Source organism: Paenibacillus nuruki (genome assembly GCF_001721045.1).
GTDB classification, from domain to species: Bacteria; Bacillota; Bacilli; order Paenibacillales; family Paenibacillaceae; genus Saccharibacillus; species Saccharibacillus nuruki.
The window spans coordinates 1-57671 of record NZ_MDER01000046.1; the positions used below are offsets into that span (position 1 = coordinate 1).

48 protein-coding genes and 2 riboswitches (1 of these 50 running past the window's edge) are annotated in these 57671 nt (G+C 38.6%); of the genes, 29 read left to right on the forward strand and 19 right to left on the reverse strand.

The window, feature by feature from the left end; genetic code table 11:
* The first annotated feature begins 110 nt into the window (after positions 1-110).
* A complete protein-coding gene (locus PTI45_RS13730) occupies positions 111-1028 on the forward strand; it encodes a DUF7638 domain-containing protein (RefSeq protein WP_069328171.1) in 918 nt (305 codons plus the stop codon).
* A 115-nt stretch (positions 1029-1143) separates the two neighbouring features.
* On the opposite strand, the gene PTI45_RS13735 is transcribed toward PTI45_RS13730, so the two are convergent.
* The gene (locus PTI45_RS13735; protein WP_069328172.1) at positions 1144-1323 is read right to left on the reverse strand and encodes a hypothetical protein; all 180 of its coding nucleotides are present in this window, start codon (positions 1321-1323) and stop codon (positions 1144-1146) included.
* Between the two features lie 370 nt (positions 1324-1693).
* Complete coding sequence (locus PTI45_RS13740) at positions 1694-2734, reverse strand: LacI family DNA-binding transcriptional regulator (protein WP_069328173.1); 1041 nt, start codon at positions 2732-2734, stop codon at positions 1694-1696.
* A 453-nt stretch (positions 2735-3187) separates the two neighbouring features.
* Here PTI45_RS13740 and PTI45_RS13745 point away from each other — a divergent pair, with 453 nt between their 5' ends.
* The 5 genes from PTI45_RS13745 to PTI45_RS13765 all read left to right on the forward strand — a co-directional run bounded on the left by PTI45_RS13745 (position 3188) and on the right by PTI45_RS13765 (position 8223).
* Positions 3188-4477: a sugar ABC transporter substrate-binding protein gene (locus PTI45_RS13745; RefSeq protein ID WP_069328174.1), complete on the forward strand. Its 1290-nt coding sequence runs from the start codon at positions 3188-3190 to the stop codon at positions 4475-4477.
* A gap of 2 nt (positions 4478-4479) precedes the next feature.
* Complete coding sequence (locus tag PTI45_RS13750) at positions 4480-5829, forward strand: carbohydrate ABC transporter permease (RefSeq protein WP_069328175.1); 1350 nt, start codon at positions 4480-4482, stop codon at positions 5827-5829.
* Positions 5826-6668, forward strand: coding sequence for a sugar ABC transporter permease (locus tag PTI45_RS13755; protein ID WP_069328176.1), 843 nt, complete (start codon positions 5826-5828; stop codon positions 6666-6668). Before PTI45_RS13750 ends, PTI45_RS13755 begins: the two co-directional genes overlap by 4 nt.
* Positions 6669-6855: 187 nt before the next feature.
* On the forward strand, positions 6856-7887 hold the full coding sequence (locus tag PTI45_RS13760; RefSeq protein WP_069328177.1) for an HNH endonuclease family protein: 1032 nt from the start codon (positions 6856-6858) through the stop codon (positions 7885-7887).
* An 18-nt stretch (positions 7888-7905) separates the two neighbouring features.
* A complete protein-coding gene (locus PTI45_RS13765) occupies positions 7906-8223 on the forward strand; it encodes a nucleoside triphosphate pyrophosphohydrolase (protein ID WP_069328178.1) in 318 nt (105 codons plus the stop codon).
* A 145-nt stretch (positions 8224-8368) separates the two neighbouring features.
* Here the strand turns inward: PTI45_RS13765 and PTI45_RS13770 are convergent, their stop codons facing one another.
* Positions 8369-9283, reverse strand: coding sequence for an arginase family protein (locus tag PTI45_RS13770; RefSeq protein ID WP_069328179.1), 915 nt, complete (start codon positions 9281-9283; stop codon positions 8369-8371).
* A gap of 105 nt (positions 9284-9388) precedes the next feature.
* Between PTI45_RS13770 and PTI45_RS13775 the strand changes: the two genes are divergently transcribed.
* A complete protein-coding gene (locus PTI45_RS13775) occupies positions 9389-9727 on the forward strand; it encodes a winged helix-turn-helix transcriptional regulator (protein ID WP_069328180.1) in 339 nt (112 codons plus the stop codon).
* Between the two features lie 69 nt (positions 9728-9796).
* Here the strand turns inward: PTI45_RS13775 and clpP are convergent, their stop codons facing one another.
* Together clpP and PTI45_RS13785 are read right to left on the reverse strand one after the other, a co-directional pair.
* Entirely contained in the window at positions 9797-10378 is a 582-nt protein-coding gene (clpP, locus tag PTI45_RS13780; RefSeq protein WP_069328181.1) for an ATP-dependent Clp endopeptidase proteolytic subunit ClpP, read from the reverse strand.
* A 15-nt stretch (positions 10379-10393) separates the two neighbouring features.
* Positions 10394-11194 (reverse strand): RNA polymerase sigma factor, encoded by an 801-nt coding sequence (locus PTI45_RS13785; protein WP_069328182.1) that lies wholly within the window; start codon positions 11192-11194, stop codon positions 10394-10396.
* Between the two features lie 256 nt (positions 11195-11450).
* Here PTI45_RS13785 and PTI45_RS13790 point away from each other — a divergent pair, with 256 nt between their 5' ends.
* Entirely contained in the window at positions 11451-11933 is a 483-nt protein-coding gene (locus tag PTI45_RS13790; RefSeq protein WP_069328183.1) for a P-loop NTPase family protein, read from the forward strand.
* Between the two features lie 29 nt (positions 11934-11962).
* Here PTI45_RS13790 and fabF read toward each other — a convergent pair whose 3' ends face one another.
* Positions 11963-13198, reverse strand: a complete 1236-nt coding sequence (fabF, locus tag PTI45_RS13795; RefSeq protein ID WP_069328184.1) for a beta-ketoacyl-ACP synthase II — start codon at positions 13196-13198, stop codon at positions 11963-11965.
* Positions 13199-13425: 227 nt separating this feature from the next.
* Here fabF and PTI45_RS13800 point away from each other — a divergent pair, with 227 nt between their 5' ends.
* Positions 13426-14286: a helix-turn-helix transcriptional regulator gene (locus tag PTI45_RS13800; protein WP_069328185.1), complete on the forward strand. Its 861-nt coding sequence runs from the start codon at positions 13426-13428 to the stop codon at positions 14284-14286.
* Positions 14287-14875: 589 nt separating this feature from the next.
* Positions 14876-15787 carry a YwqG family protein gene (locus PTI45_RS13810; RefSeq protein WP_175425186.1) on the forward strand — a complete coding sequence of 304 codons (912 nt, stop codon included), beginning with the start codon at positions 14876-14878 and terminating at the stop codon, positions 15785-15787.
* A gap of 107 nt (positions 15788-15894) precedes the next feature.
* Here the strand turns inward: PTI45_RS13810 and PTI45_RS13815 are convergent, their stop codons facing one another.
* Positions 15895-16491: a histidine phosphatase family protein gene (locus PTI45_RS13815; RefSeq protein WP_069328187.1), complete on the reverse strand. Its 597-nt coding sequence runs from the start codon at positions 16489-16491 to the stop codon at positions 15895-15897.
* Between the two features lie 233 nt (positions 16492-16724).
* Here PTI45_RS13815 and PTI45_RS13820 point away from each other — a divergent pair, with 233 nt between their 5' ends.
* From PTI45_RS13820 to PTI45_RS13850, 8 genes are all read left to right on the forward strand, one after another.
* Positions 16725-16928, forward strand: coding sequence for a DUF4177 domain-containing protein (locus tag PTI45_RS13820; RefSeq protein ID WP_069328188.1), 204 nt, complete (start codon positions 16725-16727; stop codon positions 16926-16928).
* 207 nt (positions 16929-17135) lie between these two features.
* On the forward strand, positions 17136-18686 hold the full coding sequence (locus PTI45_RS13825) for an SMI1/KNR4 family protein (protein WP_069328189.1): 1551 nt from the start codon (positions 17136-17138) through the stop codon (positions 18684-18686).
* Between the two features lie 169 nt (positions 18687-18855).
* Positions 18856-20217 carry a carboxypeptidase-like regulatory domain-containing protein gene (locus PTI45_RS13830; protein WP_069328190.1) on the forward strand — a complete coding sequence of 454 codons (1362 nt, stop codon included), beginning with the start codon at positions 18856-18858 and terminating at the stop codon, positions 20215-20217.
* 302 nt (positions 20218-20519) lie between these two features.
* A riboswitch (cyclic di-AMP (ydaO/yuaA leader) is annotated at positions 20520-20723 on the forward strand.
* A 61-nt stretch (positions 20724-20784) separates the two neighbouring features.
* A riboswitch (cyclic di-AMP (ydaO/yuaA leader) is annotated at positions 20785-20967 on the forward strand.
* A 248-nt stretch (positions 20968-21215) separates the two neighbouring features.
* The gene (kdpF, locus tag PTI45_RS24640) at positions 21216-21296 is read left to right on the forward strand and encodes a K(+)-transporting ATPase subunit F (RefSeq protein ID WP_083243537.1); all 81 of its coding nucleotides are present in this window, start codon (positions 21216-21218) and stop codon (positions 21294-21296) included.
* Between the two features lie 19 nt (positions 21297-21315).
* A complete protein-coding gene (gene kdpA, locus PTI45_RS13835) occupies positions 21316-22986 on the forward strand; it encodes a potassium-transporting ATPase subunit KdpA (protein WP_069328191.1) in 1671 nt (556 codons plus the stop codon).
* A gap of 74 nt (positions 22987-23060) precedes the next feature.
* Positions 23061-25088: a potassium-transporting ATPase subunit KdpB gene (gene kdpB, locus PTI45_RS13840; protein ID WP_069328192.1), complete on the forward strand. Its 2028-nt coding sequence runs from the start codon at positions 23061-23063 to the stop codon at positions 25086-25088.
* 68 nt (positions 25089-25156) lie between these two features.
* A complete protein-coding gene (kdpC, locus tag PTI45_RS13845) occupies positions 25157-25732 on the forward strand; it encodes a potassium-transporting ATPase subunit KdpC (RefSeq protein ID WP_069328193.1) in 576 nt (191 codons plus the stop codon).
* Complete coding sequence (locus PTI45_RS13850; protein WP_069328194.1) at positions 25729-28071, forward strand: histidine kinase; 2343 nt, start codon at positions 25729-25731, stop codon at positions 28069-28071. The genes kdpC and PTI45_RS13850 overlap by 4 nt, the downstream gene beginning before the upstream one ends.
* Positions 28072-28123: 52 nt before the next feature.
* On the opposite strand, the gene PTI45_RS13855 is transcribed toward PTI45_RS13850, so the two are convergent.
* The 7 genes from PTI45_RS13855 to PTI45_RS13885 all read right to left on the reverse strand — a co-directional run bounded on the left by PTI45_RS13855 (position 28124) and on the right by PTI45_RS13885 (position 33420).
* Positions 28124-29110, reverse strand: a complete 987-nt coding sequence (locus PTI45_RS13855) for a DUF4097 family beta strand repeat-containing protein (protein ID WP_083243538.1) — start codon at positions 29108-29110, stop codon at positions 28124-28126.
* A 147-nt stretch (positions 29111-29257) separates the two neighbouring features.
* The gene (locus PTI45_RS13860; protein ID WP_069328196.1) at positions 29258-30433 is read right to left on the reverse strand and encodes a family 10 glycosylhydrolase; all 1176 of its coding nucleotides are present in this window, start codon (positions 30431-30433) and stop codon (positions 29258-29260) included.
* 439 nt (positions 30434-30872) lie between these two features.
* Positions 30873-31196, reverse strand: a complete 324-nt coding sequence (locus PTI45_RS13865; protein ID WP_083243540.1) for a DUF3219 family protein — start codon at positions 31194-31196, stop codon at positions 30873-30875.
* Between the two features lie 31 nt (positions 31197-31227).
* Complete coding sequence (locus PTI45_RS13870) at positions 31228-31776, reverse strand: phage tail protein (RefSeq protein WP_069328197.1); 549 nt, start codon at positions 31774-31776, stop codon at positions 31228-31230.
* 71 nt (positions 31777-31847) lie between these two features.
* Positions 31848-32366, reverse strand: coding sequence for a phage tail protein (locus PTI45_RS13875; RefSeq protein WP_069328198.1), 519 nt, complete (start codon positions 32364-32366; stop codon positions 31848-31850).
* Between the two features lie 26 nt (positions 32367-32392).
* Positions 32393-32911 carry a phage tail protein gene (locus PTI45_RS13880; protein ID WP_069328199.1) on the reverse strand — a complete coding sequence of 173 codons (519 nt, stop codon included), beginning with the start codon at positions 32909-32911 and terminating at the stop codon, positions 32393-32395.
* Between the two features lie 23 nt (positions 32912-32934).
* A complete protein-coding gene (locus tag PTI45_RS13885) occupies positions 32935-33420 on the reverse strand; it encodes a GNAT family N-acetyltransferase (protein ID WP_069328200.1) in 486 nt (161 codons plus the stop codon).
* 247 nt (positions 33421-33667) lie between these two features.
* Between PTI45_RS13885 and PTI45_RS13890 the strand changes: the two genes are divergently transcribed.
* Entirely contained in the window at positions 33668-38902 is a 5235-nt protein-coding gene (locus PTI45_RS13890) for a beta strand repeat-containing protein (protein WP_069328201.1), read from the forward strand.
* A gap of 124 nt (positions 38903-39026) precedes the next feature.
* Here the strand turns inward: PTI45_RS13890 and thrS are convergent, their stop codons facing one another.
* Complete coding sequence (thrS, locus tag PTI45_RS13895) at positions 39027-40940, reverse strand: threonine--tRNA ligase (protein WP_069328202.1); 1914 nt, start codon at positions 40938-40940, stop codon at positions 39027-39029.
* A gap of 607 nt (positions 40941-41547) precedes the next feature.
* Here thrS and PTI45_RS13900 point away from each other — a divergent pair.
* Together PTI45_RS13900 and PTI45_RS13905 are read left to right on the forward strand one after the other, a co-directional pair.
* The gene (locus PTI45_RS13900) at positions 41548-42795 is read left to right on the forward strand and encodes a hypothetical protein (RefSeq protein WP_069328203.1); all 1248 of its coding nucleotides are present in this window, start codon (positions 41548-41550) and stop codon (positions 42793-42795) included.
* A gap of 18 nt (positions 42796-42813) precedes the next feature.
* Positions 42814-43785 (forward strand): D-2-hydroxyacid dehydrogenase family protein, encoded by a 972-nt coding sequence (locus PTI45_RS13905; RefSeq protein ID WP_069328204.1) that lies wholly within the window; start codon positions 42814-42816, stop codon positions 43783-43785.
* Positions 43786-44281: 496 nt separating this feature from the next.
* On the opposite strand, the gene PTI45_RS13910 is transcribed toward PTI45_RS13905, so the two are convergent.
* A complete protein-coding gene (locus PTI45_RS13910) occupies positions 44282-45676 on the reverse strand; it encodes an S-layer homology domain-containing protein (protein WP_069328205.1) in 1395 nt (464 codons plus the stop codon).
* 169 nt (positions 45677-45845) lie between these two features.
* Between PTI45_RS13910 and PTI45_RS24160 the strand changes: the two genes are divergently transcribed.
* Positions 45846-46007 carry a hypothetical protein gene (locus tag PTI45_RS24160; protein WP_175425187.1) on the forward strand — a complete coding sequence of 54 codons (162 nt, stop codon included), beginning with the start codon at positions 45846-45848 and terminating at the stop codon, positions 46005-46007.
* A gap of 78 nt (positions 46008-46085) precedes the next feature.
* Here PTI45_RS24160 and cls read toward each other — a convergent pair whose 3' ends face one another.
* Together cls and PTI45_RS13920 are read right to left on the reverse strand one after the other, a co-directional pair.
* Positions 46086-47534 carry a cardiolipin synthase gene (cls, locus tag PTI45_RS13915; RefSeq protein WP_069328206.1) on the reverse strand — a complete coding sequence of 483 codons (1449 nt, stop codon included), beginning with the start codon at positions 47532-47534 and terminating at the stop codon, positions 46086-46088.
* 154 nt (positions 47535-47688) lie between these two features.
* Positions 47689-49038: an MFS transporter gene (locus PTI45_RS13920; protein WP_069328207.1), complete on the reverse strand. Its 1350-nt coding sequence runs from the start codon at positions 49036-49038 to the stop codon at positions 47689-47691.
* Between the two features lie 306 nt (positions 49039-49344).
* Between PTI45_RS13920 and PTI45_RS13925 the strand changes: the two genes are divergently transcribed.
* The 6 genes from PTI45_RS13925 to PTI45_RS13950 all read left to right on the forward strand — a co-directional run bounded on the left by PTI45_RS13925 (position 49345) and on the right by PTI45_RS13950 (position 56363).
* Positions 49345-50400: an NAD(P)/FAD-dependent oxidoreductase gene (locus PTI45_RS13925; protein WP_069328208.1), complete on the forward strand. Its 1056-nt coding sequence runs from the start codon at positions 49345-49347 to the stop codon at positions 50398-50400.
* Between the two features lie 230 nt (positions 50401-50630).
* On the forward strand, positions 50631-51950 hold the full coding sequence (locus PTI45_RS13930; protein WP_069328209.1) for a response regulator transcription factor: 1320 nt from the start codon (positions 50631-50633) through the stop codon (positions 51948-51950).
* 109 nt (positions 51951-52059) lie between these two features.
* Positions 52060-53268, forward strand: coding sequence for a threonine synthase (locus PTI45_RS13935; protein ID WP_069328271.1), 1209 nt, complete (start codon positions 52060-52062; stop codon positions 53266-53268).
* Positions 53269-53402: 134 nt separating this feature from the next.
* On the forward strand, positions 53403-54041 hold the full coding sequence (locus PTI45_RS13940) for a DUF1906 domain-containing protein (RefSeq protein ID WP_069328210.1): 639 nt from the start codon (positions 53403-53405) through the stop codon (positions 54039-54041).
* A 222-nt stretch (positions 54042-54263) separates the two neighbouring features.
* A complete protein-coding gene (locus PTI45_RS13945) occupies positions 54264-55586 on the forward strand; it encodes an amidohydrolase (RefSeq protein WP_069328211.1) in 1323 nt (440 codons plus the stop codon).
* A gap of 168 nt (positions 55587-55754) precedes the next feature.
* Positions 55755-56363 carry an undecaprenyl-diphosphatase gene (locus PTI45_RS13950; protein WP_069328212.1) on the forward strand — a complete coding sequence of 203 codons (609 nt, stop codon included), beginning with the start codon at positions 55755-55757 and terminating at the stop codon, positions 56361-56363.
* A gap of 110 nt (positions 56364-56473) precedes the next feature.
* On the opposite strand, the gene PTI45_RS13955 is transcribed toward PTI45_RS13950, so the two are convergent.
* Complete coding sequence (locus PTI45_RS13955; protein ID WP_069328213.1) at positions 56474-56818, reverse strand: DUF3243 domain-containing protein; 345 nt, start codon at positions 56816-56818, stop codon at positions 56474-56476.
* Between the two features lie 376 nt (positions 56819-57194).
* Between PTI45_RS13955 and PTI45_RS13960 the strand changes: the two genes are divergently transcribed.
* Positions 57195-57671 carry the 5' portion of a hypothetical protein gene (locus PTI45_RS13960; protein WP_069328214.1) on the forward strand. 102 nt of this gene lie beyond the right edge of the window, so 477 of the gene's 579 nt are visible here — the first part of the coding sequence; it begins with the start codon at positions 57195-57197; its stop codon lies off the right edge, out of view.

Below are 57671 nucleotides of genomic sequence, written 5' to 3' on the forward strand. Positions count from 1 at the left end.
TTTATAACTTATAATACGTTAAACAATTACTTAATAGGTTAATAAATAGATAACTATTATTATCAATCTATAAAAAAGATAGTGCATATGGGAAGGAAGAAAGATGACTCATGCATAAAATTCGAAGAGAAAAAATAATAGAAGGTACCACTATTCCTGGATTTATCCGTAATGGACAATACTTTTATATCAATGTAGATATTTATGAAGATGGAATGGTGAATTGTTGGGAACTGGCTGATCTCAAAGGCGTGCGCGAAAAGATTGATTTGGAATGGTTAACACCACAAGTACCTGACGGAGAATCTATTTCCGTTTTTGGCTTAGGGGATTATCGCACGATTGGCGGTTCATGGAAGCACGATGCACAGAGCTATTATGACTACATAACGGAGTTAGTACAGCAATTGAATCCGGGTATGCATAATATCTACGAAGTTTCTTTTGCCGAAAAAATGAAAAAAGAGAAATATAAAATTGTAGAATCACCTTACGCCCAAGATTTCTTTGTAGAGTCTGAAGTAGGATATAAAGTCGTTACAGGAGAAGGATTTTTTATCTTTATGAAGTATGAAGGTATTGATTATCTGGTATACCTCACGGTATATAAAGACGGTACGATTGAATGTCAAAATGCTGTTTTTCAAAAAATATTAAAGTTAGAAGAGTTAGAAGAATTATTTAGCAACGGCACCTTTTTTACAGAACTCAAAGAACCGACTAAGATTACACTCGATCATCTCGGTGATGTAGTGATGGTCAACGGAAGTTACATTATAGATATTGAGGATAAATACAAGCAAGTACTCGACATTTATCAAAAGTTAAATAAGCATCCAAGCTTATATGATATTTGTAGAAATCGGTATTATGACTATTTAGAAAATCCAACAGTAGAGAATAAAGAATATCTACGTAAAGCTTATGAAGTGATTCCAGAGAATGAACGTCCTCGTGTAGCCAAAACGCAAGCTCAACATGAAGATTATATTCGTATTCTGTATACCGATCAAAAAAGAGAAGTTTAAATACAATAAACCCCTTGTCCTGTAAATGGATAAGGGGTTTATATATGGAACGAACAATCACTGTGATGAGATCGCTCAATCTTGGGATTGAATGTATTCATGAGTCCATCCTTTATTATAACGTGTGATGTTCAAGCAGATCATGCCGATTGCGAAGCTCTAAGTGAAAACGGATGCTTTGCAGTAGAACTGGATTATTCTCAATCTCTGCTTCTTCAATACGTTCTTCTTTCACTGGATCAGGACTGCACAGAAATTGGGTCATCCATAGAGATAAGTTATTATCGTTATTCATAAGTAAACCCTCCTCGGATGAAATAGTAGTTGACTCGAAAGATCAGTAGATCAATACAGAAACTATAATGATCCGTAGCTTGTATGCTGTTTCTGTATAGTTATTATATCGTGCATACTTTAACGAAATGTGATGGCTAGCTTAAAATAACATTAAATTATGCTACAAATAAGACAAAATAAAGGGAATGATTGAATATACATCTATTTATTTCCTATTATTGTTAAATATTTATGTATCCATCTCATGTTGGTGTTATATCGTATACGTTATACATTGGATATCGAATGTATGTATTTCATAGCAAATAAAGCGACTGTGCCAGAATAATGTCTGGTTCAGTCGCTTTATTGAATTCGTATGTGAATAATTATGACTCCGTATGAGGAGGGGAGAACATAGAGGACTCCCGTACAATCAGACGATGAGGAACAATATGACGCTGTGAAAGTAACGCATGATCATCTCCACGAATCGCTTGAATCAATGCTTGCGAAGCCGTATATCCAAGATGATAAATACCAATATCTATACTGCTTAGTGGTGGAGTCGATAATTCAGCAAGTGCAATATTGTTAAAGCTCACTATTGAGATGTCATCAGGTACTTTATAACCCAATTCATGGAGCCCACGCAAAATTCCAAAACTGACAATATCATCGACAACCACAAGCGCTGTTGGACGTTCAGGCAAATTCATAAAAAAGGACATCGCCCGATAACCACTTTCTTGCAAAAATTCTCCTTCCACAATCCAATCATCCCGTAAAGGAAGACCTGCTTCTTGCAACGCTTGTCGGTAACCGCTTATTCGATCAAGCGATACGACGAGCTCAGAAGGACCACTCACAAAGCCAATCCGTCGATGCCCTAATTGGATCAGATGACGGGTAGCATCTGCCGCCGCTTCTATATTGTTGGTGTCGACAGAAAGAACATTCGCATGTTGCTCACTGCGTCCGATCAGTACCGTTGGGAATTCTTTATCACTTAGGAAATCAACAACCGGATCATTTTGACGAGAATAAAGTAAGATCGCTCCATCAATACGTCCACCAAAAACTAAGCGAGAGACGGCGTCTACTTCTTCCTTTTCACTAGCGCCTGAAGTGAGGACGACATCATATCCACTTCGATTCGCTTGGGTCACAATACCACGTATTAATTCCATAAAAAAAGTATTCAAAAACAACTCTTCCGCAGGCTTAGGTAAAATCACACCTAAACTTTTGGTTGTTTTGGATACTAGACTTTTCGCCATCATATTCGGATGGTAGCCCATCTCCTCCATAATCTCTCTCACTTTTTCTGAGGTAGCATGGCTGATTCGCGGATGATTAGACAATACACGCGAAACGGTAGAAGGAGATACGCCTGCTCTTTTGGCGACATCTTTGATCGTAACCGACATGTGTACCTCCCTGGTCATGGTTTTTGGGATATTGAGAACCATCACTATCTGTATTATCTATGTTAAAACATATGCTATACGGATGTAAACTGCAAAATATACACACTTCCAAAGAAAATAGGCGATATTTTATGATTTTCAGAGAAATAGATAGGATATAAGCAATTATATCTGCAAAAAGCCAGAATATGGCGTTAAATTGTTTGTGCAAACGTTTTTACAATTTCCATATTTCAGTTATGATGGATTTGCTGGATAAAGCGCTTACTTATAACATCATTTACCTTTAGTGGTGATTATTAGACTTTTATGGCTGAAGAAAAGGGTATCATATGCTAATATGAACAAACGTTTGCGCAGATGATATAGTCAAAGTACATAGGCAACAAACCCTTGATAACAGTACATAATTTTAGCGCTCGCCATCATACTATAGAGCGGAGGAAAAAAAGAATGATGAATCGTAAAAAGTGGGGAATCATGAGTTGTTTATTAATCATGATGTTAATAGTGTCGGCATGTAATAGTGGTGGAGCAGGAACAACAACACCGGGAACAACCACAGATCCTGCAACAGCAGCCGACCAGCAAGAAATGGTACCTGAAGAAGGCGCCAAACTTACCGTATGGGATAGTGGCGATCAGAAAACATTTATCGAAGCAGCCGCTAAAGCTTTTAAAGAAAAATATAATGTAGAAGTAAGCTTTGCTGAAGTTGGACCAGACAAATCGATGGGTCAAATGGTAACAGATGGACCAGCAGGTGTAGGTGGAGATGTATTCGCCGGGGTTCATGATCAGATTGGTCAAGGGGTATCCGCAGGTGTTGTGTTGCCTAATGACTGGTTCGAAGAAGATACCAAATCACGTAATAGTGAAATTGCGATCAAAGCGTTAACGTATGACAATATGTTATATGGATATCCCAAATCGGTAGAAACCACAGCTGTTTTCTACAACAAAGATTTGATCAAAGAAGTACCACAAGATTGGAATGGCGTAATTGATTTTGCAAATACATTTAACGATACAAAAGCGAATAAATTTGCGATCATGTGGGAAGTTGGTAACGGATACTATGTATTCCCATTTATCGGTGGATACGGTTCCTATGTATTCGGCAGTGATGGTACAGATGCAACAGATATCGGTCTGAACAATCCAGCAGCTATTGAAGCAACAACATTTATTCAAGGATTGAACAAAATTCTTCCGCTTAAAACATCAGATATCAATGCAGATATCAAAAAATCATTATTTACGTCTAACAAATTAGCAATGAATATCAGTGGTCCATGGGATACAGGTTCACTCAAAGAATCGGTTAAAAATATCGGTGTAGGTATGTATCCAAATCTGCCAAATGGTAAACCAATGACTCCGTTCTCTGGTGTAAAAGCTTATTTTGTAAACGCTTATACGAAGTATCCGAATGCTTCTAAATTATTTGCAGACTTTATTACTTCCGAAGAATGGCAGACTAAGAACTTTGAAATGAATGGAGCTCTTCCATCCAATACCAAAGTAGCTGAAAGCGAAAAAGTACAAAGTGATCCGATTGCATCTGTATTTTTGAAACAGTTTGAAAATTCAGTACCGATGCCTTCGATCCCAGCAATGGCGCAATTCTGGTCTCCAATGGAAGCAGCAATGTCTTCGATCTGGAACGATAACAAAGATCCAAAAGCAGCATTGGATAATCTAGTTAGTCAAATGAAGAGTAATATCGAGACAGGGCAATAACAATGGGGAACGTATCGATCCATCCTGAGCGAACAACAGGTGTAGGAAGTGGGCTTATAGCAGCGATCTTGTCTGCGCTGATTATGGGACTCGGGCAAATGGTTAATCGTCAGTGGGCGAAAGGAATTATTTTCCTGATTGCTGAACTGGTAAGTGTCTATCTGATTATTACCAGTTTGGCAAATAATATCTGGGGGTTGATTACGCTTGGCGATCAGCCTTCCCGTATGGAGAAAGTCGGCAGATTGTATCAGAACGTACCGGGAGATCATTCCATCTTTATGATGATCTACGGACTGGTCGCACTATTGTATATTGGTTTATTGATATGCTTCTATATTGCGAATATCAAAGACGCTTATCGTATTGGTAAAAAGCGCGAACGTGGCGAACGTGCCAATACATTCCGTCAGACATGGAAAATGATCGGTAATCAAGGGTTTCCTTATTTGTTACTGACTTTACCAGCGATTGGCGTATTAGTGTTTACGATTGTTCCGATTATTTTTATGGTATTAATGGCATTTACCAATTACTCGGCACCCGATCATATTCCAGCTAAAAATCTAGTCGATTGGGTAGGGTTCCGTACGTTTACCAATCTATTAACACTCAAATCCTGGAGTCATACGTTTATCGGTGTACTTACATGGACGATTATCTGGGCAGTGGTTGCGACAGTCACTACATATTTCGGCGGTATTCTAGTCGCATTACTGATTGAGCAAAAAGGGATCAAATTCAAAGGCATGTGGCGTACGCTATTTATTTTGCCGTATGCGATTCCGCAATTTATCTCTCTACTAATTATGCGTAATCTACTGAACTTCCAATTTGGCCCGATCAACCAATACTTGCGTATGATGGGTCTCGGTTCAGTACCGTGGCTGAATGATCCGTTCTGGGCAAAAGTGACCGTGATTCTAGTGAATATGTGGATCGGTATTCCCGTGTCGATGATTCTTGTACTGGGTGTACTGACAGCGATTCCGCGTGATCTATACGAAGCGGCAGAAGTGGATGGAGCGACAGGGTTCCAGAAGTTCCGTAATATTACGATGCCATTCGTATTGTTCCAGACGGCTCCGATCTTAATTATGCAATTTGCAGGCAATATCAATAACTTTAACGTGATTTTCTTGTTAACAAATGGATTACCAGCCAATGGAGATTATGCGTTTGCAGGTAGTACCGATCTATTGGTTACATGGCTCTATAAGTTAACTCTTGAAAATCAGCGTTATAACTTTGCTTCAGCGATCGGCATTATTATCTTTATTATTATTGCGGCATTCTCGCTCTATAACTATCGACGTAGCCGTTCCTTTAAAGAGGAGGATATGATCCAATGAGAAAACAACAACGTGTCAAATTGGTGTTCAGTTACATCTTGCTTGTACTGATCGCTATAGGCTGTATTTATCCAGCACTCTGGATCATTTTATCCTCACTCAAAGAAGGAGATTCGCTCTATAGTGAGACATTGATTCCGCAAAAATTAACATTAGAGCATTATATGGACTTGTTCCGTTCGCAATCGGACAAAGATTTGCCTTACTTAAAATGGTATTGGAATACGCTCAAAATTGCCATTACGAGTATGATTCTAGGAACACTGTTCCAAGTGCTAACCGCATACGCGATGTCACGCTTCCGCTTTAAAGGCAGACAAACGATGATGTCACTTGTACTGATTCTAGGCATGTTCCCGGGATTCATGAGTATGATTGCAGTGTATGTCATTTTACTACAAATGAACTTACTGAACTCTCCATGGGCGCTAGTACTGGTGTATACCTCTGGTGCAGCACTCGGAATGTTTGTGGCTAAAGGCTTTTTCGATACGATTCCAAGAGCGTTGGAAGAATCGGCTTTGCTGGATGGTGCAAGTCATTTTCAAATCTTCAGTCGCATTATTCTACCGTTGTCGATGCCGATCATTACGTATATTGCACTGACCACATTTGCCGGTGCATGGGTCGACTTTATCTTCGCCCGTCTGATCTTGCGTTCGAGGGAGAACTGGACGTTGGCGGTGGGGTTGTATGAACTGGTCAATACGTATTCGAGTACAGAGTTTACGTTATTCGCCGCAGGTTCGGTGTTGGTGGCGTTGCCGATTACGTTGTTGTATATGTTCTTACAGCGGTTCTTAGTACATGGATTGACAGCAGGGGCGACGAAGGGGTAATTGGGAATAAAAGAGACAGGCTTATCTCGTAGTGTTGAGATAAGCCTGTCTTTTTTATTAAAGGGAAAATTATAAGAAATATTGAAATTAAAGAATTAGGGTATGAATATCATCAAATAAAAATAGCATAGACACTTTATAAGATATATTTGTAAAATAGAATTATATCTTACTAAGGAGTATGTCTATGTCCCTGTTTACGGAAGAGTATCCTTCACTAGATTCTTATTGGCGTTCTATTATACTATTTGGTAAGAATTCTGCTACATATAAATTTGCACTTGCCAAAAGTTTATTAGAACTTTCACCACAAACAAATACTTTTATTTCTCTTGAAGAATTAGCTGTACCATTTTGTCAGCATATTTCAACGCATTTAAAAACGAATGATAAGCAGATTACTTCAACGTCTAGCAAGTTTATTGATGCTTGTAGGCAATTAAATGAACAGAAAATGGAACAAGACCACTTAATTCAGTATGCAGTAAAGTATGGTTTTGAGAATGTACTAGATGCTTTTCATAATGTAAATCAAAATCATATTCCTGTGCAATTTTTTGAGACAATTAAAACTGGTAAAAAACCAAAGGGAATCATTATTACAGATAATTTCTACAAATTAAAAGAAACTTCACAAGCAAGTAACTTTATTCTTGAGACAGAAGCTCGTTGGAGGCTAGTTGAAACAGCTTGGGCACTCGGTTTAGCACCATCATTAGTAGAAGTTAAATATGATGAACTTAAAGGTGAATTTTTTGTTGATAGTTCAGATAAACGAAGACGAACTGATATTACATCTGCACGTGCTTCATTAATTGGTTATCAAAAAGCAAAGTGTTTTTACTGTTTTGATGATATCAGTACTGATCCAAATCATGATCTTTTTGCAGATATTGATCATTTTTTTCCTCATTCTTTACAAAATAGTACTCGGACAAATTTAAGTGGAATTTGGAATTTAGTACTGGCTTGTAAAAGATGCAATCGTGGAGAAAATGGTAAGTTTGCAAAAATACCTGAAATTCATTTACTGGAAAGACTGCATAAGCGTAATAGTTTTTTCATTAATAGTCACAATCCATTAAGAGAGACATTAATGAACCAGACAGGAAAATCGGAGAAACAACGAATTACTTTTTTACAACAAATGAATTTATTTGCTATTAATCAATTAGTACAGTATTGGAAACCCCATAATACATTTACACCTGCATTCTAATTTAAGGAGATTAAGAATATGAAAGTATATAACAAACTTATTCGTGATAAAATCCCGGCAATCATAGAAGCATCTGGAAAAAGAGCTAACGTAGAAGTAATGAGCGATAAAGAATACGAGAAAGCTTTAGATGCTAAGCTTTCTGAAGAGTTAAACGAATATAATGAAGATAAAGATATAAACGAGCTTGCAGATTTACTTGAGGTGATTTATGCAATTGTTGAACACAAAGGATTGAGTATAGAAGAATTTGAAAAGATTCGGTTAAATAAAAAAGAAGAACGTGGCGGTTTTAAAGAAAAATTAATACTTTATAATGTTGAAAATAATAAGTAAGAAAGAATAAGAAAGATAGATTCCTCTTTATCACATAGTTGCAAAGTAAATAATTCATAATAGTAGCAAAAAAACACTCTAGTCTATACAATGTTAGAGTGTCTTTTTTTATAAAAATTATGATTTCTTTGAGTAAATTTAAAAATTACGTATTCAAAATAGGTATTTCTGCAAGCAAATTCTTCAAGTTAATCGCATCCCATGGTGTATGTTCAGTTATCCCTAAGCCAACGACTTCTGTTTCTTCAGAGAGTTCTTTCAGCAAATGGAGCAATTGTGGGAATTGCATCGTACCGGAAGGAGAGACAAGATAAGGTTCGTAAGGCTTTGCAAATAACAAAGAACGAAATGCTTGAGGATCAAGTACATCAAGATCAAGATGAACGGCTAAGTGCTTAATATTTCTTTCTTGAATCCATGTTTTGATAGAATCTAAGCTACTTGCTAATTCTGCTGTTCCTGCTGTACGAATACCTAATCGTTCGATCATTTCCGTATCATGTTCGACTACTGTTATACCTTGTGCTTCAAAGGCTTCTGCAATGAACTTGTTCTCTTCTTCTGTAGCCACAGCGAGTCCCGCAATAAAGACATTCTCAGGTTTCAAAGGAACTTTCACATGCTTAGCAAATTCCTGATCACCTTCGCCAAGAAGATTGCCTAGTGGCAGGGTATGCCCGTTATCGTATCCGGTATATCTAACCAGATCACTATGAGCATCGATCCATATCAAGCCTAATTCACCATCATATTTTTCATTTAAATAAGCAAAAGGAGCTTGTTCGACCAAGCAATCTCCTCCAAACATAATAATGCGATCGGGTTGATGTGCCTGAATAAGATGCTCAGCCGCTTCTAATTGTTGTAACAATTGTGTTCGTCCATACATTCCATGCTCATTTTGAAGTGGGATACCCTCATAAGGTCGAACAGGAACATGAATAAGAGGTTGATCATTATTAGGAGCTAGCCATGCCAGTAGCTCAGCACCGAAAGAATAGTTGGGATTATTCCCACCTTGCCATTGTGGCATTAAAAGACGTATCGTTTTGGTAGTCATTATTGATCTCCTTTACTTCAAAGTAAGGCTAGTATAAACTGAACGCAAATATAAAAGTAGTACGCACTATTTGGATAGGTACTACCCGAAAGGATAGTGGTATAGATGAGTATGGCTGAATATCAAGGCAAAATTAAAAACATTCAAGATACTCCGTTCGGCTACACGTTGTCAATTATTGGCGGGAAATGGAAGATGGTCATTCTCTATCTTTTGGCTGAAAATCAAACGGTTCGTTTTAATGAATTAAAAAGACAAATTGGTGCCATTACGTACAAAACGTTAAGTGCTCAACTGAAGGAATTAGAAGCAGACGGTGTAGTAAAGAGAGAAGAATTTCCTCAAATTCCACCCAAAGTAGAATACAGTCTTACTGCGAAAGGCGCATCACTTTTACCGGGATTGGAAGCATTATGCGAGTGGGGAGTTAACAACCAAAATTGAAAAAAGCAAAAAATAAGCTATCACCTCTTAGACAGGCAATAGCTTATTTTCAATTTCTAATCTATTTTTCTAAACCCTAGCCACAACCTGATCCACCAACCCATAAGCTACCGCTTCCTCAGCAGTTAGAAAATAATCCCGATCACAATCTTGCGTAACCTTCTCCAGAGGTTGACCGGTACGATCAGCGATAATTTCATTCAATTTGGCTCGACTGCGAAGCAACCGATCGGCATAGAGAATCACATCTGAAGCCTGACCTTTAGCGCCACCAAGAGGTTGATGAATCATAATTTCACTATTGGGCAACGCCATCCGCTTCCCAAGCGTACCACCTACGAGCAGAATTGCACCAAAGCTTGCCGCCATACCTGTACAGATCGTCGACACATCTGGTTTGATAAATTGCATCGTGTCATAGATAGCAAAGCCAGCCGATACCGAACCACCGGGGCAATTGATATACATTTGAATATCTTTTTGCTCGTCTTCGGCTGCTAGATGAAGCAGTTGAGCTACAATAATGTTTGCCATCTGATCTTCCACTTCGCCAGACACCATAATGATCCGATCTTTCAGTAATCGAGAATAAATATCGTAACTACGTTCACCACGATCTGTTTGTTCCACCACATAAGGGATAGTTGTCATCTGAAGCACTCCTTGTTAAGCAATCATACGCATCTCAGAAGAAGAGGATGAATACAACTGCTTGTGATACGGCAAAAAGGGCTGCATTGTGTTAGAGACTACTGTTGATGTTGAATGCTTAGCACCAGCCAATTGTATATCGATAGCTATAGCTTGAACATCCTGACTGGACGTATTCATGCGCATCACTGTCAACTGCACGATTCTGGAAGCATCACCCGTATGAAGCGCTTGTACATATTGATGTAAGAGCATCAACGTATCCCTATCTTCGGCTAGCGAAATGTATTCGTCTAAGGTGTCAGCTTTTTGAGTCAGAATTGTTCTTGCCCGGTACAGAGCTGCTTTAACAGCACCTTCAGTCGTCTCTAACATCTGCGCCGTATCTGCCGCTGAATAACCAAATAAATCTCGTAACATAAAAATCGCTTGTTGCCATGGAGATAGTTGATTCATTAATTGTTGTATCGCGAGTTCAATATCTTGTGGACAAGGTTCTGCTATATCGTGTACCGTTAGCTGATGTTGCTGAATATAATCGTCCACATAACGTTTTCTACGCATGATATCGATCCATGTGTTACGAGCCGTGCGAATCGTATAGGCTTCTGATTGTGCTATAGATAATCCTTTGCACTGAGCAGATAGAATTTTGAGACAGGTTTCTTGCATAAGGTCTTCAGCATCTGCGATATGATGGGTTAATGACAGACAGTATTTATACAGAGATGGAAGTTGCTCTTTCCAATACGCTGTCGTCTGATCTGTAGAATGTGTTGAACATAAAGTAAGATCTTGCTTGTGTAAAAGTGTCATCTATGGGGCGCCCCCTTTGTGATCAGAAATGCTTTGACTACAACGTTGTATATCTTGTAAACGAATAAGGTGATTCAAAAGATACGCAATATGTATAACGATAATTAAAATATGTACAAGTCTGGCTAAGAGCATACCGCAATCTCTTATTTTTTTAAAGGTTAACTCTAACGATTTATACTAAACCTATGCTAGTATAGTAAAGACGACATCAGATCGTAATGGGCGGCTAACGAGCGAATAGGAGTGAACATAGATGACACCGAGGAAAATACATATTATAGGCGCCCATGCAAGTGGAAAAACCCATCTGGCACGTCGATTATCTCGCAGATTGGGTATTCCTCATTATGCACTGGAAAATTTAGTGTGGAATGGAACAGGGGAGAAGAAGCGCAGAAATATACCTGCCCTGCGAGAACAACTCTTATTAGATATCGTCTCGCAAGACTCATGGATCGTCGAGGGGCAAGATTATGAATGGTTAACGTTTAGCTTTGCTATGGCAGAGCAGATCATTTTTTTGACTCCGTCTCCACTAGTGCGAGATGGACGAATGATTTTGCGTTTTATGCGTCAGAAAATAGGAACAGAAGTCGATCAAGATCGATTCTCATTGGGTACGTTAATGAATATGATTGAATGGAATCATCATTTTGAACGACATACGAAGAAAAATATTATCGAAGCATTAGAGCCTTATAAGCACAAACTCATCATAACCAAGTATGTTCAATAAAGTAGAGTGCATGATTAATAACTATATGGTTATTCGTATTTTTTCAAAACGACAACAGCATTATGACCGCCAAAGCCGAACGAGTTGGATAATCCAATCTGGAGATCGGCTTTTCGTGCACCTTCAGGAACATAATCGAGATCACATTCTGCATCAGCTTGGTGCAAATTAATCGTCGGTGGAATGATCCCATTACGTAGCATTTGAACCAGTGCTATCGCTTCTGCACCGCCAGCCGCACCGAGCATATGCCCTAACATCGACTTATTAGCAGTCACTGGAATCTGATACGCCTGTTCTCCAAATAATTGCTTGATCGCATACGTCTCCGAGCGATCTCCAACGCCTGTACTGGTCGCATGGGCGCTGATCACATCGACTTGCTCTGGCGTGATGCCTGCATTTCGTAATGCCGATTTCATGGCTTGATGAGCTCCGCGACCTTCAGGATGAGTCGCTACCATATGATAAGCATCTGAACTGGCTCCATAGCCGATCACTTCAGCGTAGATAGTCGCTTTTCTAGCGAGTGCATGAGATAAAGATTCCAGTACCACAATCCCAGCCCCTTCTGCCATAACAAATCCATCTCTGGATTGATCAAATGGACGACTGGCTGCGGTTGGATCGTCATTACGTGTGGATAAAGCAGTTGCATTGCCGAAGCTAGCCAGAGCGACTTCATTGATCGCTGCTTCTGCACCACCTGCCAGAATCACATCGGCATCTCCATAAGCAATCATTCGCATCGCTTCGCCAATAGCAGTATTACCGATCGAGCAAGCCGTAACAGGGGAAAGCGTCGGTCCCCATGTGCCAAGCCGAATACTAATCATCGCGGCCGCACTGTTAGCGATCATCATCGGAACCAGTGTAGGACTTACCCGTTCAGGTCCTCGGTCTAATAAAATATGATCTTGATCCAACAACGATTGAATTCCACCTGTACCTGAACCGACATAGACACCGATTCGTTCACGATCACTTTCTTCGATATTTAAGCCCGCATGAGATACAGCTTGTTCAGCCGCAGCGATTGCAAATTGAACAAAGCGATCCATCCGTCTAGCTTCTTTTCGTCCAAATAAAGCATCCCCATCAAAATCACGCACTACACCTGCAATTTTGGCTTTGTGCCGTGACGTATCAAACGCATCAATCATACTAATACCCGATTGACCTTTCACCAAATTATCCCAAAATGTATCTATATCATTCCCTAACGGAGAAACAATCCCCATCCCTGTAATCACAACTCGTTCCATCCTTTTTTATCCTCCTAAGCGTTTGGGTTTGGCAATATAAACGCGACCTCTACACTATTATTCTGGCATGCAAAATATCCTATTACAAGTTACCGTTTATCCTAGTATAATAAGTAACAGGTTACTGCATACTTTTTAAACCTATCAATCCAATAACAAAATCATAGAATACTAATGTATATATACAACGAGCATTAAAATCGCATTCACTCTAAGGAGGGTATACAGTGAATCAACAGCATCGTTTACAAGCCTTATCTTCTTTTCTCAAAGCTCAGCGGGCGAAGATTTTACCTCAACAAGTGGGACTAATCGTTGGTATTAGACGACGCACTCCGGGATTACGACGGGAAGAAGTCGCTCAATTAGCAGGGGTCAGTACAACATGGTATACATGGTTAGAGCAGGGCAGAGATATTCAAGTATCTGCTTCTGTATTGGAAAATATAGCATCAGCCCTTTTGCTAACACCGGATGAACGGAAATACTTATTTTCATTAGCGCTGGATAAAAGTGCATCGATCGTTCCTTTGTCCGAAGAACTTCCTTCTATTACACCTGCCCTATACAAAATCTTACAACAGCTACAATACTGTCCTACGATTATTTCTGATCGACATTGTCATATTGTTGGATGGAATGATGCCGCCAAACATGTGTTTCTCGATTTTGAAAGTATTCCTGAACCGGGGCGCAATATGATTCGTTTGTTATTTTCACGCAAAGAGTTTCGTCGTTTAGCGGTAAATTGGGATGACTTTGTAGGCGGATTTTTGGCGATTTTTCGTGCATATTATGGGCAATATGTCGATGATGAGTGGTATGAGCAATTCATTGCAGAAATGAGCGAATTATATCCTGATTTTTATCATTTATGGGAGCAAAGTAAAGTCAGTTCGGCACCTGAAGTTGTGATCGAATTCCGACATGCCAAAGCCGGTAAAATGCTGTTCGATCTTACCTCATTACAAGTACAAGGCAATACTGATCTACGGTGCAGTATTTATACGCCTTTAGAAGATTCGGCGACAGAAGTGAAGCTTAGAGCTTTAATGGAACGTAGCAAAGAAATAGGATTAGAGCTGTAAACACCTTTTGTAATTTTCCAGTCTCTATACTATAATTTCCATATATCCCATAGACAGATATACGGATAGAAAGAAGTGAAAAGAGGTGCTGTATTGTTAGAATATTATCCTTTAATTTGTTCATCTTTTATCGTTATTTTGTTGATTTCCCGTTCAGTGTATCATCGATTCCAGAAGTATAATCGTGAAAATACAGGCTTATCCTTTCTAAGTGTTCTGGTCTTAATCCTATTTCTATCTATGGATGGACATGCTCCTTGGGAAAAAGATACAGCGTATATATTAATTATTATTAGTTCCTGTCTTTTTGTGCGATTTTTGAATTATTGGGTGGTTCAACGGAAGTGGACGGACTAGCCATAAGGATTCTTTAATAACCTGATGTGACGGTGAATACCGGAGAACACCTTATCCTTATGTGGGCATTGGTGTAGGTATTATAGTGCCGGTCAGTGGATTTATACTATTGATGTTATTGCCTTGATCGAAACATAGATAGCTAGTGGCGCTTGGCACGATGAACGCAACCATGATAATGAGAAATGATGGGTGCAACACAAAATACCTTACTTTAAAGGAAGATGACTTCATGAATTCGATGCCTAAAGCATTTCAAGGCGATTATATTCCATCTTTACTGGATAAGCATCAGATATCTGTATTAGCACCATATTTACAGGCTACTCAGCGTTCTGTACTTCAATTAGAACGTGGACAGCATGGAAGTCAGCAAGTGGGAGTATCACGTATTGGAGGTTATCCTGATCTACCTGCGTATATCCAGTGGCCTTGCACCAAAGGTGGACAATATATGACTTCACTGGCTCAATTGAATTTGTCACAGATCGTTAGCGAAGTGGGTGAAGATCGGTTGCCTGATTATTTTCCGCGTCAGGGAATGCTTTATTTTTTTGTGGGATTAGATGAACCTTCTTACCAGATTGAGCATCAGATTCTGTATATGTCGGAGCAAGATATGGGATCACTATACTATCGTGAACCAGCAGGGATGACAATATTGGAAGAAGATGAAGAACAGCCGTTTCAAGCGTATGAAGTTCATGCTCAAGGCGAAATAGAATTTCCGAATTACGGATATTTAGAATATGATGCCTTAGCAGATCATGGTGTGTCTGAGGAACAGTATCTGGAGTGGATCGAAGGGTTGAATAATGAACCCGATGATGCAATTGGAAAAATGTTTGGTTATCCTGTATCACAACATGGAGATGATGAGATTGAAGCCATCACTTCGATACTGACAGGCAAGCATACATATGAAATACAGAAGCGCCGGGCATGGCTGGTTGATGTTTTGGAAGGTGATGAACAGAAAGCAGACCAAGAGATTGAAGATATGCTGATGTTATTGGAGATCGAAAGCGATGATGATATCGGTTATATGTGGTGGGATGCCGGAGTCATTCATTTCTTTATCCGCAAAGAAGATTTGCTTCAGTTGAACTTTGAACGAACGTATTGTTCTGTCTATTCCAGCTAAAGAAGCTGTTGACGCTACTTTATATTATATCAGAGGTATTCAAATAGACTATCCCGTTCCTGAGTGTTTCTGAGGAAAAGGATAGTCTATTGAGGTTGAATCGTTATTTAATCGAATTGATTATGGGTTTGCTTTTTGTTGATCGGGTAGGGTGACTGCACTGTTATCGCTTGAAAAACATGCAATTTTCCATTTTCCACTTGTCTCATTCGTGGGCCTTTGAAGCCACGTTTGACCAGTTGCTTACGCATATACAGCATTAATGCCCAATGACTCACGACAAGGATATGTTCTTCCTCTGAAGATAAAATCACATCTAGTGCACGATTAATACGTGCTTCGACTTCTCGGATCATTTTACGATATCTACGGCTTAGTAAAGGAGCCATTTTGAAAAGAACGCCCCATCCGATAAACGGAATACGTATATTCGTATTGAAGCTTGGAGGTGTGAGTTCACGCAACTCAGGCATTACTGTAATTTCGCCATCATAAATCGAACGTGCCGTTTTGATCGCACGCGGGAGATCGCTGGCAAAGCATTTTCCCCAATTGAATCCACGCAAGTCTGTTGTACCATCATGGATATCCGCAATATCATATTCTTCAAGCCAAGCAATCAGTTCACTGACTGTGACAAACTGGCGAAGAGGAAATTCTTTATTTACTTTAAAATGGCGGACAAGTCCGATTGTCTTCGTCATGAGTCGTGTATAATTCCTCCAGAATAGTATGGTCTTTCTGTACCTGAACAAAAAATAAGTAGATAATTTTAGTTTAACATAGTCACGCAAGGACAGGGACGATATTCATTATTTATTTTAAAATAAAAGTACTACCTTGCCAAATGACGTTTTGAAACCTGACACGTAATCGTGTATATTTAGTCATAAGCTTATAAATGAAGATTATGTTTGGTGATGAAAGGAAGAATACAATGAGTCAATGGGAATACCGTACAGTCAAATTACACACCGGAGGTTTCCTCGGTGGCAAAGTAGATGATGTCGAATTACAAGAGCAATTGAATGCCTATGGTTTTGATGGATGGGAGCTTGTATCGACATTTGATACCAGTCTGTCACAAGGTGGTTCACGAGAAATTATTTTGATTTTCAAAAGAAGTGCATTGCTTGATTAAGCCTGTAATTACATCTGTATTATGTACGTACAGATGTATACCTTTTTTGGAAATGTTAATCGTTACCTTTAATATCGGTTAATACATATTATATTTGAGGTGAACCATGCTGCGAAATTAGGTATGCAGCATCAGCAACGGTATACTTTAATGAATGACGATGATGATAAGCACAAGGAAAGCCTCATCGAATAGGAGGAAACAACAATGATCGGAACATGGCTTGAAGAAATTAAATCCATATTACGACCAGAATTGAATAGTCTCGAAGAAGCGCTCAAAGCTTCTGCTGGAGATGAAGAAATAGAGCAAGCTGAAGCTACAATTGGTGTCTCTTTCCCTGATGATCTGAAAGAACTGTATCACATACACAATGGCGAGTCTCGGAGTGGACCGGGGTTCTTTTTTGGCTTGCAATTTTTGAGTCTGGAAGAGATGGTTAGCGAATGGAAAATATGGTCAGAGCTTGAACCGGAGTACCAGATGATGGGAGATCATTATTCGATTCCATCAGGTTGGATCAAAGAGCAATATATCAATCGTCACTGGATTCCTTTTTGTCATGATGGAGGGGGGAATCATCTAGGGATTGATTTGTCTCCTGCTGAACATGGAGTCGTTGGACAGGTAATTAATTTCGGACGTGATGAAGAAATGAAATATGTGATTGCGCGTAGTCTCGGTGAATTTATTCATTTTATGCGTGATACGGTTCGTCACGGAAATTATACGATTGAAGAAGATGATGGATTCAAATATTGGATGTATGGCCGTAATGAACAATCACGTATGTTGAAAGATGCTCAGGCCTATGCGCTTGCTGATCTACCCAAAGCCCATACACTAGCTAATGAATCAGAAATACCGTTAAAAGAATGGTTTGAGCAGTTGGATGATAGCTGGCGAGACCGAATTATCAACAAATCCAATACCGTGGAAGAGTTTGCTCGTGCTCATCAAATCTTTTTGATTCGTGAACAACTAACGGATATCACACCACTCGAACGTTGTCATGAAGTGCGTGAATTGATTCTAAGTGTCAATGATATTCAAGATATCCGTCCGCTTGCGAATTGCCGTGAACTCAAAAAGTTATATCTTGTCCGTAATCCGATTCGGGATCTGACTCCATTACGAGGATTACCTTATTTGCAAATTGTGAATCTCGAAGGAACATTGATTGAAGACTTGGACCCTTTAGCCACATTACCGCATCTATGTAATCTAGATTGTACAGATACGCGTATTCAAGATTATACGCCTTTAGCCCAGATGAAGCAGTTGACTACCCTTGCTCTTTCATCACCGTCACGTCAAGCGGTTCAAGCGTTATCTTCGATCACAGGACTGCGGGAATTGAAAGTATGCTCTCCTGGAGAATGGACAGCGGAGGACTGGCAACATATTAGTGAGTCGTTGTCTTTGCGCAAGCTTCATATCGAAGATGCTTATTTTGCTGATATGAGTTGTCTACAAGCTTGTGACCAATTGGAAATGCTGACCATTCATGATACACGTATCTCTGATATCTCAGCGATTGCCGATTTGCCTAATCTGAAGCAATTGGAACTGAACAGTGGATGCCAGATTAGCAATATTGAGACGGTTTCCAAATCGGTTTCACTTGAACAATTCAGCGGATCGTTTGCTCAATTTCAGTTGTTAAAAGATACATTCGCTCAATATGTGAAATTCCACAAAATTGTAGGCGAAATGACAGATGAAGAAGAAGAAATCTGGCATAGTCATATACGTTAATACGCTATATTTTGAATATAATATAAATCACAAAAAACTCTGTATCGCTAAAAAGATACAGAGTTTTTTTATTTTTTACCTAAAATGATAAAAATGTAGTTGACTATCAAATTTTATTTTAGGTATAATTTACTAATAAATAACATATATTTGAAAAAGGAGTGATATTTTGAAAACGAAATTAGTAGGTATAACAGCAGTACTTGTGACATTAGGCTTAGGTTGGGGAGGAATAACCACCCATGCACAGACTCCAGCAATACATAAAGATTTGGGGGTAACTACACCTCTAGTCCAAAATGTTGCGCCAAACAATGGATTGAACAACTCTAAAGATTTCTTGGTTATCCCAAAAAGTGAATTATCACAATCCATCACGTTGCCGTCGTCTGCTCGTTCATTCAGTGCAGTAGCTGACGATACGTATGGAACGAATACCACACCGGATCAAGCTTTGTTTATTCAGACAGGACAAGCCTATCAAGGGTACATTGCTGCTGAAGGAGAAAGTCGCTGGTTTTATACTCAAGTCACTAATCCAGCGAAACTGACTTCTTTTTTAAGTGTAGTCAATTCGGCTACGGTTGATTATGATCTTTCACTGTATTATTTGAATGAAGAGACATCTGAGATCGAGCAGGTCGCTTTTTCTACCAAAGGTCCAACACAATATGAACAGCTTAGTCATATTGCTAAAGCAGGATATTATTTTATTAGAGTAAGTTCTTATCAAGGAGCAGATACCACTAATCCATTTACTGTATTTGCTGTCACTTCAGATAGTTATGATGCAAGCGAGCCTGATGATAATCCGTGGTTAGCCAAAGATAAAGGATCAGCACCTTTTGTCAGCACACAGAATATTGATAATCGTTTTGATGAAGATTGGACAAAAGTCACTTTGACAGCTCAATCCAAAATGAACCTTCGTCTAGACAACACATCTGCTTATGGAACGTATCAATTACAGTTATTTAATGCGAATCTGGTGAGTCAAGGAACACTGGCACAGAATACCAACGGTCAAGTGACACTACCTGCGGGAACGTATTATATTCAAGTCTTAGCACCTTCTACATTTGATCTAACGACTCCATACAAATTATCTGTTAATTATCAGACAGCAGATGTATCCAGAGTTGCGATTAGTAATATTACAACAGATGGTGGTGTCTATGGATTTATTAATTATGGACAAGGTAATAAGTGGCGTGTCAAAAACAATATCGTGATCTCAGGTCGTGCTTTTGATGCTACAGGCAATCCGGTAGCGAACGCTATTGTAACGACTAATATCACTACAATTCTCAATGGCAAAGTGATTCCCGGAACAGCTACGACAGATGCTTCAGGTAACTTTACAATGCCGGTCAATATTGATAATCCAGGAGTAGGACAATATACTTTCCAATCATCCAAATACAGACATTATTATGATATTGTCAGAATCCAATTTTTCAGCAACGGTAAGCCATTAAATTCAGACATTAGCACACTGTATCATTTCGCTTATGAAATCTACACAGGTTGACCATAATTTAAAAAATGATAGCATCTTGCGTAAAAAATGACATAACCGTTTTCAGAATCTTTTGCAAATGAATGATAAATGCGATGTAACAACAGTGAAAAAGTAGAGAAACGATGAAAAAGAGAGAAAATAGGAGCCTGCGATAGATAACTTTTCAATAGTTATCTGAAAATGAAAGCTGTGATGATTCACAGCTTTTTTTGCGTCTTTTCTCAGCTTTACAGTTGACAAGGACAGGCGTATTATTCATTGCAGGCAGTTGATGAATACGATTCAGCAACTGATATAAATGAAGTTTCCAATGTTTTTGATCGCTGAGTTTTCGGTGCTAACCGAAAAACGGGGGAACCAAATTGCGATTTCACAAAACGGTGTGAGAGCCGGAATGTGAATCGTTGGGGTGAATCTGCATACTGACTAACCATGGTACAGTCAGACAATGCAGTAGGGCGACTCTCACCGCCCGAATCCGACAGCTAACCTCGTAAGCGTGGATAGGAGAGAAGTGTGAAGCTTGTGCCGATCTGACACAGTGTAATACGACTCTGTGTTTTTTGATATGTTAACAATGTCACAACGCTTAATTTTCATATGCATATGAAAAGCGGGGGAACCAATCGTTGATGAAGAGGACTGATAGGAAATGATCAGGATCTACACAACATGGGGTGAATTCCGGTATCTACCGGAACGGGCAATCTTCCAGCCCGAATCCGACAGCTAACTCCGTAAGCGTATAAGGGAGAACTCCTAACCAGCAACTCGGCAGGTACACAATAAGTGTGCGTGTTTGTAGAAGTCTGGGGAAAAGTTCTGCTTTTCTCCAGGCTTCTTTTTTTGTGCCTTTTTTAGCAAATTATAGTAACCAAAATGAATGCAGGGAGTTCTTCACATATGATGGATATATTAATGATTGGATTGGTTTTGTTGATTACTATAGGGTTGAGCGGGTTGCTGCAATGGGCATCTGTAGCTATCGGAGAAAGAAGGAATGAGCGATGACTTGGCTGCTGTGGATTATTATTGGTGGATTAACCATTTATCTATGTTACGCATTAATTTATCCAGAAAAATTCTAATGGGTCAGGGGAGAACATCGTGAGTATCTTTTCATATATCGGAATTGCAGTCACTTTTATTATCGCTTTAATCATCGCTCGTCCAACCGGACATTATATTGCACATGCTTTTGACAATACACCCAATCGATTAGATCGTTGGTTTCATCCTATTGAAAAATGGATTTACAAGTTCGGTGGAATCAAAGGTGAAAATCAGACATGGAAGCAATATGCAGGAGCCGTATTGATCAGTAATACAGTCATCTTGCTTATCGCTTATGCGATCTTCCGTCTTCAACATGTATTACCTTTGAACCCAGCAGGCATTACGAATATGAGCCCTGATCTAGCGTTCAATACAGCGATTAGCTTTATGACGAATACCAATTTACAGCATTATAGTGGTGAAAGTGGTTTATCTTTATTTTCACAGATGACAGCGATTATCTTTATGATGTTTGTATCACCGGCAACAGGGATTGCGGTTGCGATTGCATTTATTAGAGGAATAACCGGTAAGCCACTAGGTAATTTCTTTACGGATCTAGTACGGGCAATTACACGCATTTTGTTACCTCTTACTTTTATTATGGCGCTTGTGTTTGTTGGATTAGGTATGCCGCAGACGTTGCATACTGTAGTGACAGCTCAGACGTTACAAGGAACAGAGCAACAGATTGGTGTAGGTCCAATTGGATCATTTCTAGCGATCAAAGAATTAGGGAATAACGGTGGTGGTTACTTTGGAGCCAACTCTGCACATCCTTTTGAAAATCCAGGTGGATTCAGTAATATGTTGCAAATGCTGATGATGTTACTGGTTCCAATGTCATTGCCATTTACGTACGGTAAAATGGTCGGCAACTCGAAGCAAGGCCGAGTATTATTCGTTTCGATGGTTATGATGTTTGTCGTGATGCTTAGTGTATCTCTAGCAAGTGAATATCAAGGAAATCCATTGATTAATCAATTAGGTATCCAGCACAATGCAGGATCGATGGAAGGTAAAGAAGTACGATTAGGCGAAGCTCAATCTTCGTTCTACTCTGTAGTTACTACCGCTTCAGAGACTGGTGCTGTCAATAACATGCATGATACGTTAACACCACTCGGTGGATTGATTGCACTAGGAAATATGATGCTAAATACAGTATTTGGCGGTTCAGGTGTAGGACTGTTGAATATTCTAATGTATGCCATTATTGCGGTGTTCTTATCCGGTCTTATGGTTGGACGCACACCTGAATTTCTCGGTCGCAAAATTGAAGGCAAAGAAATGAAATTGATTGCCGTCACATTACTTATTCAGCCTCTACTGGTCTTAGCGCCTACAGCGATTGCTTTAATGACGCAGGCAGATACGATTTCGAATCCGGGTTATCATGGACTGACTCAAGCGCTCTATGAATTTACATCATCAGCAGCCAATAACGGTTCAGGATTTGAAGGGTTGGGCGATAACACACCATTCTGGAATATCATGACAGGTGTTGTAATGTTTATCAGCCGTTACTTCTCAATGGTAACATTATTAGCTGTTGCAGGCTCGTTAATGGCGAAAAAACCTGTTCCAGAAACAAGCGGAACGTTACGAACAGATCAAGCGTTATTCGGCGGTATGTTTATTATTTCTGTTATTTTAGTCGGTGCGCTTACGTTTTTCCCGGTAGTTGTACTTGGACCTATTGCAGAAATGCTCACATTGTAACAGCAACATCTTATCTTTTTCTATCAATATATAGTGCGTGTATACTACCAAACGCTAAGTGGAGGAACAATGTAATGAAAAGTAAATCATCAATGATGAGCCGGGACTTGATCTCCAAAGCTTTACAGCAGTCCGTGATCAAATTAAATCCTAAACTGATGGCACGTAATCCAGTAATGTTTGTAGTAGAAGTAGGCTTGATTATTAGTTTATTGTTAATTTTTGTCCCTAATGCTTTTGGCGAATCGGTTTCAACAGGATTTAATATTGCTGTCGCTATTATTCTTTTGTTCACGATACTATTTGCGAACTTTGCAGAAGCGTTAGCCGAAGGACGAGGTAAAGCTCAAGCCGATTCCATGAAAAATACGCAAAAAGAAATTATTGCGAATCGGATCGAAGGCGAGCAGATTGTCGCTGTATCTTCCACTCAACTACGTAAAGGCGATATCGTCAAAGTGGTACAGGGCGAAATGATTCCTGGTGATGGCGAAGTCATTAAAGGACTGGCATCTGTGGACGAATCAGCGATTACAGGCGAATCAGCTCCCGTGATCAAAGAAGCAGGTGGAGACTTTAGTTCTGTCACTGGTGGTACGATGGTGATTAGTGATGAGATCATTATTCGTATTACAAGCGATCCAGGTGAATCGTTTATGGATCGGATGATTAGTCTGGTCGAAGGTGCTGAACGTCAGAAGACACCTAATGAAATTGCGCTAAACACAGTGTTGATAAGCTTAACAATTATCTTTTTAATGGTTGTTGTTACATTGCCTTTTATGGCGAGCTACTTAAATATTGTTCTATCTGTACCTGTACTTATTGCGTTGTTAGTCTGCTTAATACCAACAACGATCGGTGGATTGTTATCTGCTATCGGGATTGCTGGGATGGATCGGGTCACACGCTTTAATGTATTAGCAATGTCAGGGAAAGCAGTAGAAGCTTCTGGTGATATCAATACGATTATTTTAGATAAAACAGGTACGATTACGTATGGTAATCGGATGGCTAGCGAATTTGTACCCACAGAAGGACATTCACCACAAGAAGTCGGCGAATGGGCAGCCGTAAGTTCTGCTTTTGACGAGACACCAGAAGGTCGTTCTGTTCTAGAATTGATGAAAAAGCAAAATTGGGAATATCCGCAATCGTTAAGCGAAGGCGCAGAGATTATCGAGTTCCGTGCAGAGACACGAATGAGCGGTCTGGATCTTACCGATGGTCGCAAAGTACGTAAAGGTGCGGTCGATGCAATCAGAAAATGGGTTGTGTCTCAGGGAGGAACTATTCCGGATAATTTACAAGCCAATAATGATGCTATTGCTTCTGCTGGAGGAACACCTCTTGCAGTGGCTGTAGATCAAGAAATTTATGGATTGATTTATCTTAAAGATACAGTCAAAGCAGGTATGAAAGAACGTTTTGAACAAATGCGTAGTATGGGTATCAAAACGATTATGTGTACAGGGGATAATCCACTAACCGCAGCAACGATTGCAAGGGAAGCAGGAGTGGATGATTATATCGCTGAAAGTACGCCGGAAGACAAAATAGCCGTTATTCGCCGTGAACAAGCAGAAGGTAAATTAGTTGCAATGACAGGTGATGGTACCAATGATGCACCTGCACTTGCACAAGCCGATGTAGGGATTGCGATGAATAGTGGTACAGTTGCTGCCAAAGAAGCAGCCAATATGATCGATCTGGATTCCGATCCTTCCAAAATTATCGAAGTGGTCGCTATTGGTAAACAGCTATTAATGACTCGTGGTAGCTTAACCACATTCAGTATTGCGAATGATATTGCTAAATATTTTGCAATTATTCCAGCGATGTTTATGGTGGCTATTCCGCAAATGCAAGTGCTGAATATTATGAACCTACATTCACCAATGTCTGCTATTTTATCAGCGCTAATCTTTAATGCCATCATTATTCCGATTCTGATTCCACTAGCGATGAAAGGTGTCGCTTATAAGCCAATGAGTTCTACTAAATTATTGCGTCGTAATCTATTTATCTATGGATTTGGGGGAGTAGTCGTTCCTTTTGTTGGTATCAAATGTATTGATTTGATTATGCAGACTTTTTTATAAGAAATAAGTTCAACGAACGATACAGATACTTTGAAATGACTACTAAGAAATGAAGGGAAAGAATAGGTATGAAAACGGTATGGGTGACTTTACGAACAAGTATCATTTTATTTCTGATCTGTTGTGTGTTCTATCAACTAGCAGTTACAGGGGTTGCGCAAGCATTGATGTCCAAGCAGGCGGATGGAAGTCTTATTTATAATAGTAACAATCAGGTTGTTGGTTCCGAACTGATCGGACAATCATTTACAGAACCTCAATATTTTCAAGGACGGATATCCAGTATTGATTACAATGCGAATGGATCAGGATCACCAAACTTTGCACCATCTAATCCAGAATTGCTCAAACGCCTGCAAGAATCTGTAGGTACATGGCAAAAGCAAAATCCAGATGTTCCCGTATCTTCTTTACCGGTAGATTTGATCACCAATTCAGGTTCAGGATTGGATCCTGATATTAGCCCTGAATCCGCTAAAGCTCAGATTCCAAGAATTAGTTCATTAACAGGAGTCTCAGCAGATCAGTTACAAGCTTTAGTTCAGCAAAATACATCATCCCGACAATTAGGTATATTCGGTGAACCAGCCGTTAATGTATTGAAACTGAATCTAGCTTTGCAAAAAGAGCTGTCTGCATCATGAATACTTTTCGCCGCAAAACACCTGAAGAATTGTTACAAATGATCACCAAATTAAAACAGGGACGTTTGAAAGTATATATCGGAGCCGTAAGTGGCTCCGGTAAAACGTACCATATGCTTCGGGATGGTCAGATGCTCCGTCAAGAAGGAATAGATGTTGTTATTTGTGCCGTATCTACCTTACAACGTCCGGAAACGATGCAACAATTAGGCGATCTAGAACGCATTCCAAGTATCCATTGGGTGAAAGAAGACAAGCAAGGGCAACAGTGGGAACAAAAAGATTTGAATCTAGAACAGATTATTATGCGCAATCCAGAGGTCGTTTTAGTCGATCATCTGGCTCATATGAATCGACCTGAAGCGAAGCATCGGACACGTTGGGAAGATATTCGTTATCTATTGGAACATGGAATCAGTGTGATGGTAACAGTTAATGTATATGAACTGGAAGGTTCGGCTCAATTGGCTCAGCAGTATATCGGCCGAGAAGTGGAATGTACGGTTCCTGCGGATACATTACACCAAGCCGATGAAGTTCGATTAATTGATGTCACGCCAGAAGTGGTGTTGCAACGTTATTCTGCTGGTCTGTTAGATAATAGTAGTGACCGTGCTTTTTTTGAACGTGGGAATCTGGCTGTGTTACGTGAATTAGCACTGCGTACTGTGGCAGAGGGAGTAGGCGGTACACTGGAGAAGCATCGTGCCGAACAAGGGCTAACCGGACCTACAGGAACAGCAGAACGTATTATGGTGTCTGTGCAGTACCACTGGAATGGTTCTATTTATATCCGGCGTGGACAACAGATTGCCCGGCGGTTAAGTGGAGATTTGTTAGTTGTTTCTTTTCAAAATAAAGCACGTAAGCTCAATCGTGAAGAAGAAACATTCAAGCGTTCGATCCGTGAGTTATCGACTCAAGTGGGTGGCGTATTTGAAGAAGTGGCAATGATCTCTAAGCGCAGATTACCAAGACAAGTAGTACGTTATGCCAAAGAACACCAAGTAACACGAATTGTATTAGGACATTCACGCCAAAATCGCTGGCAAGAATGGATCAATCGTTCTGTGATTAATGGTGTATTGTTAATGACTCGTGATATTGATATTTTTTTGATGGCAGATCGTGCAGAGCAAGAAGGAGAACGCATTTTACCTGCCAAAACGGCTAAAGTGAATGTTCCTAAAAAAGAAGATGTCTATCGTCGTTTACCTTCAGAAGAAATTGCTCGTCAAATTGATCATATTCGGCGCGGTACATTCAAAGTATATGTAGGAGCCGCACCCGGAGTCGGCAAAACATATACAATGCTACGTGAAGGCAACGAACTGCATCGCCAAGGTATAGATGTCGTGATTGGTTTATTAGAAACTCATGGACGACAAGAAACAGCAGATCAAGCGGCTTCATTGACATTATTACCAAAGCAAGTGATCAAGTATGGTGATCATCATTTAGAAGAATTAGATGTACAAAAGATTATTGAACGTAACCCAGAAGTCGTTTTGGTCGATGAATTAGCTCATACCAATGTACCGGGTAGCCGTAATAGTAAGCGATATGAAGATATCACAGAGTTATTAGCAGCAGGCATTTCAGTGATATCTACAGTCAATATTCAGCATTTGGAAAGCTTAAATGATGCTGTTGAACAAATTACAGGAGTTCGTGTACGAGAAACAGTACCGGATTCCATTTTGCATTTGGCAGATGAGGTAGAATTGATTGATGTTACGCCACAGACGTTACGTCAACGATTACAAGAAGGCAAAATTTATGCTGCGTCCAAAGTCGAACAGGCACTCAGTAACTTTTTCAAAATGGGTAATCTGATTGCTTTACGTGAATTAGCATTACGTGAAGTCGCTGATGATGTCGATGAGCGTTTAGAATCGTGGGAGCGTAAAGATTCATTGCGTGGCCCTTGGCAACGAGAAGAAATTATTTTTGTAGGTGTTAAATTAGATCATGAAGCAGAGCGTCTGATTCGGCGCGGATTCCGCATTGCGTATCGACTCAAAGCCAAATTAATCGTTTCGTATATTCATCTGGGTAGCGAGTTCTCACTGGCAGGTGTAATAGCGGACAAAGCAGATAAGTTGCATCATTTAACAGTACGTCTAGGCGGAGAATTTGAGATTCGCTATCAACCACTACGTCAACGTTTAGCCCAGTCTATTGTAGAAGAAGCTCAATCGTACCATGCAACTCAGATGATTCTTGGACAGACAAGTACCCCACCTTGGAAAAGATGGGGCAGAGATTCATTATTGAAAAAAGTATTACGTTATGCACGCAATATGGATATTCTGGTGGTAGCAGATCGAGAAACTTAATTGTAGATAGATACAGATAATAATCTATTCACCTTTATAATCCAGAGGATACTTATTCAATCTCAATATCACCAGAAGACGTATTGGCTTTGATCATATAAGGACTATTTGTACCATTAGGTGGAACTTCCACATCGCCTGAGTTCGTATGGGCTTCATATGAACCTTCAAATTGATGATTAGTGTGGATTTCAATATCGCCGGATTGAGCAGAAGCTTCTAGATTACGTGCTCCTTTTTGAAGAGTGATTAAGATATCACCAGATTGCGATTCGATATGACCTTCTCCGCCTAATTGCTGAATTTCGGTTTCACCGGAACTTGCGTTTGTATGAACATCTCCATCTAAGCGTTGCGCATAAATATCGCCTGAACCTGAAGCTAGATCGAGCGTAGAACCTTGCCAGTGTTCTAAGCGAATATCACCTGAAGAAGTAGCTAATTGCGTTTTGCCTTTCAAATCATAAGCTTTTACATCGCCCGAACTGGTTTGGAGTTGTATGTTGGTAGCTGTTACATTTTTGAGTGTTGTATGAGCAGATGATACATCCATATTAAATTGTTGCAATTGAGCTGGATCTGTTAAAGCAACTGTTATATGTTGAATAGCAGGTGTCACATCCCAATGGAATAAATTAAATCCATTACTTGTTTCTTTTAACGACAGTTGTAGGGTATCGTTTTGAATCGTTGTCTGTTGTAGTTGCTTGGAGATACCTTGATCTAGCTTACCTTCAAATTGAACAGTATCTTTACCATCTGTACTTGGCACAAAATCCACCTGTACATCATAAGCGGAATAGATACTTAATGCTTTCAATTGCCCACCAGATAATTCCCATATTTGTTTGTGTACAAGAGAACCGGGTTTGCCACCTAATCCTAAATTATTAGAAGCCAGACCAATAATACCGGCAACAACACAGATAAGTCCAATAACGACACGTTTTTTGATGACTGTTTTCATAATAGTTCCTCCAGATTCATTGTACTTATCTTCTTCAGTCTGTATGTATTTTCCATATTTATATTTAGTCATACAAATAGTACAGTACTTATGATAACACAGTCAAAGATTTCATTTCTCAAAGATAGATATTAAAAAAATATAGAAAAAACTCCCTATCCGTAGAAGGAAGGGAGTTGAAATGTAACTGAGATGATTTACGTTCTCAAATGATTGATTTTAGAATGAATTACGAACACCAACATTATTGAACATCGCGTCAGTCCATTGACCTTTAACTGCATAGTTTACAGATGTAATCGTTGGAGCATTGGTACGCATACCGTTGTAGATATTTTGTACATCAGCTGTATTTAATTCAATATTTAATGAAGGGATGATGGTTACCGCTGGTTTTTCTTCAGTAGTTGTTTTAGCATTTGGCACTGTTGTTGCTAATTTAGCTTCTGTTGCTTTAAGGATACCATTGTTACTGTATACCCAATCCGCAGAATAACCTAAAGTTTGAAAATCAGCGATAGGAAGAATAAAGTCTACACTATCTTTAAATAATGAAATATCTTGGCTTGTACCTGTTAAAGTAGGAGATACCGTGAATACACCAAGTGCTAGATCAGGTTTGATTGTTGCGATATCTTCATTCACTGTTTTTACATAAGCTGCTAATTGCTCTGCTTTCCAAGTGTTCCAAGTGTTTAATTTGTTACTGTTGCTTTTCGTAAAATCAATCGTGTCTGGATCGAATCCATTAGCAGATTGGAATGCATTACGAGTAGAAGTATTCATATCTACACGATCGGTATCAAAATCAAGACCGCTTAATACAACGCCATCTACATTATAATTAGTTACGACTTCTTTAATAATAGAACGTTCGTACGTTTGTACATCAGGTTCAAAAGGATTTACATAGTAGGTACTTCCGTTCATACCTGTGTAAGCTGAAACTCTTCCTTTATCATTGATTGTACGCATTTGCCAAGATGAGTTTTTATCAATAGCCGCTTTATCTTGGAATTGTGGAACAACAGCGTTCACTTTGATTCCATATTGATGAGCTTCATCAATCACATCAGCCAATGCATCGAATTCTGTGAATCCAGTAGCTTCTTTCACCAATTCACTGTTATAGAAAACATAACCAGATGATCCATTCACATCGCTGTCTTGTTTGACGGTCATATTAATAACAGACACATGGTTACGAACCGCTTGTTTGATAAACGTATCCACTGTTGCTGCATTAGTAAAGTTAGCTTCTGTTTGAACTGTAATTTCACTTGTAAAAGGAGTTACCGTAGCAACAGCTTCTTCAGCACTAGCTGTTGATGTTTGCCAAGGCATAATCGTAAGAGCCAATAAAGCAGCAGATAAAGAATAAGTAAGTTTTTTCATAATAGTTAGATCCTCTCCGAAATACATGTGTATTTTTGCTGAAAGTAAGTTATTGTCAGTTATAAATAATGAATAGCTTCTCAATTCAATTATTTTCCTATACGCTCTTATCTTTCGTAACTATACCATTATAATATGAATAACCAATGAACGACACCATGAGAAGTCTATGTCAATTGTCGCATTTAGACGAAAAACAGACATAATAGAGAAAAAGGTTCACAGTTTTCCATGAGAATAATGATTTTTAGCCAAAATTGAATCAATTTGATTAGGTATACTATATAATACGTAACCTAAAGGTAAAAAGTTTCACATTTTAATGATATTTTCAAAAAAATTAAAAATCCACGCAAAAAAACCTTTATAAGTTCACTGAAGTCTACAAGCGCTTCAGTTCTTATAAAGGCTTTTTGATAGGAAGACTATAATCTAGAGATTATTCTTGAATCTCCATAAGCTCTAAATGAACATTGACGGTATCTTCCTCTGTAGTCAGCTTCGGTACAGAAGTTGAATAGTTGTGAATCGTTCCTTTGAAATGAAGATCGTGAGAAGGCACTTTAACATCAAATGTCTGCCCGTATAAATGAGAAGTCACATCATGATACTCTTGATTGCCAGTAATGACAAAATCAAAAGTAAGAAGATGACGACTCTTTTCTTGAATCGAATGGCTGACCTGTTCATGTTGGAACTGTAAAGCGTTCAATTGCAAAGTGTCTAAATAGACAGGAATCGCTTCTGTGGAACGAATAGACATGGTGTACCAATTCCTTTCTAGTGGTTAAATCTTAAGATCTAATAGGATATTCTCCACTATAACAAATAATAAAGCTTAAAGCTAAATAAGGTTGCATATTATTATGGGGTTGACCGCCACCTGTATTTTGTACCATGAGTAGATCCATAGGAACTGTAGAATTAGGTACAGCATATAGATTGATTTGTGATTGAGAAGGTCCTACTTTTGGAGATTGTGACCAAAGGGCATTATTTGGAGAAGTAGTATTGCCCGGAATAGCTTTGGCTTGTGGAATATGATTATGAAGAGGCATTTCTACTGCTGATAATGTCACTGTTTCTGTACCTGCTGTGCTTCCAATAGGACGAGGAGTCAAGGATGGGTTAGCACCTGTACCTTGATGCATAGGAACATTACCTTGCAAATTAGGTAATTTAAATGTATTTGGGCTTGTTCCTGCACCATAAATAGTTCCGATAACACTATAAAGTTGATTATAATTCGCTCCATTTAATTCTTGTCCTTGGCAAAAAAACCAGTCTTGGGGTGCAAAATTTCCAGCAAACATTCGAATTTCGCCTACAAATGGATCAGCCATAAGAGATACCTCCATTAATAATATGATGATTGCTTGTATTACACCTATAGATGTGAAACGTTCTATATCTATTAAGGACGAGGTGGATAAAGTCCGGTAGTGGCAATACAGATGGTCAGTGCCAAATAAGGTTGCATATTGTTATGACCTGTCCCTGTCCCAGCATTAGCAAGAGCATTATGCGCTAATGTTACGGCTGTTGCACCTGTAGAAGGCTTATAAGTATTCGGCGCTGGTGTTGACCAAGCATTACTTGTTGGTGTTTTGGAAGAAGCAGTTGCAGAAGATGCTTTTATATTATGATTATGTTGAGGCATCTCAGTAACAGTAAGTGGATGATTGGCTTCGCCAGCTTTTTGACCTAATGCATATGTGGTTCCAGATGAATTAACTCCTGTTCCAAGTGGAACTTGTCCTTGTAAATTAGGTAGAGCAAATGTCGTTCTTCCATCTCCGCCGTAAACGACTCCTAATAATGAAAAGAGAGCAGAATTTTGATTGACAGGTAGTAATTGTCCATTACATGCTAGCCATCCTTTTGGAACAAAACCATAAGGAAATATCCGAAGTTCGCCTAAAAACGGTTCCATAGTATAATCCTCCTCCAAATAATAAATTAGGGTCTTGATGGATAGATTCCAATTAAGCTGATAATGAATGAAATCGTGAGAGAAGGCATCATATTACTATGTGATTGACCACCGCCGTTCATAGAAACTGCTGTAGAATCCATTGGCGTTACATCTGTTGTGGTGACATTAGAATAAAGGTTAGTTGCGGTTGAAGCCCATGTATTATTTGCAGGCGTATTGACAGTAGCTGTATCGGATGTGGCTTTGACGGGATGAGTATGTGGGGGTAATTCACTCGTTTGTAACGTATTTGTTTCTGAACCTGATTTCTGTCCCAAAGTATAAGTTGTACCTGTATTTTTCCCAATATGAATAGGCAGACGACCACGTAAATCAGGTACAGCAAAATTAGTCTGTCCATCTCCACCATAAGTAGTTCCTAATAATGAAAATAAAGTGTCATAGTCACTGATAGTAAGTAATTGTCCATCGCAAAAAGCCCAATTTTCAGGAGCATAATTGCCAGCAAACATTCTTATTTCGCCTACAAAAGCTTCACTCATCGTCTTCACTCCTAGCATTTAGATTAGTGAGATATAGTTGATTGAAAAGAGGACGGTATCCATTCCATCGATAAATAGACTGGATCTGATTGATAAATGTTAAATCCTAAGCGGTCATACAATCGTTTTGCTGGATTATCTACAGCTACTTGTAAACGAAGAGGAATCTTTTGTTGTTGTGCTTCTAGTTGTAATTGCTTGAAAAGGAGTGTGCCAATATTAAGATTGCGGAAAGTTGAGGAGATCAGAATATCGATAATGTGTATTTCTTGAGGTGTGTAATCGATCATACAAGAACCTACAGCTTGTTCTTCGTGTAAAATAACAAATGTTTGAAGATTAGGAAAGCTATGAAGATAGCTTTGATTTTTAGAATTCCACTGCATAGAGATAATACTATTTTTAAAATGAATATCGACGTGATACAATTCTAATTCTGCTGTTTTCTGTGCTTCAAATAATTTGAATAAAAAGCTCGCATCTTGCTCTGTTGCGGCTTTTAAAGGCATACTTGAATCGCTCCCTTCTTCAAGATATCCTCATTCTAATTAAAATTCCGAAAATATTCCACTAAACACAGAATATATTTATTTTTCATAAAAAAATCTATTTTTTTTGCCAAAAATAAACTATGGTATATGTAAGATTATTTGTGCTTCTGTTATTGATGATGGTAACGCTTACGATTTGCAGATAGAAGGGGGTAAAACATTGATAAAATCTATTTATTTTAACAGGTATAAAAGATTTTTTTGTATGATGTTAGCCTTAATTCTAGTTTTGACCTCTACAGGATGGTCAGGTAACAACGTAGCTTCTGCGGCTACCACATGGACACCAGTGACATCTAATACGAATCAACCTATTTATAAAGTTGCCTATGGAAATGGAATGTGGGTAGCTGTAGGCGTAGATGGATCAGATACTAACAATATAAAGGGGTTAGTACTTACATCTACTGATGGAGCTACATGGGCTAAAAGTAATCTTGGTACTCATTCTCTCAATAATGTTATTTATGCAGGAGGACAATGGGTAGTTATTGGTGATAATTTCAGTGCCTTTACATCTAATGATGCTGTAACATGGACAGCACGAACCGTTTCTAATGTGAATGAAGTTATTAATCTAAGTGGGATTAGTTATGGAAACTCGAAGTATGTAATTGTGGGTAACCTTGGAAATATTTATTATTCCTCAGATGCTATCACATGGACAAATACAAAACCTGCTTCAGATGATTTTTTAGGAGTTGCTTATGGGAATAACATCTTTGTAGCCGTAGGTGCGAATGGAATAGCTTATAGTTCACCAGATGGTGCAAATTGGACCAATAGAGGACCTATTGCAGAAAGTAGCTCTGTATATTCGGTCAGATTTTTAAACGGTTCTTTTTACGCAACATCAAATGGGAAAATAGTAACATCTACGAACGGTACAAGTTGGAATGATACTCAGACTATTTCTGGAGCATCTGGAAGTATTTTATACGATATTACTTATAGTGGTGGTAAATACGTAATTGTTGGAGCCTTAGACGCAAATTTTACGAACGGAGTTATTTGGGCTTCAACTGATGGTACATCATGGACTTCAGAAACACCGAATGCAACTCCCGTTTTGTATGGAGTAGCATCAAGTAGCAATCAATTTACAGCTGTAGGTGATGCCGGAGCAATCAGAACACAAGCGATATCCGTGTCGAATGATGCTACACTTAATGCTCTTTCGATCAATCAAGGAATATTATCTCCAACCTTTGCCTCAGGAACAACAAGTTATACAGCTAACGTAACTAATAACGTTACGAGTCTAACGGTTACCCCAACAGTAGCCAATAGTAATGCAACAGTTACAGTAAATGGAGTTACGGTAACCAGTGGAAATGCTTCAGGAAGTATTGCTCTTGCAGTAGGCAGTAATATGATTACAACTATAGTTACAGCGCAAGATGGATCAACAACTCAGACATATACAGTGACTGTGACTCGTGCGGCAGCCCCAAGCACCAATGCCAATTTAAGTAGCCTAGCAATTAGTCAGGGAATGTTATCCCCATCGTTTGCCTCAGGAACAACAAGTTACACGGCTAGCGTAGCTAATAATGTCACCAGTCTAACGGTTACTCCAACAGTATCTAACACCAATGCAACTGTTACGGTTAACGGAGCAACAGTGACAAGTGGAAATGCTTCAGGAAGTATTGCTCTTGCGGTAGGCAGTAATACGATTACAACGGTAGTCACTGCAGAAGATGGAACAACAACTCAGACATATACAGTGACTGTGACTCGCGCAGCACCTCCAAGTACAAATGCCGATTTAAGTACACTATCCATAAGTTCGGGAACACTGTCTCCTGCTTTTGCTTCAGGAACAACCAATTACACCGCTAGTGTGAACAATGCAACAACAAGTCTTACCATAACGCCCACATTAGCAGATGCTACAGCAAGTGTAACCGTGAATGGAGTCGCAGTAAGTAGTGGAAATGCTTCAGGAGCGATTGCATTGAATGTAGGTAGTAATACGATTACAACGGTAGTAACCGCACAAGAGGGATCAACAACCAAATCGTATACAATTACTGTCACTAGAGCAGCAAGTAGTAATAATAATTTAGGCGGATTATCCATAAGTTCGGGAACCTTATCTCCCACATATAACTCAGCAACACCCAGTTACACGGCTAGTGTGAGTAATGCAACAACAAGTATTACAGTCACACCGACTACAGCAGTTAATACAGCAAGTGTGACGGTGAATGGAAATGCCGTAACCAGTGGAAATGCTTCACAAAGTATTCCATTAAATGTAGGAAGTAATACCATTACAATTACTGTAACCGCGCAAAATGGTTCGCCTAAAACGTACACAATTACTGTCACTAGAGCAGTAAGCATTAATGCTAATCTAACTAATTTGGTATTGAGTCAGGGTATATTGTCTCCAACATTTGCCTCAGGAACAACCAGTTATACAGCTTCTGTTGGTTATAATATAAGTAGTCTGACTGTCACACCAACGGTAGCGGATAGTGCAGCAAGTGTGACTGTAAATGGAGTTGCGGTAAGTAGTGGAAATGCTTCACAAAGTATTGCATTAAATGTAGGAGACAATACCATTACCACTATAGTCACTGCGCAAGATGGAACAACGACCAAAACATACACTGCTACAGTAACACGGGCTGCTGCAACGAATAATGCTAATTTAGCTAACTTATTGATCAGTGCAGGTACATTGTCTCCAGCATTTGATGCGACAGTTACGTCTTATACAGCTTCAGTCAATGATGCAACCAGTAATATTAGTGTTACGCCGACGACAGATGATCCTAATGCTGTAGTGAGAATCGATAGTAATTTGGTTACAAGTGGTACTGCAACAATAGTCGGTCTTGCTACAGGAAATAATAGTATTGTTATTGAAGTGACAGCATCAGATAATTCGATCAAAACGTATACTCTTCAAGTGAAACGTCTTCAAAATCCTAATCTAAGTAATTTAACGATTAGCGCTGGGACATTGAATCCTGTGTTTGATACGGCTACAACATCATATACAGCTACAGTTAATTATTCATCTTCCACCATCCAAGTCACACCAACAACCATCACTACACCTCAACAATTAACAGTAGCAGGGATAAATGCTACTAGTGCTACAGCAACGACTGTTCCTTTGGCTGTAGGAAGTAACACGATTCCAGTTGTGATTACGATGACAGATGGAACCACACAAACGTATACGATTACAGTTACCCGTAACAATATTAGTGATGCTGATGCTGTAAGTGAAGCATATAATACATTAGTGATTGGCTATGCAACAGGAGATAGTGAGAGTTCGGTGACTCAGAATCTTACGTTACCTACCACAGGAATTAACGCTACTACTATTAATTGGACCACAAATAATCCAAGCGTGATACAAAATAACGGAACAGTCACGCGTCCATCTTATCCTAATCCTGATGTGACCGTCACTCTAAATGCATTGATTCAGAAAAATGCAGCACTGTCGATTAAAACATTTACCGTAGTAGTCAGATCTCTTCCAATTACAGATGTACAGGCAGTAGCTGAAGATATGAATGCTTTGCAAGTACAATATGCAAATGGCGATACTGCCAATGCAGTCACCCAAAATGTAGGACTTGCTCTAACAGGAAGTAATAATACCGTTATTACATGGGAATCAAGCAATCCACAACGAGTAAGTTCTACAGGTACAGTCACACGCAGTACCTATAGTGAAGGTGACCAGAACGTTCGCTTAACTGCTCAAGTCCAACGTGGAAGTGTTACAGATACCAAAACATTTGATCTGATTATCAAAGCTAAATCTGCTTCAAGTGGAAGCAATCTCAAAGGATTAACCGTTAATGGACTTGTATTCAGTCCAGCATTTAATCCAGAAATCAATAATTATAATATGAGTGTAAGTAACGCTACAAACAATATTACGGTTACAGCATCGGTATATGATTCAGATGCAACGATAACCGTTAATGGTAAAGTACTTGCAGATGCAGGAACATCGGATCCAATTGCTTTGTCTGTAGGAGAGAATGTAGTTACGATTATCGTTACTGCTCAAAATGGTGCTACACAATCGTATACGATCACGATCAAACGTGATAAGAAATCGGACTCTGGCTCAGGCGGTGGCGGATCGAGTAATCCAGATGATTCTAGTACGCCGGGCACAAACCCAGGTACAACAGAACCTACAACGCCATCTACATCAAGTGGTTTTGAAATTATCGTCAATGGACGACAAATTGAACAAATCGCTACAGGGGTATTAAATCAACAAAATGGTCAATCTGTTTTTACAGCCACAGTAGATACCGATAAATTAGGCAACTTGTTAGCGAATGAAGGCAATGCTCCACAAGTTATTATTCCTGTCAAAGCGAGTGCCGACAAGATCAATACTGTATTAACTGGGGAAGCAGTACAGATTCTTGCAGGTGCACAAGCAACTTTACGTATTGAGACTGTACTAGGTAATTACACATTACCTTCTACTAAATTGCGTATTCAACAATTAGCAGGGGAACTTGGTAACAATGCGAATTCAGCACAGCTAGAAGTCAATGTCACCATTACTCGTAGTACAGATGCAGTGATTAATGCACTGAATAATCGTGCTGCTCGTGATGGATTTATAGTAGCGGTAGCTCCAGTAGACTTCAATGTTACAGCTACTTACAATAATCAGACGTCAGCGGTGAATGAATTTACCACTTATGTCAAACGCGAATTACCAATTCCAGCAACATATGATCCTAGTCGTATTACAACAGCTGTTGTTGTCGATGCACAGCAAAATATTCATCATGTGCCTACTGCGATCGCTAAGCAAGGCGAAGCTTATTATGCAGTCGTTAACAGCTTGACCAATAGTAATTACGGTCTCATCTGGAATCCAGAAGAATTATCAGATGTAGCTAATCATTGGTCGAAATCAGCGGTAAATGATATGGCTTCACGCCTTATTGTCAATGGAGTGGATGCTACTCATTTTAATCCGAATAGCAATGTAACAAGAGCAGAATTTGCAGCTATTCTAGTGCGTGCTCTAGGTTTATCGGATACAGGAACCTCTTCCAAATTCACAGATGTATCGACATCTGATTGGTATATGGGTGCTGTAACTGTCGCTAATAAGTACAACTTAATCGATGGATATGAAGATGGTACATTCCGTCCAACTCAAACGATTTCTCGTCAAGAAGCATTTGTGATCTTGAACCGGGCGATCGCTATTGTCAAACTGCAACAAACAGCAGGTAGCGCTACATTAAGCAGCTATTCAGATCAAAACAAAGTAGCCACTTGGGCACAGACAGCCACTCAAGCAGTGTTGTCATCGGGTGTAGTTCAAGGGAATGGCAAATTACTGAACCCAACAGGTCAAATGAGTAGAGCAGAGACAGCAACCGTTATGCAACGTCTACTCAAATTAGCTAAATTAATCTAAGATGGTGCAGATGATAGGCAATGTTCAAATAATATAGTATATGTACAAAAAAGAATCCTTTAGGCAATTTGCTAAAGGATTCTTTTTCTTTTGGAAAAATGTTGCTCAAATAACGTTCACTTGATTACGACTTAGCGTTATTTTGCTGAGCAATTGTTGAAATAATTTCTTCTATAGAAAGAACACCTAGATCAGCGCCGCCATGTTGACGAACAGAAGCAGAATTAGCATTTTTCTCATTTTCACCAACAACCAAGATATAAGGCGCTTTTTCCATTTGAGCTTCACGCATTTTGTAACCTAATTTTTCATTACGAATATCGATCTGAACACGAATACCTGCTTGGATCAATTGTTGTTTCACTTGCAATCCATAATCAATATAATGTTCAGAAACAGGTAGGATTTTAATCTGCACTGGAGCTAACCAGACAGGGAAAGCACCTGAATAATGTTCTGTTAGTATACCTAGAAAGCGATCGATCGAACCATAGATCGCGCGATGAATCACAACAGGACGATGCTTGAGATTGTCTTCACCGATATAAGTCAGATCGAATTTTTCAGGCATTTGAAAATCAAGTTGGATAGTACCGCATTGCCAGCTACGTTTGAGCGCATCTAGAATATGAAAGTCGATTTTGGGACCATAAAAGGCACCATCACCTTCATTAAGTGTATACTCAATTCCTCGATGATCCAGCACATTACTTAGCGCTTGTTCAGCCTGATCCCATAACTCATCTGCACCCATATAATCTGCTGGACGAGTCGATAATTCGATTTTGTAATCAAATCCAAATACTTTATACATATCATCGAGAAGTGTCATCGCCTGATTGATCTCATCTTCAATCTGATGTGGCATCGCATAGATATGAGCATCATCCTGACAGAAAGTACGCACACGCATCATACCGTTAAGCGCACCGGAGAATTCATGACGATGTACCTGACCGAACTCCATCATCCGAATAGGAAGTTCACGATAAGAATGCAGATCATTTTTATAGATCAACATATGTCCCGGACAGTTCATCGGTTTCAAAGCAAATGCTTCTGCATCCACAGGAGCAAAATACATATTGTCTTTGTAATGATCCCAGTGACCGGATTGTTCCCAAAGTCGCTGATTCATCATTAGCGGTGTACGAACTTCTTGATAGCCATTTTTCAATTGCATGTCGCGTGAAAAGTTCTCCAATTCTGTCCGCAAAGCCATTCCTTTAGGCAAATAGAACGGCATACCGGGTGCTTCTTCTGAGAACATAAACAAATCCAATTCTTTTCCCAGTTTGCGATGGTCTCTTTTTTTCGCTTCTTCTAGCATATGAAGATGTTCATCCAATTGATTTTTTTTGGCAAAAGCTGTTCCATAGATACGTTGTAACATTTTCTGATTAGCATCACCGCGCCAGTAAGCGCCTGCAACATGCAATAATTTGAATACTTTTATTTTGCCAGTGGAAGGAAGATGAGGACCACGACAAAGGTCGAAAAATTCACCTTGCTCATAGATTGAAATTTCTGCGTCTAGCGGCAGATCGTGAATTAACTCTAATTTATAAGGATCATTGATGTCTGTAAAAATAGCCAATGCTTCTGCACGACTAACGACTTTACGGACGATCGGCAAGTTTTCATTGATAATCTTGTTCATTTCTTTTTCAATATCTCTTAATTGTTCTACAGACAAAGGGTTAGCAATATCAATATCATAATAAAATCCGTCTGCAATCACAGGACCAATGCCTAGCTTCACTTGTTGATCACTATAAAGGCGTTTAATCGCTTGTGCCATTAGATGAGCAGTGCTATGACGATAAATGGCTAATCCTTCAGCATCATCCAGTGTGATCATCTCAACCGCACTATCTTGATCAATGATAGTATTGAGGTCAACCAGTTGATTATTGATCTTGCCGGCAATGGCTTGTTTGCCAAGACTTGTGCTGATCGAAGAAGCGAACTCAGCGATAGATACAGGTGAATCTACAGAACGGATCGAGCCATCAGGTAAAGAAATGTGAATAGACATTATAGATTCCTCCAATAATTAGAATAGTAAGCGCAAAAAAGCACACTGTCCCAGAAAGGGACGAGTGCGCTTGGCTCGTGGTTCCACCCTAATTTGACCTCCCTGTAGAAATAGCTAAATACGCTATGATCATGCAGAGAAAAGTCCTCATTGGAATCCATTAACGGGGATTAGGCGGTACTATCTAATAAGATGATCACGATGTACCATCTGTTCAATACTACGGCTACAAAGGGGTAATTTCACATTTGTCGACTGAAAAAGCTCTCAGCAATCGCTTTTCTCTCTGGGCAGTGCAGAATATGAACCATGTCTTTGGTCAAAGCCTGATATTTATTTGGGATGTGCTATTGATTCCTGATTATAGGAGTGTAATTGCAAAAGGTCAAGACTAAATTTGGAATGAATGTAACGTAATGAGTACAAAAGCATAGAAAAATAAAATTTGTATATTAAATAATTTCAATATATGAAAAATTCGAAATAGATTTGAATAATAAAATAATTAAAATATAACGAGACAGTTAGCAAGTTAGCAAATACAATAAATACATGAAACAGAAACAGAAACAGAAACAGAAAATAAAATCCAAAAGGGGAAAGAAGCATGATGTTAAAATTCATTAAAATAAGTATTTTTTTAATTTTAAGCATGTTATTATGCTTACCAAATAATCAAATTAGTGCTGCAGTATCTTCTCAAAAAATGATTGAAATATCTGTAGACTTCAATGGAAAATTGATTAAAAAACACATGGGATACACTAAAGATGGATATTTGATGTTACCTTTGAATGATATCCTTCAAGAGTTTGATTTTAAAACGAAATATTATAAAGAGTATGAATTTTATACTTTATACACAGATGATTCAATATTTTATATTAGTATCGACAAAACAGGTATAGCTCCTTCTAATGCGAAATGGACTGGATTTCCTGTAGAGGGAGATATGATAAATGGTACACTTTATTTGCCAATTATTAGTGTTTTAAACGGATTGAATTGTTATCCTAATTACAATAGTTCAGAAAAGTATTTGAGTATAGAAACTTGGGGAAAACATGATGAATCAGACTTTTATAACATACTTAAACAATATTATCGAGATGGTAGTCGTTATCCAGACCCTTCTATTTTAGATCAGGATATGCAAAAAAAAGTATTTTATCAAATTCCTCCTTTTTTAAATGATTTTGTATGGAATATCAAGCCTAATATTTACAAAGTAGATTATATTCAAAGAAATAAAGCAATCATTTATGTAGAAGGAACAATAGAATCTAACGTTCTTGTTAAAAAAATAAGTACTAAATTAACCTTGCTAGATCGTGGAAAAGGTTGGAAAGTACTAAGAGGTTATGGTGATGAATATATTGGGTATATTCCAGATACAGCTGTATCTATTAAAAAAACTACTCAATCAAATCAAAAAAATATGATTTCAAAAATTGAGAACGGATTCAAAAACTTTATTCAATCGTATAACGATCAGAATTTTCTAATGTATCTATCTTCACGTTCCACTCCTTATTTAAACTATTTAAAAGATTATGCTAAACGCCCAGGACATGAAGAAAATTATAAAATATATATCCAAAATCAATTGTATCGCAATAGCGAAAATTATGGAAAAGGTATAAAAGTTAATCATTCAACAGTATGGTATATTAGTGAAAAGCAAGCTATGCTAACTACTAAAGTTACTTCTGTGGATGTAAAAGGCTGGGATAAGAACAGCAACAAAATCTACGGAGAAGTAATAAAAGAATGGATTATCAGTATGGATTTAGAAAAAGATGGATCATGGAAAGTTGGGAAAATTGAAAAGTACCCTGATCATTCTATGGAATAACCAAAGGAGTAGTAGACGATGAAGCTGAACTGTGCCATTCTTGATGATTACCAACATGTTGCCGAGCAGATGGCAGATTGGTCAGTGATCGAATCTCAAGTTAATATTCATAGTTATCATGAATATTTTGAAGATCGAAATGAATTGATTGAAGCGATTCAGGATTATGAAATTCTAGTGATTATGCGTGAACGTACCAAGTTTCCAGAAGATGTATTGCGTAAATTGCCTAACCTCAAATTGCTAATTACCACAGGCATGCGTAACGCTTCGATCGATCTCAAAGCAGCAGAAAAATTAGGTATTACTGTCTGCGGAACAAGGGGGAAGGGTGCTGCACCAACCGAATTAACATGGGCACTGATTCATGGGTTATCCCGTCATTTGATTCAAGAAAATGAAGCGTTCCGTAATGGTGGCGCATGGCAGAGTACGATAGGTGTTGGGTTGCAAGATAAAACATTAGGATTATTAGGGCTTGGTAAAATAGGTCAACAGATGGCGCTAATCGGTCAAGCGATGGGTATGCATATTTTGGCATGGAGTGAACATTTAACACCGGAGCGAGCAGAAGCAGTAGGTGTGCAATTAGCGACTTCCAAAGAGCAATTATTAGCAGAAAGTGACTTTCTGTCGATTCATTTGGTACTCAGTGATCGCACACGTCGCATGATCGGAGCGCAAGAGTTCGCTTTGATGAAACCATCTGCTTACCTGATCAATACATCGCGTGCAGGTATTGTCGATCAGACAGCGATGATTGAAGCTTTGCAACAAGGAATCATTGCCGGTGCTGGACTGGATGTATTTGATACAGAGCCTTTGGCAGATGATCATATTCTGCGCAAATTACCTAATGTATTAGGAACACCACATATTGGTTATGTATCGGACGATAACTATAAGTGCTTTTATGAAGATGCTGTAGAAGACATCCAAGGATATCTTAATAACGATATACAGCGCCAACTTATCTACGTACGCAAATAAAGATACAATCTATAAAAGTATAATAGTTTCTTGTTTTCCTTATATATACCAAGAAAATATTATATTATTGATCTGAAAATGAATAGAGAACTCTTCAAAAAGTCTAAGATATAGAAAGTCACTTTTTACGTAAAGAAGTGATATTTTCTATATTAAAGACTTTTTTTGTTATAGATTGTATCAACACATTTGTATCAATATTCATACATATTATATTATTTCAATATATGAAAAATTCATAATAGAAAAAACCAAATAAGCTCACCCGTGATACTACAAGCAAACAATTTCAACAGAGCACCTGCACGTGTCAAAAGCTACCCTAATCCATATTTAAAAACAAGCAAAAAAACGACCGCTTATCTGTAAGAGATACAGCGGTCGTTTTTAAATACACTTTATAACATAAAGAGTATGTCTACAAAATCTTATTTAGGCAAAGGTATAAAAAAGAAGTATGTCTAAGCCTAAAATCAACTTAAAACAAAAAAAGTATTTACTTAGAATCTCCATTTAAATAATTAAAGAATGGGCCATCTACCCAGAATTGATAACGATCGACTTTCACAGAAGGATCAAGTGCTTTGAACCCAGCAGCTACAGTAGCCGATTTGTCATTAAGAGAGAAGGATTGTACATAATAATTGCCTTGTGTGATTTTATTATTGCTAATCACATCATAATCTTTAAGAGCCGTTTGAGAATAATACAGTGGTTGCCACCATGAGCTGTAGATCAATCCTTTTTGATCTTCGCTATCTTTTTTAGCATACGCCAGAATGACTTTTTGAAATTTATTTTTGTCAGCTGTATTAGCAAATTCAAAAGCTAAATCGTATTCTTTAGCATTAGCAATATAGTTACCGTTAGCAATTTGGGAGACATGATAATCTTCTGTCGATTTGGGTTCGCCCCATTCTTTCAAATAAATGAAAGCAGACGTTTTTGGTTCGAATTGTACTTTAGCAGAAATACCTTCACTGCGAAGTAAACCGATCAATTGCACAGCATGTTTGATATCGTCATGACCATAATTAAGTGATAATGAATCAATAAAGTTAGCTTCATAACGGTTATCTTTGACATTGTAACCTGTTACCAAATTTTCTTCTAACGCTTTGTTCGCCAGTTCTTGCAGTTCAGGAGCTTGAATAAGGCGAGAAGTGTTATAAGCATCTTGTAATTTGGCATAAATATCATCATCACTGGTGTAACCCAGATAGTGTTTATACTGTCCTTTGAACTTTAATACCTGTCCGAGTACAGTTTCGACAAATGTAGCCGACGGAGAAGCGGTATGAGCAGCCTGTACGGATGAATAAAGAGACTTAGGTAGCAATCCGCTATCGACAGCGACAGCCAGTTCCTGACCCGCTTGTGTAGATAAGGTAGAAGGTTGAATAGAAAGCTTGGCAAGAGCTGTTTTTACTTTAGCCGGAGGATATGTATATGCGAGTTCTTTCAGACCAGCCGCTTTGACTGCGAAATAAATAGCCGTGCGCGCATCTAATTTTTGATTAGGATGAACGGTTGTACCGGAGAGGATATCATTTTCAGACAAAGCAGCTGCTGCGTTGTACCATTTATTACTGGTTGGTACATCTGTAAATTTAGCTTCAGATTTTTCAGGAGTTAATTGCAAAGCTGTTGCCAAGTCTTGGATATATTGACCACGTGTTACTCCATTATTAACAGAAATCTTGAATTTGGATTGCAAAAATTGCGAGTATTCCGAAGCGCTAACCTCATGCTGAGCTACAACAGCAGTCGCCGCATCACTGGTACTGCTATACAATACAGGTGAAGCTACAACAGAGACGGCGAGTGTCCAAGCAATAACAGACTTACGAAGAACAGATTTTTGCAGAAATGCTGTAGAAAATGGTAACATTCTTAATCCCCTCCAATTAATTCCATAAATCCTATAGGTTTTATGAGAAATATTATTCTGAATCATAATATGGAGGGTACGAACTGTCAATCAAAATAAATGTGATCTCTTAAATAGATAATAGAGTTGACCGATATTAAAATGATAACGATAAATTTATTTGAAATCATTGTTGATTGATGTAATACCAATACATAAGGTAGAAGGGGAACATAAATTGCTTCAGGTTATTGATTGTTGGAAACGTGCATGGGCTTATTATGATGATGTAGATAAAAGTATGGATAATCTCTATGAAAGTATAAAGAAATTAGAAATACAAGCGGAATAAGATATAAAACAAAAACTCGCTATTCGATCCGAATCATCTTCTACTCGAAGAATTCAGAAGAAAGCGAGTTTTTGTTATTTATAATATCGGAGAAAGCAGACGAGCAAACGATTCAAGCATCCGTTGATACAACGGACGATTTTCATAATCAGCCAGTGTAAGAACTTTGCTATCCAGAATATCTTGTAAAAACAATTCTTCTAGCTTGGTAGCTGTTTCACTGTCATACACAATCGCATTCACTTCAAAGTTAAGCTTATAACTACGAATATCCATATTGGCTGTACCGACAGAAGCGATCGTACCGTCGATGACCATTGTTTTGGCGTGAAGAAACCCTTTTTCATACAAATAACAACTGACATTCAACTCTAACAACTCACGTAAATAAGAGTAAGAAGCCCAGTAGACCATTTGATGATCTGGTTTTTTGGGAATCATTAGATGCACTTGCACACCTGAGAGCATGGCTGCTTTGAGCGCAGTAACCATACTTTCATCCGGTATAAAATAAGGTGTCTGGATCATAATGCTTTTTTTCGCTTCATAGATCATTTTGATATATGAATATTTAATCGTCTCCAAGCTACTATCCGGGCCACTGGATACAATTTGCATCCCGATATTACCCGTAAAAGGCTTGGTTACAGCAAACAACGAATAGTCTTCAGACATCGGTGTATTTAATGCCAGATGCCAATCTCGCAAAAAGTGAGTCTGCATTTGCAAAATCGAGGAGCCTTCCACACGTAAATGAGTGTCACGCCAGTAACCAAATCGTTTTACTTTACCCAAGTACTCATCGCCTACATTAAAGCCACCAATATAACCACAATCCCCATCAATAATAACCAATTTGCGGTGATTACGATAATTGAGTTTGAAGTTTACTTTAGGAATACTGGGTGGGAAAAAGGCAGCGGCATGACCACCGGCTTCACGAAGCTCACGGATAAACTTTTTGTTTACTTTTGAACTACCCCACGCATCATAAATTAGACGTACAGTAACCCCTTCACGAGCTTTGGCAGTTAGGGCATCAATCAGCTTACGACCCAATTCGTCACGCTGAATAATATAATACTGAATATGAATATATTGTTTGGCATTCGCAATATCTTCAAATAAAGCGTCAAACTTTTCATTACCATCAGCAAAAATGCGAACCGTATTATCTTGCGTGTATAACGCATAATTACTGATCAAGTTCATATGCACAAGCTCATGATAACGACCGATCGAAGGATCATTGAACGAGAAACTTCTAGAGTGAAATTCCTGACGCTGATCTTCAACAACCGATTCGATAATAGATCTGAATTCTTTACGCAATCTGAATTTTTTGACCCGACTCAAATTCTGACCAAAAAATAAATAGACCATAAACCCAACGACCGGTAAAAAGACCAGTATCATTAGCCATGCCCATGTAGCTCCAATATTGCGCCTTTCCATAAACACAATAAAAAGAGCGAAAAAGATATTAATCGCGATAAAAATCCAGGAAAGATGCGATAAAATAGACATTCACCGTTTCCCACCTTAGATATGTAATAGAGTTCACCATTCAGCATACCAAAAAATAAGATATTACACACTATAAAAAGAACAACTGCCTACAAAAGCTGTTGATCCAGCTCCATAGGCAGTTGTTATGTGATCTGATCTTATTATAAATAAACTAAATTTTGATATGATGATCGGCAGGTTCCGCAGGTTTGCTACGCATATACCAGATCAACATAATGAAAGACAATACTGTCATCGTTAACAAAACAACATAATTCATACGATAGATGCCTGAAGCCGATTCAAATGGATTACGTGCGATCAATAATCCGAAAACAGCAGTAGCTGTAGCACCACCGAAAAATTGTGTTAACTGAAATACGCCTACACCTGAAGACAATTGCTTGCGTGGAAGCATACGAGATACTTCATTTTGCAAAGATGCACCTACAGCTGAGAACGAAGAAGCCAGTAGCATGTAAGCAACCATTAAGATATAAGGAGAGAACGTTAAGAAGCCGATTAACCCAGCAAATGTCACGACCATAATAATATAACCGATAAAGGATAAACGATAATTACCATACTGATCGATCCATCGACCGATAATAGGGGTCATAATCGCTGACAAAATAGCACCCGGGAATATCATTAATCCACTAAAAGAAGCAGATTGACCAAATACTTGATTAAGCACTAATGGAATAAGGAACACCATTCCTAAGTTAATGGCAAAACAGCAAAACGACATAAACAACATTTTACGATAAGCAGTATTGCGGAATAGCTCTGGTAAAATAAATGGATTGGAAGATCGACGTAAATGAAAGACCAATACAATAAAAGCAACAATAGCTATTAATAGATTGACCCACGATAAGCGACCAATACTTAACAGTAGAGATGGAATAACGATGACTAGTAATCCTGCACCGACAATATCGAACTTCTGATCCTTTTTAAAAGAAAACTCTTTTTCAGAAGGAAGCATTTTCCAATACGCAGGAACAAGTAATACAATCAAGCCAGTGACCAAAAATAAAGAATTCCAACCTAAGCTATCTGTTAAAATCCCACCGAGTACAGGGCCGATACCAAAAGCAAGCGAACCACCAGCTGCAATCAATGAAATCGATTTGCCACGTCGATCATTTGGAACATAACGGGTAGCAAGTACTAATCCTAATCCTTGCATAGGCCCTGCACCTGCTGCTTGTAAAATACGAGCCAACATAGCCATAGGGAAATTATTCGCTGTAAATCCGATCACACATGAAGCGACCAATAACAATATTCCAACCATTAATAATTTACGAACAGGATACCAATCAGACAACCGACTGAAAATAACAACCGATAACGCAAAGACTATCGAATATCCTGAAATTAGCCATGAACCTAGAGAAGAGCTAATATGTAAATCAGCAAGAATACGCGGTAAAGAAACGTTGAACATCGTTGTGTTCATAACAACTAGAAATATGCCAGCTGCCCACAACGGAATGACTACTTTATCTCTCATTCACTAACCCATCCTATCTGTAATCTACTTCTTTATACTTACATACTTACTAGACTATAGCTGAATATTTTTGATATGGCAAAATGGATATAATCGATAGCTTTTATTTTAACCGCTTACAATTCGGTTAACCACCGAAATCTATGCTATTTAGTATTTAAAAAAAGAGAATATAAAATATAAGTATAATAAAATGTAACTTATTTTGGAGAACATGTTGAAACGCTTGGTATTCTAATCTATAATGATAATCATTATCAATTAAACAAGATAATGAATACATGATTGGATTGGAGAGTGACTATATTGAACCAAGAACTAGAATTGTATGATGTTACGATTATCGGCGGCGGACCCGCAGGATTATATAGTGCTTTTTATAGTGGTATGAGAGATATGAAGACCAAAATTATCGAATACAATCCGCAATTAGGCGGAAAAATTTTGATTTATCCTGAGAAAATGATTTGGGATGTAGGTGGATTGCCGCCGCTAAGTGGAGCTCAATTAATCGAAAACTTGATCCAACAAGCAATGACGTTTGAACCTACTGTAGTGTTAAATCAGAAAATAGCAGATATTGAACGCTTAGAAGATGGCAATTGGTTACTGACTGCGGCAACAGGAGAACAACATTATAGTCAAACGATTATTTTGGCGATGGGACATGGTATTCCAACGATGCGTAAGTTAGAAATTGAAGGTGCAGATCGTTATGAAGTGACCAATCTTCATTATACCGTGCAAGAGCTTAATATATTTTCGGGTAAACATGTAGTCATTTCAGGTGGTGGAGATTCTGCTGTTGATTGGGCAAATGCGTTACAACCCATTGCTGAAAGTCTAACGGTGGTACATCGTCGTCATGAATTTGGTGGACATGAGAAAAGTGTAGCGATGATGAAAGAAACGTGTAAAGAAGTATTAACACCATACGGCTTAACGGCTGTACAAAGTCACAATGGAACACAGATTGATGAGATTACAATCACACATATGGATACAGGAGAAGTTCGTCAATTGCCTGTGGATGCCGTAATCGTTAATCATGGAATGATCGGTGATCTGAGTCCGCTACTTCGTTGGGGGATCGAAGTGAATGAAAATGGCCGCCCCATTATTGATGAGAAACGCCAGACGACACAGCCGGGCATTTTCACAGCAGGCGACTTAATTGAATATACGAATAAACTATACTTAATCGCAGGCACATTTGTAGAAGGTGCTGCTGCTGTTAATAGTGCCAAAAAATACTTAGAACCTGAAGCCTACCAACAAGCTTATGTATCTTCACATAACAAAAAATTTGCAGAAAAAAATAAAATGCTCGAATCTAAAGTATCGGTTCATGCAAGTGTATAGTTGAAAAATGGTCTAGTTAAGCGAAGAAAAGGGAATAAAAACTCACTATTTGTCAAAAGACTGAAGCGAAAGCTTTAGTCTTTTTTGCAGTTAATTGTCCAAGCATATGATGATCCGAAGATAAATCTGATTCCTATAAATCTTATTTTAATTTTAAGTTGTTAAAGCGCTTAAACTTCTGGTATATTATGGATATGAATATAGATCTTATATCTGAGGAGGATACATACTTGTATAACATTCTGATGATAGATGATGACTGGTTAACGACTGAAAAGTTAAGTCAACTGTTATGGCACGCCGGGTTAAATATGTCTCATATTTTCTCAGCACATACATTTGCGCAAGGATTGGATTATATTCGTGAATATGAGATTGATCTGTTAATCACAGATATTGAAGTGGCAGGCTTAAATGGAATTGATTATATGCAACAGATTAAAATGATCAAACCGTCGATTGAGATAATAGTTGTCTCTGCAAATAATACATTTGAAAATGCGCAGACAGCTATTCGCTTAGGCGTTAAAAATTATCTGATCAAACCGCTTCATCAAGAACAATTTTTGGATTCGGTACGCGAAGTATTACTGCATTTAAATATTACTAGACCTGCTATTGAAAAAGTGAGTGTACCGCAGTGTAATCATTTTCAAATGAAACGACATACGATGCAAAACCATTTAAAATTAAATCAATTACTTGCTCCACAGCCTCATCTACCGTCAGATGATTCGTTATATCAATCGTTAGGCTTATATGGTCCTTATTATGCAATGCTCAAAATTCGTTATCAGCCACTGACTTCAAGGCAGATAGATCTTACATTAGAAGATCAACATTTGCTCAATTATGCAGTGATGAATATAGCGGTAGAAATCGTGCATGATCAGTGGAATAGTATTACTTTTGAAACAGACGATTGTGAGATCAATATTATTATTCAATGGGATGAAGCTTCTTACAATCAAGGTTGGAATGATAAGATTCGTCAGTTGAATCAATTGGGACAGCTACTCCATACTCATATCGATCAGTATCTTCATATACCAAATGTGATTGGGATCAGTCAGATTTTGAAAGGGTATTCATTTATTAAGCAGCTCAACGTACAAGCGAACCGAGCAGTACTATGGCATACCAAGTATCCAGATCACTATGTCTTCTATTATGGAAATATACACTGGAAAAGCGATGAACTTGAAGAACACCAATCCAAAAATCCATACAATCTCATCGTATCTCAAGTGAAAGAATATATCGAAAAGTATTACGGGCAAAAAGGATTAACCATTCATGATGTAGCTAAAAAGAATCATGTGAGTCCTAACTATTTGAGCTATTTATTCAAAAAAGATACCGGGTTTAATCTATGGGAGTATGTGATTAAGTTACGTATGGAAGAAAGTCGCAATTTACTGCTTCAAACTGATCTACGCCGTTATGAAGTCGCAGAAAAAGTAGGATATGAATCTCCAGAACATTTTAGTAAAATCTTCAAAAAATATTATGGAATCAGTCCAAGTGAGTTCAAACAACTTCAAGCTTAACAAATAATCATAACCAAGTTAACAAGTAAGGATAATTGGCAAAGGCATGTAGACCTGTTATGATTTGTAGTATTGATTAGCAAAATATAACAGGAAGCAGGAATCCATGATGACCTACAGCTATGTTTCTCATTTGGAATGTCCGGTATGTGAAAAAACCTATGATGTCAGTACGATACAACAATTGTGCACATGTGGTTCACCATTATTGGTGCGTTATGATCTTGATCTCGTTCGCAATGAAGTGAAGCGATCATCTATTCGAGAACGTAATCATGATCTCTGGCGTTATCATGAATTGTTACCTGTACAGCACGAAGATCATGTGGTCACATTAGGGGAAGGAATGACTCCTTTATTACCTATGCCTGAATTGGGTCAATCGTATGGATTGAATCATTTATATATGAAAGATGAAAGTCTGATTCCGACAGGAAGCTTCAAAGCTAGAGGAGCCGCTGTCGGTATCTCCAAAGCTAAGGAATTAGGCGTACAGCACTTTGCGATGCCAACCAATGGTAATGCAGGAGCTGCATGGGCGCTGTATGCGGCTCGGGCAGGCATCAAAGCGACGATAGTCATGCCTCAAGATGCACCGTCTATTACTCGAACAGAAGTGGCTTTATCAGGTGCAGAATTGTATTTAGTAAATGGGTTGATTAGTGATGCAGGTAAAATGGTCGCTGAAAAAGTAACGCATGATCATATTTACGATGCTTCTACGCTCAAAGAACCTTATCGGATCGAAGGCAAAAAAACGATGGGATTTGAAATTGCAGAGCAATTGGGCTGGGCGATGCCCGATGTTATTTTGTATCCAACCGGTGGTGGTGTAGGGTTGATCGGTATTTACAAAGCGTTGCAAGAGCTGAAAGAGATCGGTTGGTTAGCAGGGAAGTTTCCACGCTTAGTCGCTGTTCAAGCCGAAGGATGTGCTCCTATTGTAAAAGCGTGGGAAGAGAAGAAAGAGCGCTCTGAATTCTGGGAGCAATCGACCACCGTTGCTTTTGGTATTAATGTTCCCAAAGCACTTGGAGATTTTCTAGTATTGCGTGCGTTATATGAGACAGACGGTATGGCGATAGCAATCTCCGATCAAGAGCTATTGGAAGAGCAAAAACATATTGCTGAACGTGAAGGTACATTTGTTTGTCCAGAAGGAGCAGCCACTTTTGCAGCAGCGAAGCGATTGGCTGCTGAGGGCTGGATAGGAAGCGATGAATCGGTGGTTGTTTTAAATACAGGTGCAGGTATTAAATATCCGGATACAGCACAGATTGAAGTTCCTTTATTAGAAATTGGCGAATCTATTATATAAGTCATGAAAGGTAATGGGCAACACTGAATACTATAATAAATGTACTTCTCTAACTGGAAAAATGTTACAATCTCTGTGTATACAATCACTTTTGTTTTTGGTAGACCATCCAATCGAAAAGGGGATACATCACAATGAATCCAGGCGAAGGACATCCAACAGACAAAGGCATAGATACCGAATCGTTATGTGAAGAAAGAGCTTTAGAGTTAAAGCAAGCCGGTTATCATTTTGTTGGTAGATATTATAATCACAATAATCCTCACAAAAATCTAACCCGGACAGAAGCTCAAGCGATAACGCAAGCAGGACTTTATATTGTAGCAGTCTGGGAAAATGGATATCCCACGTCTGTCTCTTATTTCTCACAAGAAGTAGGAGAAAGCGATGCTACATTAGCTTATAATTATGCCAAACATACTATTGGACAACCCAAGGATTCAACGATTTATTTTGCAGTCGATTTTGATTCGTCGCCCAACGATTTAAGTGAATTTATTCATCATTATTTTCAGAAAGTGATTGATACGTTTAAGACATTAGGTAATGAGTATAAAATTGGCGTGTATGGTTCAGGACTTACTTGTGAATACATCCTCAAAAATTTTCCCGAGATATCCTATACATGGTTAGCCGAATCATCAGGATGGAGCAATTCTAGAACATTTGAACAATGGAATATTAAGCAAGTAGGTAGTGGCACAGAAATCGGCTTTTCAGTCGATTTTAATGAAACACAGGGTGATGGTGGAGGATTTAGATTAGAAGCCTAAGCTCCACTTCTGGCATAAACATAATGGGTATAAGGATCATCTGATCTCTAATGAAGTCGACTGTATTCAATCCTCAATCTGCTAAATTAAATTATGAAATCTTGTTCTTATCTTAGCCATAGATAGAGCAAGATTTTTTTGTGGTGCTTGACCTTAACGTTACGTCAATGTATATGGTGAAAAAGTAAATCATCACTTCATTATACAGGAGGCAGTACACCTATGCGTATCCATATCCGTAACACGACTATTTTGACCATGAATCAGGAGGAAGAACCTTTTATCGGTGATATTGTTATTCATAATGATCAGATTGAACATGTGATCCGTACAGATCGACAATCTATAGAGTCTATAATTCCACCACTTACAGGTGATGATGTTCAAGTTATTGATGGTACAGGGAAAGTCACGATGCCAGGCTTGATTAATGCTCATCAACATACACCGATGAATTTGTTAAAAGGATTTTCAGATGATCTTAAATTAATGGATTGGTTGGAAAAGAAAATGTTTCCGGCAGAAGCTCGAATGACACCAGAAGATATCTATTGGGGGAGTCAATTATCAATGGCGGAAATGATTCGTTCAGGGACAACGACTTTTGCCGATATGTATATGCATATGAATCAGATTGCTCAAGCTGTGGATGAAGTGGGCATGAGAGCATCATTAACCCGCGGATTGGTTTTTCATGATGATGATCAAGGTGTACGTATTCGCGAAGCGATAGAACTGGTCGAAAGCTGGCATGGACAAGCGAAGGGACGGATTACAACGATGTTTGGCCCTCATGCGCCTTACACCTGTCCACCTGAACCTTTGAAAGAAGTAATGCATTTGGCAAAGCAATATGACTTGCCGATTCATATTCATCTGGCAGAGACAAAAGAAGAGGTGATAACGATGCGTGAACGTTATCAGCAGACACCTACGCAATATTTGTATGAGTTAGGGTTATTTGAACAATTACATGTGATGTTGGCACACAGTGTTCATTTAACCAAACGAGATATTCAATATCTTAAAGGAATGCGTGGAGGTGTTATTCATAATCCAGTCAGCAATTTGAAATTAGGATGTGGTATTGCTCCGATTACTGAAATGAAGCAACAAGGCATAACCGTAGGATTAGGAACAGATGGAGCAGGAAGTGCCACTACGCTTGATATGTTTCAAGAGATCAAAGCAGCAACATGGCTCCAAAAGTTAGATTATGGTGACCCGACAGTACTACCTGCCTATCAGTCTTTACAGATGGCTACAATTGAAAGTGCCAAGTTACTAGCTATAGATCATGAGACAGGATCATTAGAAGCCGGGAAAAAAGCAGATATGATTCTTATCGATCTGAATCGACCCCATTTGCAACCCGTGCATAATATTGTCTCGCTACTGGCGTATAGCGTAAATGGAGCAGATGTAGATACTACGATTGTAAATGGTAAGATCCTTATGCAAAACCGTCAATTATTAACGTTAGATGAGCAAGAAGTGATGCGTCAGGGCAATAGACGAGCCAAACGAATTGTAGAAGGCATCTAATTTCCTAATGGATTTTGAAAGTAAGCACAACCTGATCTAAGCCACTCTATCTAGTCTATAGATAAAGTGGCTTTTTTTACATTAATTTTACAATAAATTTACACTAAGTTGATAAAAGAAGGTGATTGCTTTAAAATATTAGGCTGGGATGTAAAGGAGGAACAGCAATTGAATTTTTCGCAAGTAGACTATGAAGCTTTTCGCTGGATTAATGATGGAGCAGAAGTATTTTCATTTATCAATCCATTGATGTTGTTTTTATCAAAGTATGCGGTAGTGTTTTTTGTGATTGGAGCATTGATTTATTGGTTTACACGGGCACATGCTAATCGCCGAATGATCACTCAAGCATTATTATCTGCAATGATCGGATTTACGATGAGTTGGATATTAGGCAAATTATTTTATCGCGATCGACCCTTTGTCAGTCATGAAGTGTTCCAATTGGTACATCATGAAGCAAATGCTTCTTTTCCTAGTAATCATGCTTTAGGTGCATTTGTGATTGCCATGACGATCTGGTTATTCCGTCGCCGTGATGGTTGGATCTGGTTGGTTCTGGCTTCAGGAATTGCGATTGCTAGAGTATGGACAGGTGTGCATTATCCTACAGATGTTCTTGCTGGAGCTTTACTAGGAGTGTTGATTGCGGTTGTAGTACATAGAGTATTTACACGAATATCACTCGCCAAAAGCTTAATGGAATTAGGAATTTATCATTATGAACAAGTTGAAAGCAAAGTGTGGCGCAAACCAGGCTATCGCAATCGTTTATAAAAGAATAAAAACAAAAAAATCTGCTTGAGATCATGGTGTCTAGTTTCAGACATTTCTGATCAGAAGCAGATTTTTTGATCTATAATTTAATCTATAAATGACAAATTGTTTTATTTATCGGCTTGAACCATACGCACCAACAAATGAGCTAGCTTGTGACGTTGGTCTTCGTCGCCTACTTTCCACAATTCATATAGCAATTTCTCTTCACGATTACGTGGTTCTTCATGAGCGGCTAGATAATCAGCTACTTTTTGTGCGATTTTGGCTAATTTTTCTTCGCCTAATCCGATAGATTCGCCCAATTGAATACGTTTGCCCAAATAAGATTTGAACGATTCAAAGTTGCTTAAAATATCATCTTTCTGATCATCACTCAAACGATTTAGTGTAGTTTCCACCTGTCCTGTTGCAATTTCGCCGTCTTTTTTCACGATATGTGATTCTTCTGACATTATGAATTCCTCCTCGTTGTTTGTGGTGTACTACGATATATATAACCTGATTCGATTTTTCTAATCTGCTTACGATAAACTTCTTTTGAATCATTACTCTCAGGTATTAGGACAAGGTATTAATTTTGTTAATCACTTTTAACTTTATTGCAACTTTTGAATAGAAATAGTGAAGTATACTGAATATAGAAACAAGCCAATCCGACAAGTACACACAAGATCGAACATGTGTATCCACGTATAATTGGAAAAAAGTTACATGATTCTGTGAGTACTAATTACGGGTAATAAAGGCTACACCCGGTTAACGAGTTACCAACACATAATTGTTGGCGGTCTATTGAGCTGACCGACCATTTTAAGGAGAGATGAAGCGATGTTTAAAACAATGATGGGTATTTTTGGTGCAGGAGCTGCTTCATTGATCCTCTTGACTTCTGGAAGCATGACTCAGACTTCAGGAACGGTCACAGCTGAAGCGGCTACAGTTACACAGAGTGTATATGAAGATACGTATACACCAACAGCGAATGTACCTGCTGACGGTACATATACCGTCTTTATCAACAAGATTGAACGTGATACCAATGCAAGTCATTATGAGCTTACTGTAGATCCAATCAACTGGTATACAGGAGAAGCAGCTAATGTTGAATTTAATAAAGAAAATCCGAATAGTGGGATAGACGGAGCACCGGATGGTTATTATATTACAAATGAGGATACACAAACATATCATTACGCTGTAGCAGCCAATCCTAAAGTATTGATGCAAATTTACGATCATACAGGTCAATGGCAAGATATTGATACCAATTGGGATGAGCCTGTAAGTATTCAGAAGCTGAATGCC

What these genes read in the sequence shown, in the direction of transcription:
- PTI45_RS13735 (WP_069328172.1), bottom strand. Translation starts at nt 1,323, where the DNA reads ATGAATAACGATAATAACTTATCTCTATGGATGACCCAATTTCTGTGC.
- kdpF (WP_083243537.1), top strand. Translation starts at nt 21,216, where the DNA reads ATGACTTGGCTGCTGTGGATTATTATTGGTGGATTAACCATTTATCTA.
- PTI45_RS13790 (WP_069328183.1), top strand. Translation starts at nt 11,451, where the DNA reads ATGACACCGAGGAAAATACATATTATAGGCGCCCATGCAAGTGGAAAA.
- PTI45_RS13955 (WP_069328213.1), bottom strand. Translation starts at nt 56,818, where the DNA reads ATGTCAGAAGAATCACATATCGTGAAAAAAGACGGCGAAATTGCAACA.
- PTI45_RS13730 (WP_069328171.1), top strand. Translation starts at nt 111, where the DNA reads ATGCATAAAATTCGAAGAGAAAAAATAATAGAAGGTACCACTATTCCT.
- clpP (WP_069328181.1), bottom strand. Translation starts at nt 10,378, where the DNA reads ATGACAACTATCCCTTATGTGGTGGAACAAACAGATCGTGGTGAACGT.
- PTI45_RS13810 (WP_175425186.1), top strand. Translation starts at nt 14,876, where the DNA reads ATGAATTCGATGCCTAAAGCATTTCAAGGCGATTATATTCCATCTTTA.
- PTI45_RS13940 (WP_069328210.1), top strand. Translation starts at nt 53,403, where the DNA reads ATGAATCCAGGCGAAGGACATCCAACAGACAAAGGCATAGATACCGAA.
- fabF (WP_069328184.1), bottom strand. Translation starts at nt 13,198, where the DNA reads ATGGAACGAGTTGTGATTACAGGGATGGGGATTGTTTCTCCGTTAGGG.
- PTI45_RS13865 (WP_083243540.1), bottom strand. Translation starts at nt 31,196, where the DNA reads ATGTCTATTCGTTCCACAGAAGCGATTCCTGTCTATTTAGACACTTTG.
- kdpC (WP_069328193.1), top strand. Translation starts at nt 25,157, where the DNA reads ATGAAAACGGTATGGGTGACTTTACGAACAAGTATCATTTTATTTCTG.
- PTI45_RS13890 (WP_069328201.1), top strand. Translation starts at nt 33,668, where the DNA reads ATGATGTTAGCCTTAATTCTAGTTTTGACCTCTACAGGATGGTCAGGT.
- PTI45_RS13870 (WP_069328197.1), bottom strand. Translation starts at nt 31,776, where the DNA reads ATGGCTGATCCATTTGTAGGCGAAATTCGAATGTTTGCTGGAAATTTT.
- PTI45_RS13770 (WP_069328179.1), bottom strand. Translation starts at nt 9,283, where the DNA reads ATGACTACCAAAACGATACGTCTTTTAATGCCACAATGGCAAGGTGGG.
- PTI45_RS13910 (WP_069328205.1), bottom strand. Translation starts at nt 45,676, where the DNA reads ATGTTACCATTTTCTACAGCATTTCTGCAAAAATCTGTTCTTCGTAAG.
- PTI45_RS13935 (WP_069328271.1), top strand. Translation starts at nt 52,060, where the DNA reads ATGACCTACAGCTATGTTTCTCATTTGGAATGTCCGGTATGTGAAAAA.
- PTI45_RS13875 (WP_069328198.1), bottom strand. Translation starts at nt 32,366, where the DNA reads ATGGAACCGTTTTTAGGCGAACTTCGGATATTTCCTTATGGTTTTGTT.
- cls (WP_069328206.1), bottom strand. Translation starts at nt 47,534, where the DNA reads ATGTCTATTTTATCGCATCTTTCCTGGATTTTTATCGCGATTAATATC.
- PTI45_RS13755 (WP_069328176.1), top strand. Translation starts at nt 5,826, where the DNA reads ATGAGAAAACAACAACGTGTCAAATTGGTGTTCAGTTACATCTTGCTT.
- PTI45_RS13860 (WP_069328196.1), bottom strand. Translation starts at nt 30,433, where the DNA reads ATGAAAAAACTTACTTATTCTTTATCTGCTGCTTTATTGGCTCTTACG.
- PTI45_RS13945 (WP_069328211.1), top strand. Translation starts at nt 54,264, where the DNA reads ATGCGTATCCATATCCGTAACACGACTATTTTGACCATGAATCAGGAG.
- PTI45_RS13855 (WP_083243538.1), bottom strand. Translation starts at nt 29,110, where the DNA reads ATGACTAAATATAAATATGGAAAATACATACAGACTGAAGAAGATAAG.
- PTI45_RS13740 (WP_069328173.1), bottom strand. Translation starts at nt 2,734, where the DNA reads ATGTCGGTTACGATCAAAGATGTCGCCAAAAGAGCAGGCGTATCTCCT.
- PTI45_RS13825 (WP_069328189.1), top strand. Translation starts at nt 17,136, where the DNA reads ATGATCGGAACATGGCTTGAAGAAATTAAATCCATATTACGACCAGAA.
- PTI45_RS13880 (WP_069328199.1), bottom strand. Translation starts at nt 32,911, where the DNA reads ATGAGTGAAGCTTTTGTAGGCGAAATAAGAATGTTTGCTGGCAATTAT.
- PTI45_RS13765 (WP_069328178.1), top strand. Translation starts at nt 7,906, where the DNA reads ATGAAAGTATATAACAAACTTATTCGTGATAAAATCCCGGCAATCATA.
- PTI45_RS13775 (WP_069328180.1), top strand. Translation starts at nt 9,389, where the DNA reads ATGAGTATGGCTGAATATCAAGGCAAAATTAAAAACATTCAAGATACT.
- PTI45_RS13905 (WP_069328204.1), top strand. Translation starts at nt 42,814, where the DNA reads ATGAAGCTGAACTGTGCCATTCTTGATGATTACCAACATGTTGCCGAG.
- PTI45_RS13750 (WP_069328175.1), top strand. Translation starts at nt 4,480, where the DNA reads ATGGGGAACGTATCGATCCATCCTGAGCGAACAACAGGTGTAGGAAGT.
- thrS (WP_069328202.1), bottom strand. Translation starts at nt 40,940, where the DNA reads ATGTCTATTCACATTTCTTTACCTGATGGCTCGATCCGTTCTGTAGAT.
- kdpB (WP_069328192.1), top strand. Translation starts at nt 23,061, where the DNA reads ATGAAAAGTAAATCATCAATGATGAGCCGGGACTTGATCTCCAAAGCT.
- PTI45_RS13760 (WP_069328177.1), top strand. Translation starts at nt 6,856, where the DNA reads ATGTCCCTGTTTACGGAAGAGTATCCTTCACTAGATTCTTATTGGCGT.
- PTI45_RS13785 (WP_069328182.1), bottom strand. Translation starts at nt 11,194, where the DNA reads ATGACACTTTTACACAAGCAAGATCTTACTTTATGTTCAACACATTCT.
- PTI45_RS13850 (WP_069328194.1), top strand. Translation starts at nt 25,729, where the DNA reads ATGAATACTTTTCGCCGCAAAACACCTGAAGAATTGTTACAAATGATC.
- PTI45_RS13920 (WP_069328207.1), bottom strand. Translation starts at nt 49,038, where the DNA reads ATGAGAGATAAAGTAGTCATTCCGTTGTGGGCAGCTGGCATATTTCTA.
- PTI45_RS13815 (WP_069328187.1), bottom strand. Translation starts at nt 16,491, where the DNA reads ATGACGAAGACAATCGGACTTGTCCGCCATTTTAAAGTAAATAAAGAA.
- PTI45_RS13885 (WP_069328200.1), bottom strand. Translation starts at nt 33,420, where the DNA reads ATGCCTTTAAAAGCCGCAACAGAGCAAGATGCGAGCTTTTTATTCAAA.
- PTI45_RS13820 (WP_069328188.1), top strand. Translation starts at nt 16,725, where the DNA reads ATGAGTCAATGGGAATACCGTACAGTCAAATTACACACCGGAGGTTTC.
- PTI45_RS13900 (WP_069328203.1), top strand. Translation starts at nt 41,548, where the DNA reads ATGATGTTAAAATTCATTAAAATAAGTATTTTTTTAATTTTAAGCATG.
- PTI45_RS13745 (WP_069328174.1), top strand. Translation starts at nt 3,188, where the DNA reads ATGATGAATCGTAAAAAGTGGGGAATCATGAGTTGTTTATTAATCATG.